This window comes from Streptomyces vietnamensis (genome assembly GCF_000830005.1).
Taxonomy (GTDB): Bacteria; Actinomycetota; Actinomycetes; order Streptomycetales; family Streptomycetaceae; genus Streptomyces; species Streptomyces vietnamensis.
This window is the reverse complement of the sequence record NZ_CP010407.1, coordinates 5,822,451-5,879,831: the sequence shown is the minus strand read 5'-3', so window position 1 is coordinate 5,879,831 and position 57,381 is coordinate 5,822,451. Positions and strand designations below refer to the sequence as shown.

The following is a 57,381-nucleotide window of genomic DNA, read 5'->3' as shown; positions in this document are numbered from 1 at the left end:
GGAAGATCATCGCCATCTCGCGGCCGCGCATCTTGCGGACCTCTTCCGGGTCGCCGGAGAGGAGCTCGCGCCCGTTCAGCCAGATCTCGCCGGAGATCTTGGCCTTCTGCCGGCCGTACTGGCCGACCGTGTGCAGGCCCATGATGCCGAGCGAGGTGACCGACTTGCCGGAGCCGGACTCGCCCACGATGCCGAGGGTCTTGCCCTTCTCCAGCTGGAAGCTGAGGCCGTCGACCGACTTCACCAGACCGTCGTCGGTCGGGAAGTGGATCTTCAGGTCGCGTACGTCGAGGAAGGCTTCGGAGGGGGCGGACTTCCCGGTGTCGACGGGCTCTCCCACCGCCGCGCCGGTCTTCGTCAGCTTGTCCGTCATGCGAGCCTCACTCGGGGGTCGATCACCGCGTACAGCAGGTCCACCACGAGGTTCGCGAGGACGACGCAGGCGGCGGTGATGAGGGTGACGGCCAGGATCAGCGGCAGGTCACGCTCGCTCACGCCCTTGATGGCGAGGCCGCCGAGTCCGTGGAGGCTGAACGCGGTCTCGGTCAGGATCGCGCCGCCGATGAGGGCGCCGAGGTCCATGCCGAAGATGGTCAGGATGGGGGTCATGGTGGAGCGCATGGCGTGCTTGCCGAGCACGACCGACTCCGGCAGGCCCTTGGCCCGCGCGGTGCGGATGTAGTCCTCGCCGAGGACCTCCAGCATGGTGGCGCGGGTGAGGCGCGCGTACATCGCCGCGTACAGGAAGGCCAGGGTGACCCAGGGGAGGAGCAGGCCGCCGAACCAGCCGGTGAACGACTCGGTGATCGGCACGTACGAGGCGTCGACCCAGCCGAGCTGGGTGCGGAAGACGAGCATCGCCAGCATGGCGGTGAAGAAGATGGGGAGCGAGACACCGGCGAGCGCGGTGATCATCGCGGCGCGGTCGATGATCGTGCCCCGCTTGAGCGCGGAGACCACGCCCGTGGCGACACCCATGACCAGCCACAGCACGGCGGCGCCGATGACCATGGACAGGGTGACCGGGAAGGCGTCGGCGAGCATCGTCGACACGTCCTGCTCGGTACGGAACGAGTAGCCGAAGCAGGGCGCGGCGCAGTGGATCGTGTCGCCGCCGCCGGTGTAGTCCCGGCCGACGAAGATGCCCGAGACGAAGTGCCAGAACTGCACCAGGATCGGATCGCCCAGGCCGAGCTTCTGCCGGATGGCCTCGATGGAAGCCGGATCCGCCTGCTTGCCGACGAACATCGCGGCAGGATCACTGCCGGTCATCTTGGGGATGAGGAAGAAGATGCTGAGCGTCACGAGCGTGACGACGAGCAGCATCACGACGACTGCGAAAAGCCGTCGGATTATGTATGCAAGCATGCGGTCGGCCGGTCGGCGGCCGGGGAATCCGGTCGGATTCCCCGGCCGCCGGGGCGGCCATCACCTGCCCTTCGGACCTGGCGGCGGGTGGTGCGCCGGTGAAGCGGGTCGGATTACTTGACGACGCCGAGCGACGCGTAGTCGTAGCGGCCGTTGTAGGCGTCCGCCGTGTAGACGTTGGTCAGCCGGGAGCTGCGCCAGATGATGTTCTTCTCGTTGGTGAAGGGCAGGTAGACCGCGGCCTCCGACACCTTCGTGTTGATCTGCTTGTAGAGCTCGCCGGCCTTGGTCGGGTCGGTCTCCTTCAGCGCCTGGTCGAACAGGCCGTTGATGGCCTTGTCGTTCAGCTCGGAGAAGTTGTTGTTGCCGCTCTGCAGGATGAAGCGGCCGTCGACCAGCGGCTGGAGGAAGCCCTGACCGGTCGGGAAGTCGGCGCCCCAGCCCATGATGATGATGCCGTAGCCCTTCTCCTTGACCACCTTCGGCGAACCGATGATGCCCGAGGTCTGGGCGCCGTCGAACTGGTCGATCTGGGCGTCGATGCCGACGGCCTTCAGCGACTGCTGGAGGGACTCGGCGGTCGCGATCTCGATCTTCTTGTTGTTGCGGACCGCGATCGTGGTCTTGAAGCCGTTCGGCTTACCGCACTTCTTCAGCGCCTCCTTGGCCTTGGCCAGGTCGGGGGCGCCGCTGAGCTTGCCGTACGGGTCGGCCTGCGGGTCGGCGCCCTTGATGCCCGGCGGCAGCATGTTGGGGGCGATGTCGCCACCGGCCTGCGGGCCACCACGGGCGGTCTGGAGGGACTTCGAGTCGGCGGCGTAGATGATCGCCTTGCGGCACTCGATGTTGGGGATCACCGTCTGCGGGAAGACCGCGTAGCGGATGAAGCCCGTCTGCGGGTTGTCGACGTTGTCCTTGTGCTGCTGGAGCACCTTCTGGCGGGCGGCGGCGCCGACACCCGTCGCGTTGATGTCGAGGTCGTACTCGCCCTCGACCAGACGGTTGTCCATGTCGTCGGCGTTCGTGGTGAACGTGACGCTGATGCTGTCCGGGAGCGCCTTGCGGACGGTGTCGGTCTTGGCGTCCCACTTGTCGTTGCGGACGAGCTTGATGGACTTGTTCGGCGTGTACGACTGCCACTTGTACGGGCCGGAGGAGAAGGGCTTCAGGCCGTACTGGGCCTTGGTGTCCTTGTCCTGGCGGACCGGGGAGGCGGCCGGCATGGCCAGCATCTGCAGGAAGTCGCCGTTGGCGACCGGCAGCTTGAAGACGATGGTCTTGTCGTCCGGCGTCTCGATCGCCTTCAGACCGAGCTTGTCCGTGGTGGTGTCCTTGTACGGACCCTTGTACTCGCCCTTGGGGTCGAGGACCTGCTGGAGGTAGATCGGGCCGCCGGAGATGACGTCCTGGGCCCAGATGCGCTCGATGCCGTACTTGATGTCCTTGGAGGTGATCGGCTTGCCGTCCTCCCAGGTGATCCCGTCCTTCAGCGTGAAGGTGTAGGTGAGGCCGTCGGCCGAGACCTTGCCGGCGTCGGTGGCGAGGTCGGGGACCAGCTCGGTGGAGGCGGTGCCCGGGGCGGCCTTGAAGGTGACCAGCTGGCGGGTGTAGTAGCGGGCGAAGTCCCACACGAAGCCGTAGTAACCGCGCTGCGGGTCCCAGTTGTCGGCCTCCTGCGAGCCGATGAACTTCAGCTCGCCGCCCTTCTTGTCGGAGGCGTTGGCGACCTTGTTCACACCGGCGTTGAAGCCGGGCGCACCCGCGCTGCCCTTGCCGCCGTCCTTGCCGCCGCCACCGCCACAGGCGGTGGTGACGACCATCGTGGCCGCCGCAAGCAGCGCGCCCGCGGCGATTCTGCGCTGAGAGCTCTTCAGCATGGGTCCAGCAACCTCCGGGATAGTGGCGGCCGTCACGGCGGTCCGCCGAGTGGGGATGGGCCTCCTGTCGCCAGCGGCAGGGGCGGGTCTTGCGTGTCGTCGGCGAACGGTCAGCGGGAGCCCTTCGGGTCGAGCGCGTCACGCACGCCGTCGCCGAAGAGGTTGAACGCCAGAACGGTGATGAAGATCGCGAGGCCGGGAATCACCATGAACAGGGGGTCCGACTCGTAGGTGGTGATGGCCGTCGACAGCATCTGGCCCCAGGAAGCGGTGGGAGGCTTCACACCCGCGCCGAGGAAGCTGAGCGCCGCTTCGGTCAGGATGTTGGTGGGGATCATGAGGGTCGCGTAGACCGTGATCGGGGCGATCAGGTTGGGCAGCAGTTCGCGGCGCAGGATGTAGAACCGGCCGGCGCCCAGGCTCTGGGCGGCCTCGACGTACTCGCGGTTGCGCAGCGAGAGGGTCTGGCCTCGGACGATGCGTCCGACGTACGGCCAGCCGAAGAAGCCGATCACCAGGACGAGGGCGGCGATGCGCACGCCCGAACCGTCCAGGCCGAGCAGTTCGTTGGGCAGCACCGAGACCAGGGCGATCGTGAAGAGCAGCTGCGGGAAGGCGAGCATGACGTCCATGACCCGGCTGAGGGCCGCGTCGATCCAGCCGCCGAAGTAGCCCGCGATGATGCCGAGGATCGTGCCGAGGAAGACCGCGAAGACCGCCGCCAGGAAGGCGACGAGCAGCGAGATCCGGGCGCCGTAGACGATCCGGCTGAAGACGTCGCGGCCGTTGACGGGCTCGACGCCGAGGAGGAAGTCGCCGTTGATGCCGCCCCAGGACCCGATCGGCGTGCCGAACAGCGGGTCGATCTGGTCCTCGTGGAACTCGTCCGGCGGGTGGCCGAGGAGGCCCACGATGACCGGCGCGAAGATCGCGACGAGGATGAGGAAGATGACGACGAAGGCGCCCGCGAGGGCCAGCTTGTCGCGCTTGAGGCGGGTCCAGGCGATCTTCCAGGGCGAGCGCCCCTCGATCGCCTTGCCGGCCGCGCCGGACTTGTCCGGAGTGCCGGGAGCGTCGGGCGCGCCGTCGACGGTGGCGGTCGCCTCGCCCGCACTCGTCTCGTGCAGTGGTGCCGTCATCGTGGTGAGGACCCCTCTCGGCCGCCGGTAGCCGGCCCTTGCCCGCCGCGGGTAGCGGCTCGGTGGAACAACCTGCTGGGCACCTGCTCGAAAGGAGCCGAACGCCCGGTGTTCCGGGGAGTCTTCAATGCGCTTGTGATCAACCGCCAGCCCTGACGGGCAATGTTTGCTCAAACGTGATGCGGTGCTGCGACTTCCGTTATCCGGACGTCGCGATCACCTGAGCGGACCAACCGGGGCTCTCTTGTGCGCAATCGGACATGCCGCTCAACTGGTGTCTTCACCCATGGAATTGGGGTGAACGAAGGCCTCCGGAGCGGACTCCGGAGGCCTTTGCCGACAAGTGGGACACGAGGGACGTCTCAGTATCCGGACGGAGCCGGGGGCGGGTATCCGTACCCCGGGACGGATGCGGAACCACGTCCGGCATGCGCCTCGCGGTCGTAGAAGGGGCGCGCGTTCGCCCGCAGCCACAGGGCCACCGGGTCGTACGCGTCGGAGAGCGCGACCGTGGAGACGGGCAGTCCGTCGGGGACGGAGCCGATCGACTGGCGCATCATCGAGCGGACCGCGTCGACGGCCGCCGGGGACGTGTCGTACAGGTCGAGACCGATGGCGAGGTACGGGGAGCCGAGCGCCGGCTGCACCCAGCCGCGGCGCAGCGACCGGACGGCCTGGGTGCGGTGCGCGTTCTGCGTGAGCAGGGCGTAGAACTGCGGGAGCTCCAGGGCGGGCTCGGTGACGCGCAGCGGTCCGGCGGGCATCCGGTCGAGACCGGTGGCGATCCGGCGCAGGTCGGGCCAGGGGATGCCGACGCCGCCGCCGGGGGCGTGCGGATTGAGCCAGACGCCCCAGCGGTCGGGGTAGAGGGCGCGGGCGATCTCGCGGCCGGTGACGAGCTCGTGGGCGCGGTTCCAGCCGGAGGCGGCGAGCTCCTGGGGGGAGGTGACGCAGGGCGCGTAGCCGAAGCCGTCGACCTCCATGTTCCCGTACTGGGCGTCGGGCGAGCCGGGGGCGCCCTGCCAGAGCAGCATCCAGAGCTCGCCGTCGGCGAGGGCGTGCAGCAACTGCTCGTACGCGTCGTAGCGTCCGGGTTCCACCTGGCGCAGCATGTGCTCGACCCGTCCTCCGGTCGCAGCGGTGCCTGACGCGCTCACCCTGGGTCCCGCCCCTCTTCCGTTCACCACGTACGTCTGTCCAGCGATCGAGTCAGTTCAGCTTAAACAGGGGGCCGTCTACACGGCGGCGCGCTGGTAGAAGGGGCGCACCCGCTCCAGCATCCAGTCGCCGACCGGGTCCTGCGCCATGTCGAGCAGGATGAGGTTGACCGGCCAGGCGACCTCGACGCGGCCGAGGGCGCGGCCGAGGGCGTCCAGGGGGGCGTTCCGGTCGACGCCGTCCCAGCCGCCCAGCTGGACGCCGATGAAGAGGGCCGGTTCGGTGCCCTCGACGCTGGCGAGGGCACGGCGGGCGGTGGTGACGACCCCGGTGGCCTCGAACTCGGCGGAGGCGGCGGCGAGGAAGTCGACCGGGTCGTCCTGCCAGTCGGGCTCGAAGAGCCGGACGCGGCCGCCGCTGGCGGGGCCGTCGAGCGGGGTGCGGCCGGCGCGGCAGAGCTCGGCGACGGCGGGCGGGGGCAGCGGGACGCCGACGGTGCCGCCGGGGTTCACGGCGATGCCGAGCTGCGGGGGCAGTCCGCGGGCGAAGTCACGGGCGGGGGCGACGGTGAAGGACATGTGGTCGCCGACGCAGGCGAGGAACTGCTGCTCGGAGCTGAAGACGGGCACGTAGGCCGCGCCCTCGATCTCCATGGTGGCGAGGTCGAGACTCTGGCTGTCGGGGCCGCCGCCGTTGGGCAGGGGCACCCAGACCGGGCTGCGGCCCAGCACCTCGACCAGTCGGCCTCCGGCCTCGGGGTTCCCGAGTGAGGCGGCAAGGACCTCTTCGAGCTCGTTGCCCGGCCACGTCACGTCCACGGTCGCGTTTCCCCTTCTCGCACGGCCTGCCGCACCGGCCGCCCGGCAGCACCCTAACGCCGCCCCGGCACCGCCGTGGCCAAAAGGGAAGCGTACGGGCGTCCCGGGACGGAAGCGGGACGCCCCCTGCCGCGCCCGCCCTGCCCGGCCGCACCTCCGACCGCGCCCCCGGCCGCCCCGCCCGGCCCGTGTCCGACCACCCCGCTCGGCTCGTATCCGGCCGGCCCGCTCGGCCCGTATCCGGCCGGCCCCCCGGCCCGTGTCCGACCGCCCCGCTCGGCCCGTATCCGACCGCCCCACTCGGCCCGTATCCGACCGCCCCGCCCGGCTCGTGTCCGGCCGGCCCTCGGCCCGCGACCGTCCGGCACCCTGTCCGGCCTCGGCCTTCGTCCGCCCTGCGCCGGCCCGGGGTCTTCAGGCCCCTCAGGCCGCCTCGCGGAAGTCGATCCGGTGGAGGGAGTCGGCGGCGGCGCGGTCGAGGAGGGTCGCCGAGGCGCAGCCGTGCGGCAGGCTGCCGGACTCGGCGGCCCGCAGGAGCCGGCCGACGGCCCTCCGGTGCCGCGCGAAGGCGTACGCGGAGACGCCCCGGCCCCGGGCGTCCTGGCCGGCCCGGGCGATGTCGGGGGTGACGTCGAGGAGGAGCAGGTGCAGGGCGCGGCCGCGGCGTCTCGCCTCGCGGGCGAGCCAGCCGCGCACCCAGGCCTGGGTGCCGCAGTCGTGGACGATCAGGCTCGCGCCGGAGCGCAGGGCGCGGCGCAGCCCGGCGTAGTGCGCGATCCGGACGAGGGGGCGGTAGACGGCGTACGGGAGGAGGCGCGGCATGCGGGCCTCCCAGCGCTCGCGGGCGTCCTGGGAGTCGATGCCGCTGCCCTGGGCGGCGCGCTTCATCAGGGTGGACTTGCCGCTGCCGGGCAGCCCGGAGACGACGACGAGGTCGCCGGCGGCGAAGGTGAGGGCGCGGGGGCCGCGGCCGCCGCGCTCGCGCAGGTCCCGCAGAAGACGGCCACGGGCCCGCTGGGACGGTATGCCGGTGCTCGTCGCGTATGCGCCGGTGTGCTGGATCCTCATCGCTCTCCCCCTGTCGGGCCTCGGAGACCTGAGGAGACCCTTGCCCACGAAGTGTAAAGAGATGGTAATGCGGCACAAGCGATTTGCCCCGCCGACACCGCGTGCGATGATGTGCGCGCCAGGCGCGCACAGTCGCCGCACAACCGCATACCGGCCGCTCGAATCCGCGCGGGAGAGTTCCGGACCGCCGAGCGCGTCCGGGCGCCGAAGGAGCAAGACCCTCCCTTGAATCTCTCAGGCCCCGTACCGCGTGGATGAGGCAGATCTGAAAAGCGGGACACGTCACCGTGTCCCCACCCAAGGTGCAAGCCGAGGATGCTCTCGGTGAACCTCTCAGGTTCCATGACAGATGGGGAGGACGTCCTCGCCCGTCATGTGTTTCGTCACCGATCACGCCCTTGGGACCCGGGAGCCACCCCATGACCACTGCCCCCCGCCTGACCGCCCTCGATGCCCTGCATCGTTCGCTGGGCGCGACCATGACCGACTTCGCCGGCTGGGACATGCCGCTGCGGTACGGCAGCGAGCGCGACGAGCACAACGCCGTCCGCACCAAGGCCGGCCTCTTCGACCTCTCCCACATGGGCGAGATCACGGTCACGGGCCCGCAGGCCGTCGACCTCCTGGACTACGCCCTCGTCGGCAACATCTCCACGGTGGGCAACGGCCGCGCCCGCTACACGATGATCTGCCGGGAGGACGGCGGCATCCTCGACGACCTGATCGTCTACCGCCTCGGCGAGACGGAGTACATGGTCGTCGCCAACGCCTCCAACGCCCAGGTCGTCCTCGACGCGCTGACCGAGCGCGCGGCCGGCTTCGACGCCGAGGTCCGCGACGACCGTGACGCGTACGCCCTGATCGCGGTCCAGGGCCCGGAGTCCCCCGGCATCCTGAAGTCGCTCACCGACGCCGACCTGGACGGTCTGAAGTACTACGCCGGCCTGCCCGGCACGGTCGCCGGCGTCCCCGCTCTGATCGCCCGCACCGGCTACACCGGCGAGGACGGCTTCGAGCTGTTCCTGAAGCCCGAGCACGCCGAGGGCGTCTGGAAGGCGCTGACCGAGGCGGGCGAGGGCGTCGGCCTGATCCCCTGCGGCCTGTCCTGCCGTGACACGCTCCGCCTGGAGGCGGGCATGCCGCTGTACGGCCACGAGCTGACCACCGCCCTCACCCCCTTCGACGCGGGCCTCGGCCGGGTCGTGAAGTTCGAGAAGACGACGAACGAGGGCCGCTTCGTCGGCCGCGAGGCCCTGGAGAAGGCCGCCGAGCGCGCCGAGACCGCCCCGCCGCGCAAGCTCGTCGGTCTGATCGCCGAGGGCCGCCGGGTCCCGCGCGCCGGCTTCCAGGTCGTCAAGGACGGCGAGGTCATCGGCGAGGTCACCTCCGGCGCCCCCTCCCCGACCCTCGGAAAGCCGATCGCGATGGCGTACGTGGACGCGGCGCACGCCGAGCCCGGCACCCAGGGTGTAGGTGTGGACATCCGCGGCACCCACGAGCCGTACGAGGTCGTCGCGCTGCCGTTCTACAAGCGCCAGAAGTGACGCGGTCGTCCCACTTCTCGTCTCACCACGCAAGACCCACGTTCATCAGTACTCCCCCGATCCAGGAGAATCAGGTCATGAGCAACCCCAACGAGCTGCGCTACACCAAGGAGCACGAGTGGCTGTCGGCCGCCGAGGACGGCGTCGCGACGGTCGGCATCACGGAGTTCGCGGCCAACGCGCTCGGTGACGTCGTCTACGCCCAGCTCCCCGAGGTCGGCGACACCGTCACCGCGGGCGAGACCTGTGGCGAGCTCGAGTCGACGAAGTCGGTCAGCGACCTCTACTCCCCCGTCACGGGCGAGGTCGTCGAGGCCAACCAGGACGTGGTGGACGACCCGTCCCTGGTGAACACGGCTCCGTTCGAGGGTGGCTGGCTGTTCAAGGTGCGCGTCACCGGCGAGCCGGACGACCTGCTCGACGCCGACGCCTACACCGCGTTCTCCGCCGGAAACTGAGACCGGGCCCGAGACCCCCTAGGGATCGATTCATGTCGCTTCTGAACACTCCCCTCCACGACCTGGACCCCGACGTCGCCGCCGCCGTCGACGCCGAGCTCCGCCGTCAGCAGTCCACCCTCGAGATGATCGCCTCGGAGAACTTCGCTCCGGTCGCGGTCATGGAGGCCCAGGGCTCCGTCCTCACCAACAAGTACGCCGAGGGCTACCCGGGCCGTCGCTACTACGGCGGCTGCGAGCACGTCGACGTGGCCGAGCAGATCGCGATCGACCGGATCAAGGACCTGTTCGGCGCCGAGTACGCCAACGTCCAGCCGCACTCCGGCGCCTCCGCGAACCAGGCCGCCCTCTTCGCGATCGCCCAGCCCGGCGACACGATCCTGGGTCTCGACCTGGCGCACGGCGGTCACCTCACCCACGGCATGCGCCTGAACTTCTCCGGCAAGCAGTTCAACGTGGTCGCGTACCACGTGGACGAGGCCGGTCTGGTCGACATGGCCGAGGTCGAGCGCCTCGCCAAGGAGCACCGCCCCAAGGTGATCATCGCGGGCTGGTCCGCCTACCCGCGCCAGCTGGACTTCGCCGAGTTCCGCCGGATCGCCGACGAGGTCGAGGCCTACCTGTGGGTCGACATGGCCCACTTCGCGGGCCTGGTCGCCGCCGGTCTGCACCCGAACCCGGTCGAGTACGCGGACGTGGTGACCTCCACCACGCACAAGACGCTCGGCGGCCCGCGCGGCGGCATCATCCTGGCGAAGAAGGAGTTCGCGAAGAAGCTGAACTCCTCGGTCTTCCCCGGTTTCCAGGGCGGCCCGCTGGAGCACGTGATCGCGGCCAAGGCCGTCTCCTTCAAGGTCGCGGCCTCGGAGGAGTTCAAGGAGCGCCAGCAGCGCACCCTGGACGGCGCCCGCGCGCTGGCCGAGCGCCTGGTCCAGGACGACGTCACCGCCCACGGCGTCTCCGTCCTGTCCGGCGGCACGGACGTGCACCTGGTCCTGGTGGACCTGCGCAACTCCGAGCTCGACGGCCAGCAGGCCGAGGACCGTCTCCACGAGGTCGGCATCACGGTCAACCGGAACGCCGTTCCGAACGACCCGCGCCCGCCGATGGTCACCTCGGGTCTGCGCATCGGTACGCCGGCCCTCGCGACCCGCGGCTTCCAGGCCGAGGACTTCGCCGAGGTCGCCGACGTCATCGCGGAGACCCTGAAGCCCGGCTTCGACGCGGACAAGGCCGCGGCCCTCAAGGCCCGGGTGACGGCGCTCGCCGACAAGCACCCGCTGTACCCCGGCCTGAAGTAATTTCGTACCCTTTTGTTCGTACGGAATCTTCGGGGCACCGCGCACACTGGACAGTGAGCGCGGTGCCCCGCCCCATGCCCAGCCCTTCTTCACGCTTCTCTGCTCCACCCCGGCAGACAACGGCGTCTAGCCCCCACAAGGAGTCCTCCCGTGGCCATCTCGGTCTTCGACCTGTTCTCGATCGGCATCGGCCCCTCGAGCTCCCACACGGTGGGCCCCATGCGCGCGGCCCGGATGTTCGCCCGCCGCCTGAAGAACGAGGGCCTGCTCGCCCACACCGCGCAGATACGGGCGGAGCTGTACGGCTCGCTCGGCGCCACCGGCCACGGCCACGGCACCCCCAAGGCCGTCCTGCTCGGCCTGGAGGGCAACTCGCCGCGCACCGTCGACGTGGAGACCGCCGACGAGGAGGTCGAGCGGATCAAGGCGAGCGGGAGGATCAACCTGCTGGGCGCCCACGAGATCCCCTTCTCCTTCGACGACGACCTGGTCCTGCACCGCCGCAAGGCACTGCCGTACCACGCCAACGGCATGACCGTCTTCGCCTACGACGCGCAGGGCGCGCCGGTGCTGGAGAAGACCTACTACTCGGTCGGCGGCGGCTTCGTCGTCGACGGCGACGCGGTGGCGGGCGAGAACCCGATCATCCCGGACGACACCGTCCTGAAGTACCCCTTCCGCACCGGCGACGAGCTGCTGCGGCTGGCCCGGGAGACCGGCCTGTCGATCTCCTCGCTGATGCTGGAGAACGAGAAGGCCTGGCGCACCGAGGACGAGATCCGCGCGGGCCTGCTGGAGATCTGGCGGGTCATGCAGGCCTGCGTCTCGCGCGGCATGTCCCGCGAGGGCATCCTGCCCGGCGGCCTGAAGGTCCGCCGCCGGGCGGCGACCTCGGCCCGCAAGCTGCGTTCCGAGGGCGACCCGGCCGCGCACGCGATGGAGTGGATCACCCTGTATGCGATGGCCGTGAACGAGGAGAACGCGGCGGGCGGCCGGGTGGTCACCGCCCCGACCAACGGGGCGGCCGGCATCATCCCGGCGGTGCTGCACTACTACATGAACTTCGTGCCGGGTGCGGACGAGGACGGCATCGTCCGTTTCCTGCTGGCGGCGGGCGCGGTGGGCATGCTGTTCAAGGAGAACGCCTCGATCTCCGGTGCCGAGGTCGGCTGCCAGGGCGAGGTGGGTTCGGCCTGTTCGATGGCGGCGGGGGCGCTGGCCGAGGTGCTGGGCGGTTCGCCGGAGCAGGTGGAGAACGCGGCCGAGATCGGCATGGAGCACAACCTGGGTCTGACCTGTGACCCGGTGGGCGGTCTGGTGCAGATCCCGTGCATCGAGCGCAACGGCATGGCGGCGGTCAAGGCGGTCACGGCGGCGAAGATGTCGATGCGCGGCGACGGCAGCCATCTGGTCTCCCTGGACAAGGTCATCAAGACCATGAAGGAGACGGGTGCGGACATGAGCGTTAAGTACAAGGAGACCGCGCGGGGTGGTCTCGCGGTGAACATCATCGAGTGCTGAGACCGCGCGCACAACGGCCCGCCCCGGAAGGTCCCGGGGCGGGCCGTTGTCTTGCTCAGGCGCGGACCCAGAGGACGATGACGTCCGGGCGGTCGGCGCTGAAGGGCTCGCAGGTGAAGATCGGGCCCCAGGTCCGGTAGCCGGCCCTCCCCGCGGCCTGGCAGTCGGCGTACGAGGAGTAGGAGCTGTTCGCGTAGTAGCCGGGGCCGGGGTTGGCCTGGGCGGCTCCGGCGGCGCCGAGTGCGAGCGCCCCGGCGGTGACGGCGGTGGCGAGAGCGGCTGCTGTGCGGCGGTACATGGCATTGCCTCCTGAAAACGCCGGGATGCCCCGGCGGAGTGCGTGACGATGCGATGTGGTGCGTTGCGTTGCGGTACGTCCGGCTGCGCAGCCGGGGATGAACGTACCGTCACGGAAAGAACCGCACAATAGGTCTAGGCCAATGCGTCAGGTCGGGCCCGTCCGCCGGTCACACAACCCGCCACACAGCCCGTCGCACCGCCCTCACGCCGGCGTCGGCACCACGCTCCGGCCCGTCTCGTGGGCGTACAGCATCGCCCGGTCCCGCAGCGCCGCGTGCACCGCCATCCGGGCGTCCCTGCGGCGCTGCGCCGGGCCGTCGGGCAGGTGCAGGATGCCCGCGTTGCCCCGCGAGCCGCGCTGGATCTCGGCCGTGCGCGGGATCCTCAGCGCCTGGTAGCGGTCGAGCCGGGCCGCGGTCGTCGCCGCCGCCGGATCCGCCAGACAGGCCGCCAGGTCCATCGCGTCCTCGACCGCCTGGTTGGCGCCCTGCGCCATGAACGGCAGCATCGGGTGGGCCGCGTCGCCGAGCAGCGTGAGCCGGCGCGAGGACCACACGTCCAGCGGGGGACGGTCGTGCAGCGCCCACTGGTGCGTCGTCTCCACGGCCGCCACGACGTCCGCGACCAGACCGGCCCAGCCGCCGAAGACCCCGCGCAGCGCCTCCGGGTCGCCCGGGGCCGACCAGGACTCGCCGGGCGAGCCGGTCATCGGCACGGTCGCCGCGAAGCTCAGGTACTCCCCCGCCGCGACCGGGTAGCAGACGAAGTGCCCGCCCGGGCCGAGCCAGAGGCGCACCAGGGGCTCGCGGGCCGTGTCCGGGAGGGCGTCCACCGGCACCAGGCCCCGGTAGATGCCGAGCCCCGCGAACTCCGGCTCGTCGCGCCGGAAGGCCTCGCGGACCGTGGAGTGGATGCCGTCGGCGCCGACCACGAGGTCCGCCCCGCGCACCGTCCCGTCCTCGAAGGTCAGCCGGACGCCCTCGGGCCCGGTCTCCCGGGCCTCGCTCAGCCGCTCGCCGAGCTTGAGGGCGGCCGGGTCGACCAGCGAGAGCAGCGCGTCGTGGAGATGCGCGCGGTGCACCGCGTAGTACGGGGCGCCGAACATCCGCTCGCACTCCGCGCCCAGCGGCGTCCGGGCGATCGGCCGCCCGCTCCACCCCCGTACCTCCATGGCCTCGATCGCCACCGCGCGCTCGCGCAGGGCCGGGCCGAGGCCGAGCCGCAGCAGCGGCCGGACCGCGTTCGGCGAGAGCTGGACGCCCGCCCCGACCTCGGCGAGCCGCCGCGTCTGCTCGTACACCGTGTACGGAATGCCGTTGGCGGAGAGCGCACCGGCCAGGGCCAGGCCGCCGATGCCGGCGCCGACCACCGAGACGTGCGGCCGCTCCTCCGCTCCCCACTCGTCCAGATCATCGAACCGCACCTTTGAGACCGCCTTCCGCGTCGCTTCCGTGTCGGCACTTCGGCGTCGCCGGCCGTGGTCTCCCCCCGGTCCCGGCCGTCCGCCGCACCCCGAGCATGGGCGGGCCGGCCGCCCCCGACAACGCGGGTCACGGCCCGCGCTGACAACTGTCGCGGCTTCCATGACGTCCGTCACCGGCACCCCCGCGCGCCCGCTCCTGACCGTGCTCCCGCGCCTAACGTCGAGGCCGCGCCCCGGAGTCCGTCTGTGGGCGACGACCCCACGACGTCCCACGAGATCGGGAGGCACACAGTGACACGAGCGGAGGGACCGCGGTGACCGCCGCGGTGGCCGTCGAAGGCCTGCAGAAGCGGTACGGCGACCACGAGGCCGTACGCGGCGTCGACTTCACCGTCGCCGAGGGCGAGATCTTCGCCCTGCTCGGGCCGAACGGCGCGGGCAAGACCACCACCCTGGAGATCCTGGAGGGCTTCCGCGACCGCGACGGCGGCCGCGTCGAGGTCCTCGGCCGCGACCCCGGCGTCAAGGCCGACGGCCACTGGCTGCGCGGCCAGGTCGGCCTGGTCCTCCAGGACATCGCCGTCGAGCCGTACCTGTCCGTGCGGGAGACCGTCGCGCGGAACGCCGGCTACTACCCGGACCCGCGGAACGTCGACGAACTCCTCGACCTCGTCGGCCTGAACGAGAAGAAGGGCGCCAAGGTCAAGGACCTGTCCGGCGGCCAGAAGCGCCGTCTCGACCTGGCCCTCGGCGTCGTCGGCCGGCCGAAGCTGCTCTTCCTCGACGAGCCGACCACCGGCTTCGACCCGAACGCCCGCCGCGGCGCCTGGGACGTCGTGCGCAACCTGCGTGACGACGGCACCACCATCGTCCTCACCACCCACTACATGGACGAGGCCCAGGCCCTCGCCGACTCGGTCGTCGTCATCGCCGAGGGCCGGATCGTCGCCTCCGGCACCCCGGACACGCTCGGCGGACGCGACAGCGCCCAGACCCGGATCCGCTTCGCGCTCCCGGCCGGCGCCGCACTCGGCGACGTCCCCCTGCCGGTGAGCGACGTGGAGGACGGCCTCGTGACGGCCGAGACGACGGAACCGACGGCCGCGCTGCACCGGCTGACCGGCTGGGCCCTCGACCGGGGCACGCCGCTGGACCGGCTGACCGTCGAGCAGCCCACCCTCGAGGACGTGTACCTGAGCCTGACCAGCGAGTACGTACAGCAGGAAGCCTCCTCGCCGTCGTCCGCGCGGGGGCGCAAGGCGCCCGCGGGACGAGGCCGCCGACCCGGACGGAGCCGCTCATGACCACCCTGATCCCCCCGACCGCCGAGACCGCGACGGCGGCCCCGTCCGCGCGCGCGGACGCGTACCGCGAGCGGAACCCGCTCGCCCTGCTCGGCCATCAGATCCGCTACGAACAGCTGTCGTTCTGGCGCAACCCGCAGTCGATGGTCTTCACCTTCGTGCTGCCGATCGTCATCATCGGCATCTTCGGCGCCGTCTTCAGCGGCAGCGAGGGCCAGGAGTTCTTCTTCGGCCTCACCGGCATGCAGTACTACACGCCGGTGATCGCCGCCGTGTCCGTACTCGGCGCCTGCTACGGCCAGTTGGCGATCGTCCTCGCGATGCGCCGGCAGACCGGCGTCCTCAAGCGGCTGCACGCCACCCCGCTGCCCGCCTGGGTGTACTTCGCGGGCCTGCTCGTGCACTGCGTGGTCGTCAGCATCGTGGACGTCGCCCTCGTCTTCGGCATCGGCGCGCTCTACGGAGTCGACCTGCCCACCCACTGGGGCGCGGTGCTCCTCACCCTGGTGCTCGGCGCGGCCAGCTTCTGCGCGCTCGGCGTCGGTGTGGCCTCGCTGATCAAGAACTCGGAGGCGGCACCGGCCGTCGTGCAGTTCATCCAGTTCCCGCTGGTCTTCATCTCCGGCAGCTACTTCCCGATCCACGCCGAGCTGCTCAACAACATCGCGGGCCTGCTGCCCGTGAAGCCGTTCAACGACGCGATGCTGGCGCTCTTCACCCAGGACGCCGGCTTCCAGTGGCGTGACCTCGCCGTCCTCGCCGCCTGGGGTGTCGTCGGCGCCCTGATCGCCGTCCGCAGCTTCCGCTGGGACCCGCGCCCCGAGTAGTCGGGGGACCTCATCAGGAAGGCCCGGCCGGGTTTCCCGGCCGGGCCTCCTGCTGTGACCCCGTGGGGGGCGGGGGTCACGCGGCGGGCACCTCGGGGGAAGCGGTGCCGTGCGGTACGGGGGCGTGCTCGGGCAGGGGAAAGGCGTGGGCGAGCACCGCGTACGTGCGGAGCTCCTCCAGGAGGCTCAGGCCCAGCCGGTTGTGGAGCATGTGCGCGTGCGAGAAGAGGACCATGCCGGGGTGGGCCGGGGAGTGCGCCCTGATCTCCTCGGCGTGCGCGGCGAGGCGGGCGTGCCAGCCGGCGAAGGGGCCGTGGGCCTCGGGGTCGAGGGCGACCGCCCCCTCGACGCGGGTGATCGTGTCGAGGAGGGCGGCCGGGTGGCCGGCCTCGGCGGCCCAGGCGCGCCAGGCGCCGAGGCCGTGGGCGTAGTAGTACGCGCGCTCCGCCGGGTCCCCGAGGGCGGCGGCGACGGCGAGGGTGCCGCGCAGGGCGAGCGCCGCGCGCTGCCGTTCGCCCGTCACCTTCGGGAGCGCGGCGAGGACCAGGGTGCTGGAGAGGGTGAAGAGGGACTCCGCGGCCGGCATCAGGGCCGTACCGCCGTACCGGTCGAACTCCGGCTCGTAGACGGCCGGGTGGACGCCGGGCGGCAGCAGGTCCTTCACGGTGGTGTTCTCGCCGGTCTCGCCGGCGGCGGCGAGCCGCTCGGCCCCGCTGCGGTAGGCGGCGGGGTCCAGCGGCTCCTCGCCCGGTGCGGGCGCGCCGGCCACGGCGAGGCGTTCGGTGAGCGCGGCCTCGACGCGGGCGCGCGCGGGGGCGTCGAGGTCGCCGACGCGCAGCCGCAGATGGGGGCCCGACTGCCAGTAGCGGATGAAGAACCACGGCGTGCCGGGGGCGAGTTCGCGGACGGTGGGGCCGATGACGTCGGTGACGACCCGGTCGTGGGCCGACCGGGCCGTGGTGCCGAGGTGGAGGTGCCAGGCGGTCCACTCGGTGGGCCGGTGATCGGGTGGCGGGGTCACGTCGCTCCTTCAGAGTCTGAGGTCGAGCAGCGCGCCGCCGGTGGGCCGCGGTACTCCCACGACCACGGACAGGACGATCATCTCGTCCGGGTCGAGGCCGAGGACGCGCTGGATGGGGATCTCCTTGAACGCCCGCACCGGGCGGGCGAAGAGGCCGGAGGCGGCGGCGGACAGGCAGAGCCCGTGCGCGGCCCAGCCGGCGGCGTGCTGGACGGCGCCCCAGCCGGCGCGGCCGAGGCGCTCGAAGAGCTCCCGGGTCCGGACCGAGAGGAAGACGGTGAGCGGGGCGTCGCGGATGCCGCAGCCGTTGACGGGCGAGACGCCGTAGCCGTACTGCTCCTCCAGGCGTTCGGGCGCGGTCGGGTCGGCGCGCAGCAGGTGCGCGGCGCCGTCCCGCAGCCGGTGGACGCCGTCGGTGGCACCGTCGACGCCGTGGACGACCGCGGTGACCTTCAAGGCCTCGAAGGCGGCGGCCAGTTCGGGTCCCGGCGGGGGGACGGCGAGCCAGCGGACGGCGCTGTCGAGCGCCTCGGCGGGTACGCGCGCGCGGCGGCCGCTCATGCCGTGCAGGGCGCGCGGCATCCGTCCGGAGTGGCGCCGCCACAGCAGCTCGGCCCAGTCCGCCACGGCCGCCGAGGGGCCGAGGCCCCGGGGGACGGCGGTGGTGAGGGGGGCGGGGGCGCCACCGTAGGTCTGTTCGCGGTTGACGCGGATCAGGGCGGCGAGGGACGGGTCGGTGTCGTCGAGGTGCGCGGGGGGCTCCGGCAGGGGCCCCCCGCCGGCGGGCGCCGGTTCCGCCCCGGTCGTCTCCACGACGAACGGCAGGGACCAGGCCCAGGCGTCGTCGAGGCCCAGGTCGGGCAGCAGGGCGTGGGCGTCGGGGCCGGGGGGCCGGAGCCGCGCGGGCACGCCGAAGAGTTCGAGCCCGAGGCTCAACGCCCGGAGCACGAAGCCGAGTTCGATGGCGACGAGGGAGCCGCGGAACCACTGGTAGGCGGGCGGCACGGTCGTGTACCGGCCGGTGAGGACGACGTTGCCGGCGGGCGCGGCCGGGGTGCCGGTGAGGGCGTGCCGGTCCGGCTCGAGGAGGCGCCACGGCATGCCCGCGCCCCCGTCCACGAAGGCGTGGACGGGGAAGAGGCATCGGGGCGAGGCATAGGGCCGGTGGTCGTTGTAGGGGTTCTCCGGCTCGCGGCGCTGGGGCCCGAAGGCGGTCACGAGGGCGCGGCCGAGCCGGACGGCGTCCGGTTCGGCCGCGTGCGCGGGCGCCGTGGGCGGGGCCGGGGTCGCGGCCGGCTGCGCCGGGGCCGGGTCCGGGCCGGCCGTCCGCGGGCCGGCTCCCGGCGGGTGCGGGAACGGCAGGTGCGGGAACGGCAGGGCCGCGAGCCGGTCGTGGGTGCCGAGGGGCAGGGCCTCGCGCGGGCCGCCCCCGCGCGGTGGCGGGGGCGGTGTGTGCGTGTCGGGCGGCGGCTGCGGCACCCAGGTCCACGGGGGTGCCTCCGGTGCGTCGTCCCCGGCCCCGTACGCGTACCAGAGGGGCTCGCGGGCGATGCTGTTGTCGCCCTCGGGGCCGGGCAGGTCGACGGGGCCGCGCCTGCGGGCGCGCGGGGGCGCCGTCACGGGAACGGGTGGGGGTCGAGGGGCAGGGCCCGGTGTTCCTGGGCGGTGCCGCGCAGCGCGGCGGTGAGCCGGGGCAGGCCCGCGAGGCGCTGCTGGGCGTGGCCGAAGCACATCGGGAGGATGCCGGGGACGACGGCGCGGGCCACGTGGATGCCCGCGTCGGCGTGTTCGCGGCTCGTCTGGTCGACGAGGACGATCCGGTCGAGTCCGGCCTCCGCGAAGAGGCCGCGGACGAAGTCCAGGGCGCCGCGCACGTCCCCGCCGGAGCCGCGGTCGAGCCGGCCGGGCCAGTCGGGGAAGGCCTCGTCCAGTGTGACCCGGGGCCCGCCGAGGGCGGCGGTGGCGCGCGCGGCGGTCTCGGGCAGGGACGAGAAGCGGACGTGGTCCTCCAGCTCCTGGACCAGCCACGGGTCCTCGACCATCGGCTCGACGGTCTCGCGGGTCCAGTCGACGGGGTTGGTGACGAGCTGGGCGACCTCGCGCAGGGCGCCGCGGATCGCGGACTGCGGGTCGGCGCCGGAGCCCGCCGAGGAGAAGGTCGCGGGGAAGGGGTTGAGACGGTTCACCGCGAGGACCCAGACGACGGGCAGGGCGATGTCGCGGGTGGCGACGAGGAGATGGACGTCGAAGCCGCGCGACTCCATCAGCTCGATCATGGCGCGGCTGGTGGGGTCGGTGAGGGTGTGGTTCGGGATGGTGGGCAGCGGGGCCGCCCGGTGCCAGGAGAGCAGGAACGCGTCCCGCTCCGCGAGCTCGAACAGCGAGTGCAGGGCGGCCTCTTCGAGGTTCGCGCCGACGGCGCAGCCGCTGGACGACTCGTAGAAGTAGTGCTTGCGGCCCGGGGTCCCGGCCTCGCGGGCGGCCCTGCGGTCCCGGCGGTGGTTGTACTCGTACTGGTAGAAGGCGTGGTCGGCGGGGACGAGCAGCGGCCGCCCGTCGTCGAGGTCGTGGCCCCACACCCAGTCCATCGGGGTGTCCGCGTCGAAGGGCGTGGCCCGGCTGGTGGGGTGGGCGAGCTGCTCGGCGGTGTACTGCCCGAGCCCGGCCGGGTCGACGGCGTGGCCGGCGACCTCCCGGTACGAGCGGTGGGTGAGGACGGGCAGGTCGTACGGGAAGCCCGCGAGCCGCTCGTACGCCTCCAGGATCGCGACCGGTCCGGTCTCGGCGAAGGTACGGGCGCGCCCGTGGCCCATCGCCGGGGCGTCCGGCACCACGGCCATGCTCATCGCGAAGGGCGCGCGGGACTCGCGGAGCAGCGCCCTGACGGGTCCGAACCGCTCGTCGACCAGGCGCTCCTGGAGGACCCCGCGCTCGACGAGCCGGCTCGCGGCCGTGCGGGTGGAGTCGTCCGGGAACGCGGGCCGGTCGGTCAGCGCGAGCGGCGCCGGGGTGTCGGTGCCGTCGAGCTCCTCGTACGCCGGGCCGCAGAGCGGGCAGTGGAAGCTGCGGGCGATGCGGTGGCGGCGCAGGCCGCGCGGGGAGACGGCGAAGAGTTCACCGGGCCCGAGCGGCCGCTCCCCCAGGTGCTCCAGGGTCGCCCGGAGCAGTTCGGGGAGGAGCGGCGCGCCGGGGCCCGGGGCGGCGGTCGCGTGCCGGAGGTCGCCGACGAGGGGGTGGTCGGGGACGGTGCGGTCGCGGACCTCGGCGCAGCCGGCGCAGCCCGCGTCGGTGCCGGGCCGCCAGAGCGGGCCGACGAGCACCTCGTCGGCGCGCAGCCGGACGGACAGATGGGGGCGGCCGGCGGCGCGGGCCTCGGCGAACCGGTCCCGCTCCCAGCCGAGGTCCCAGCCCCGGTCGGCGGCGACGGTCCCTTCGGGGAGGAGGCCGGCGAGGACGTCGAGCGCGTCCCGCCAGGCCTCGTCGGCGGGGAGGGCGTCGAGCCCGGGGCCGAGGGCGAGCGTGAGGGTGTCAGTGGGCATCGTGGGCCTCCACGGGGCCGTACCAGAGGGGGAGCTCGCCGAGCACCGGGTCGTGGCGGACGGCCTCGCCGCGGAACGCCCGTCCCGTGGCGGCCAGTTGTGCGCGGAGGGCGTCCAGGGCGGCGCGGTCGGCGAGGAGCAGGGCGTCGGTGGAGAGCGGGTCGACCGTGCCGGGCAGGTCGGCGGTCTGGGTGCGGGCGAGCGCGGTGCACAGGGCGTTCCGGGCGGCCTCGGCCGCGTCGGCGCCCCAGGCGCGGCCGAGGGCGGTGCCGTCGGCGGTCACCTCGGCGAGCCGCCAGTCGAGTCCGGGTACGGAGGCTGTCCGTACGAGGGGTTCCTCCGTGAGCAGGGCCCGGAGCCGGGACAGGATCCGCAGGCCCTCGGGGTCGGTGCCCCCGGGGGCTCCGCCGCCCGCGGCCACGGCGGGGTCGCCCACCGGGAGGGCCGCGGGCGGCACGTGCGGGGTGGCGGTCTCCGCCGGCGGGAACTCCGCCTCCTCGGCGAGCAGGCGCAACGCGCCGTCGAGGAGCCAGTGTTCCCGCGTGAGCCCTGCCGCCGGGGTGGGAGCCCCGGGGATGCGGGCGTGCGGGCCTGCCGCCGGGGTGGGCGCCCCGGGGATGAGGGCCCGCAGGGCCTGGAGGGTCGCCGCGACGGCGGCGGTCTCCTGATGGGCGGCCCAGGCGAGGACCGTGGTCGTGGGGCGGCCGGCCGAGCGGAGCTCGGCGGCGCGCAGGGCGAGCGGCATCTGGGGCAGGTCGGCGCCCTCGGCGAGGGCGAGCGGCCCGGTCCAGCGGGCGGCGAGCGGGGCGGCGGTCTCGCGCGCCTCGTCCGGCTCGGGGAGGTCGTCGGCGGGGGCGCCGGCGAGGGTGTGCGTGCGGTCCTCCGCCGCTGTGCCGTCGTCCTCCGTCGTACGGTCCTCGGGCGTCGGGAGCGGGAGGGAGCCGGGTCGGCCGGGCGCGGCCGCCATGGGGGCTCCCCCGACGGTGACCCGGTCGGAGACCAGGTCCGTCCCGTGCACGACGTGGGCCTCGCCCGCGTCCGCCGTACCGGTCAGGGTGTCGACGAGCAGCTGGGCCGCGAGGGCCCCGGCGAGCGCGTCCGCCACGGGGCGGGGCGCGGGCGCGGTGGACCCGGCGGCGGCCCAGGCGCGGGCCCGGTCGTGGAACGCGTCGCGGACGGCCGGGTGTCCGGGCCCGGTGAGGGCCGGTCCGACGAGGGTGACGCCGCCGGTGCCGATCCGGACCGGCACGACCAGGGGCGCCTCGGACGGGGGTGCGGGGTCGGTGTCGCCCTCGCGGGACTCCCGGATGTCGAGGACGGCGTCGGGGGCTTCGGCCCCCGCCTCCGTGAGGACCGTCCCCACGCCGGCGCGGCGCAGGCCCCGGACGGCGGGCCCGGTGGCGGCCGGCGGCCCGGTGACGAGCACGGTCGCGGCCCTGAGCCGGGCGAACGCGCCGTACGGGTCGTCGAGGAGGCCTTCGAGCCGGGCGAGGGACTCGGCGTGCCGTTCCCGCACCTCGGCGGGCGGCTCGGGGGCGGTGAACGCGGCCGGGTCGAGGAGCAGTCCGTTCTCGCGGAGCCTGTCGACGAGGTGGCGGACGGCGGGGCGGGCGCGTTCCGTGCCGATGCCGGCGACGAGCGCGTCCTCGTCGGTGCCCTCCTCCAGGAGCGGGACGCAGCCCTGGGCGACGGCGTGCAGGACCTCGGAGCCGCGCAGCACGAACTGGGCGCGGACGCCGCTGAAGTAGACCCCGCCGGGGACGGGCGCGTAGTGCAGGTCGGGGCGTGCCTTGAGCATCGTCACCGCTCCTCTGCCTGGGTCGTGGGGCGGTCTTCGCCCTGCGGGTGGTAGGTGAAGCGGCCGCCGGCGGTCCGGCCGACCTCGACGACCCATTCGGTGGCGTGGGTGCCGTCGACGACACCGGGCAGCGCCTCCTCCAGGTAGCTGCCGCCGGTGTCGGCGCCGCGCCGTTCCAGCATCCGGGGCAGTACGCGGGCGCCGAGCGCGCTGCTCAGGTCGACGTACTGGGGCTTCTGCTGGAGCCGCTTGGACTGGATGTCGGGGGCGCCGACGGAGAGCGGGCCCTCGTCCTCGGGGACCGTCTTGACGACGACCTCCTCGGGGACGCCGTGCCGGGCGCGCCAGGCGTTGAGGGCGAGGAGCCGGTCGTGCTCCTCGGGTCCGGCGGCGAGCGCGGTGCCGAGTTCCTCTCCCCCGTACCAGCGGCGGCGGCCGATGAGGACGTCGCCGACGGCCATGCGGGGCGCGGTGCGGGTGGCGGCCTTGTCCCAGGGGGTGGCGGCGTGCCAGCTGTTGGGGAGGGCGTTGAAGAGCCGGCCGCTGATGGCGAGCCCGGAGGCGACGGAGAGCGGCGGCGGGAAGAGGCCGGGGTGGCCGGTGCCGAGGGGCAGGACCCGCAGCGGGGCGCCCTCGGCGTCCTCGACGCGCAGCGAGTCGGTGTCGGGGTCGTGGGCGAGCCGCAGTCCGAACCAGTCGTCGGGGGTGAGGCCGCCGGGCAGCACGGGTGTGTGGGCGTTGACGTTGAGGCGGTGCAGGCCGAGGTCCTCGGTGACGCGGGCGCCGTCGTGTCCGTACACGCGGCGGACGTGCTCGGCGAGGCGGGGCAGGGCCCGGCCGCCCATCCTCCGGTCGGCCTCCAGGAAGCGGGCGTACAGCATGCCGTGGCCCGGCAGGCCGTCGTTGAGGACGAGGTGGCCGTCGCCGCGCTGGAGCAGGACGCCGTAGATCAGCGGGTCGCGGCGGAATCGTTCCGGCAGTGCGGCAGTGAGCCCGGCGACCTGCTCGGGGCTGATGCGGAGGGTGTCGTCGCCGCGCTCCACGGCCTGCCCGATGAGGGCGTGCACGGCCTCGGTGACCTCGCGGCGCAGCTCGTAGATGCGCTCCAGGGAGCCGTCGGCGGGGCCGATGCCCTTCAGGGCGGCCGGGTCGCCGGGGCCGTCGGGGCCGTACACGGCGGCCATGGCGGCGGCGCGGCGGGAGACCTCGCCGACGACGAAGGGCGCGTGGGCGGCGAGGGGGACGTTCGCCCCGGGGCCGAACCGCTCGACGAACGCGGCGGTCATGAGGACCCGGACGTCGTGCAGCCAGTCGAAGACGGTGAGGAGTTCGACGGCGGGCCCGAGGTCCTTCAGGGACTCCTTCCAGGGCTCCGTGTCCACCGCGAGCGGCGGCATCACGTAGTCCTCCTCGACCGTGACGTGCGCGGGGCGGCCCGCCGCGTGCGAGAGCTCGCCGAGGGCGCCGCGCAACTCGGCGAGCGCGGCGCCGCGTTCGGCGGCGGGCGCGGCCGTGAAGGCGGGCAGACCGGTCTTGACGCGGTCGGTGAGCTCCTTCGTGAGCGGGCGGTCGTCGTCCGGGGAGAGCAGGTCGTCGTAGTCGGCGGAGCCGTCCTCGGCCTCGTGGAAGGTGCACAGGAGGCCCTGGGCGACGGCGCCCCTGACCTGGCGGTCGGCGTCCTCGGGGGTGCGTCCGGAGCGTTCGGCGACGTGGGCGACGACGGACGGGAAGGGGCGGGGGCCCATGGAGACCGCGTCGAGGAGGTCGCCTGCGGGGCCGTCGAGGGAGACGGCGGCGCGGCGCATCCCCTCGGGGCCCGGCCGCAGGAAGAACAGCTTCCCGGCCGCCGGGTCGGGCGCGGAGGTGGGCGGAAGCCCGATCCAGAGCTCTTCGAGGTTCCGGTCGGCTGGGTCGGGCAGGCCGCCGACCACGTAGTTGAGCATCACGCGGTCGAGGCCGGGGAAGGCGGTCGCGCCGGGGAAGCCGGCCTCGTCGGGGCCGGGTCCCGCCGGGTCGGGCTCCGCGATGCCGACGGCGGTGAACCGGGCGAGCGGGCTCGTGCGGACCATGGCGCGGGTGACGTACTGGATGAGTCCGCGCTCGGACTTGCGGGACTTCGCCGGGACCTTGCCGGGTGCGGCGACGGCCGTGCGGTACCGCTCGGCCTCCTGGTGGACCTCGGGTGCGACGAGCGCGAGGGAGCGCAGCAGGTCGGGGTCGCCGAGGAGCCCGGCGAGGACACCGCGCTCGCGTTCGGCGGCGTCGGGGTAGCCGGCGACGAGTTCGCCGCGGATCCGGTCGCGCTCCGCGCGGGCCGCGAGCCAGGCCTCGACGGCCGGGGTGTCCGGCGTCTTCTTCGGGGCCTTGTCGTTGTGCACGGACCGGCGCAGGGCGATGAGTTCGCGCCGCTCGGCGTCCTCGGTGGCGGCGCCGATCCGCTCGTACAACTCGTCGGAGGCGGCGGAGGCGGCGTCGGCGAGGGCCTGCTCGGCGGTGGTGAGCAGGGCGAGCAGGCGCCGCAGCTCGAGGTCGGCGAGGCGGGCCCGGCGCAGCGGGTTGACCCGCAGGAACCAGAGCGGCTCGGGGACGGCCGCGGCGGCCGGCCGGGGCTCGGACCCGGTCGCCCCGGCGGTCGGGGGGACCGGGGCCGGGTCCGTCGGGGTGCCGATCACGGGGGCGGTCATCGCTGGGCTCCCTGGGGGGCGTGGGCGGTCGTGCTCGGGTGTCCGGCGGAGCCGTTCGCGGCGATCCGCTCGCGCCAGGAGACGCCGAGCACCTCGTCGACGGTCTCGGCGATCGCGTAGCACGTGTAGTAGCGCTGCATCGGGGAGACGGTGAGCAGCGGGAGCTGCTCGTAGAAGAGGTTCGTGAGGAGGCGGAAGGCGGCGAACCACGGCGACGGGGACGAGGTCACCCCGGCCGCGCCGACGGTCCGGTGGAAGTCGCTGTCGGGCTGCTCGCCCTGCGGGACGACCCGGGTGGCCCCGGGCGGGCCCATCTCGGAGCGGTCGAGGCCGTCGGTGGCGGCGTCGAGCAGGTCGAGGCTGAGGGTGCCGGCGGCGACCGCGCTCTCCAGCGCCCCGGCCCCGTAGGCGAAGCCGGTGCGCCAGGCGGCGGCGGTCGCGGAGACCTCGCCGCTCAGCCGCTGTTCGACGACCCGGCGGAGCATCGGCGCGTCCTCGGCGAGACGCTGGGCGAAGACGGGCCGGACGTCCTTGGTGGGCGCGGCCCAGGCGAGGAAGGCCTCGACGTGGGAGCGCGGCGAGAAGACCCCGTAGCCGAGGCCGAGGGCGTGGGTGTCGGCGAGTGCGGCGAAGGCCTCGGCGAGGCGGAGGGTGCCGGAGCCGGGCTCGCCCGCGAGGTCGTCGACGGTCCGCAGCAGGGCGGGGGTGAGCGCCGCGTGCACGACGGTGCGGAAGGTGTCGAGGCGCGGGTCGCGGGAGGCGTTCGCGCCGGCCGTCCCGCCGGGGGCGATCCGCTCGACGGCACCGTGCTCGCGCAGCGGCAGGTAGGGCGGCTGGACGGCCTCCAGGCGGCCGAACTCCCGCGCCTGGTCGAGGTAGGCCTCCTCGGTGAGCGCCCGGGGCGGGTCGAGCGGGCCGGCGTCGAGGCCGCGGAGGACCGCGTCCCAGTCGGGGCCGCCGCCGGGGATTCCGGCGGCGTCCCGGGCGAGGATGTCGACGTGCGGTCCGTGGAGCCACCCGCGGCGCAGCTGGACGGCGGGGGCGCCCGCCTCGTTCAGCGCGCGGGCGACCGGGACGACGTACCGGGCGAGCCAGGCCGGTGTGACCGGCATCCGTGTGTGCAGCCGCACTCCCGTCAGGCCGTCGGAATCCGGCTTCACGGCAGTGCGCTCCAGCGCATCAACCCCCATGCTTTCGCACCTTCCGAGAAATCGAGAATAAACGTCCTGTGTTCCGCTCGAAATCATGCCGTGCGGGAATTGGAGCGGAACAGGGAAAAGAAGTCGCCGCTGACATGTGTCACGCTTTCCGTGACGCTCGGGCCATGGGATCGACCGGCGCCGTCCGATCGAACTGGCCGAAAATAGACAACCCGGTCGGATCATCGCTGTAGTGTCCGCGCCATGACTACGGAAACCACCGACGCGGAGTGCCTGGCGCTCACGCGCAACCTGCGCCGACGCGGCGCGATCGTCCTCGCCGTCTTCGCCCTCGTATGGGCCTTCGCAGGCGGTTCGGGGATAGCGGCGGTACCGGTTTCGGTCACCGTCGGCGTCGTCGCGGCGGCCGTCACGGTCGGCGCGGTGGTCCTGGCCTTCCGGGGCACCGCGGGTCCCGTGACCCGTCTGGTGCGGCTGCCGGAGAAGTGGAACCGGGGGGTCGGCCTGGTCAACGCGGCCGAGCTGGTGGCGATCTTCGCGGTGATCGCCGCGTCGAACGCCTCGGGGCACCCGGAGTTCATCCCGGTCGGGATCTGCCTGGTCGTGGGCCTGCACTTCTTCCCGCTCGCCCGCCTCTTCGACCAGTGGCAGTACAAGTGGACCGCGGTCTTCCTGACGGCGGTCGCGCTGGTGGGGCTCGCCGTCCTGGCGGCCGGCACCACGGCGGAGACGATCCGCACGGTGGTGGGCCTGGGCGCGGCGCTGGTGCTGTGGGCCTCGTCCTTCCACGTCGCCCTGCGGGGCTGACCCGCCCCGTACGACACGGTCGGCGCACGCGAGGATGCGCCACCCGGCCGGAGCCGGGCGGTCGCATCCTTCGTGCGTCGTGCGTTCAGCCTCGGTTACCCGGTCAGCAGGCCGAGCAGGTGGAGGACGAGGACGACGAGGTGCCGATCGAGCCGCTGGAGGCACCCATCTCCGGGAGGGCGACACCCTGGGCGACCTCGAGGGTCTCCAGCTCGTCGACGTTGAAGTCGTCGAACGCCTTGCCGTCGCCGTTCTTGATGTCGTCGATGCTCATGCTGTGTTTCCTTTCAGCGTTTCGGTCGGGGGATGTTCAGCAGGCGGAGCAGGTGGAGGACGAGGAGGACGAGGTGCCGATCGAGCCGCTGGAGGCACCCATCTCCGGGAGGGCCACGCCCTGGGCGACCTCGAGGGTCTCCAGCTCGTCGACGTTGAAGCCGTCGAACGCCTTGTCGTCGCCGTTCTTGATGTCGTCGATGCTCATGTGAATTCCTTTCGGATTTCTTCTCGGCAACCGTTCGGCTGCATCACCAATAATGCTGACCGGCCGTCGGGTGCACCAGCCTTTCCAAGCACCGCCTGACGTTTATCACGCCCGGAATAACGGGCGTCACGCCGAAAGGCTCAGGGGTTATCGGGAAGGGACCACTCGGGGCTGTTGAGCATGCGCCAGCCCTCCCCCGGCTCACCTGCGACGGAATCGTCCGGGCGCCGGCTGCCGAGCAGGAAATCGCCCACCGAGGACTCCTGGAGGTAGTCCAGGCCCAGGACCCGTGCGGACATGTCGGCGTCGCCGTTGCCCAGGGCGCACGGGGCCAGGCCGAGGGCCGTCGCGACCAGGTACATCGTCTGGTAGAGCACGCCGGTGTGCCGGAGCGTGGTGGCGTAGGCGATGGCCCGGTACTTCCACGACATGCGCTGGAAGCGGGCCGTGACGGTGACCAGCACGTCGGGGCGGGCCTCCATGCCGGTGGCCCGGGACGCCACGTGGAAGAGGGACTCGCGGTCGGCCTCCTCCTCGTTGCGCAGGACCAGGCGGTGGCCGACGGGGTCGTAGTAGTAGATGCCGGGCTCCAGGCCCGCGCAGCGCCGCACGGTGACGTACAGCTCCAGCTCGTAGCCCTGGCCGCCGCTCGGGTACGGACGGGAGACCACCTCGTCGCGCGTGCTGCCCGGCTCGGGGGTGTAGTGGGCGCGGACCCGGGCGACCCGGTAGAGGAACTCGCCGAGCTGGCGCGCCGTCATCTCCTGCTCGCCGTACCCCCGGATGGAGCGCCGGGTCTCGATCGCGGTGGTGAGCGAGGGGTCGCGCTCGGCGATCTCCTCGCGGGTCGGCCGGTACAGGGGCATGGACGGCCCCTCGGGCACCGGCTTCACCGCCGGACGCGGCTCGATCGCGCCGCGGTGCGGGTAGACGGCGCCGAAGACGTCGTCGTACCGGCCGGAGCGGATCCGCGAGTGGAAGAGCAGGTCGTGGAAGTCCCACTGGCGCAGGACGGGTTCGGCGTCGGAGGCGAAGGCGCCGTCCTCGTCGGCGAGTTCGGCGAAGCCGGCGCCGACGAGGTGGGCGAGGACGTCGGTGGTGGACTCGGCGTCGAGCCCCGCGTCCGCGCCGAGGCGCCCGGGGGTGCCGGGCGCGCCGAGGGCGGCGGCCAGGGTCCGGGCGGCGGCGTCGGTGAGCACGGCGCGGTACTTGACGAGCGGCGACTCCAGGACGAGGGCGCCCTCGCGGCTGCGGCAGAAGGCGAAGCGGGAGAGGCGTACGGTCGCGTCGGGGCGGACGGCGACGGGCTCGTACGCGGCGTCGCGGGCGACCGGCTCCAGGCGCACGAGGACCCGCCGGGAACCCCGGGCGAGGACGGCGTGGGCGAGCAGGTGCCGGGCGCGGCCGAGGATCCGCTCGACGTGGACGCGCTCGGCGGGCAGCAGTCCGGCGTACAACTCCTCGGCGGGCAGGGCCCCTTCGGCGAGCCGCCCGAGGGCGGCACGGACGGCGCCCCGGACGGGCCGCACGGCGATCGAGGTGGTGGGGCCGACGAGGGTGGCGACGTCCCCCTCGTCGCCGAAGAGGACCTGGACGCCACCGGTGAACACCGGGACGGCGGGCGCGGGTTCGCCTGCGGCGGGCGGAACGGGCCCGGCGCCACCGGTCGTTGGCGAGGCGGCGTCCCCGGCACCAGCGGCCGCCGTCGAAGCGGCCTCCCCGGTGTCGGCGGCCCCCGGCGCGGTGAACTGGACGGGCCCGGCGCCACCGGTCGCAGTCGGGGCGGCGTCCCCGGCGTCGGCGGCCCCCGGCGCGGTGAGCCGGACGGGCCCGGGCCCCTCGGCCCCGGGCGCGGCGGGGGCGGCGGGCGCGGCGGGGGCGGGTGCCCCGGTGTCCCGGGCCTCGGGTTCGATGGCGGATGCGGGTGTCTGCGTGGTCTGCACGGGGCCTCCGTGGGCGCGTGGACGAGGGTCCGGCGCCGGGGCCGAGCGGCCCGGGCGCCGGCGGACGGGACGGCGCCGTGCGCAGGGCAGACGCCGGGCACCAGCCTCGCGCCCGGAATACCGCCCCGGTCCGCCGCCGCGGAAATCCGTGACATTTCCCGGGCGGTCTCGTGACGGGTCGCATTCCGGGCCGTGACTCCCGTCATCCCGGAGGCCCGCATTCCCCCGCCCACCGGCCGGAATGACCGAGGTCATCGATCGCGTGACACATGCAAGCACCGGGGCGAACTCTCTCGGAGTTCCGCCCGTTCGCGCCCATGCTCGGAGAGCGAATAGAACGAACCCCTCGCTCCCGGAAAACCGTCACGTAAGGAATCCCGCAGTGTTCTCTCGCCGCCATGCGATACGACTCGGACTCACCGCCGGTGCCGTCGGCGCTGTCGGCGCGGCCGGCGGGGTCTTCCAGGGCCTCACCTCCGGCATCCCGGCCGCGGCCGCCGAGCCTCCGGCAGGCCCGCCCGCGGTCGCCCCGTTCACCGTGCCGCTGCCGCGCCCGAAGGTCCTCGCCCCGTACCGCAGGACCCGGTCGGCCGACTACTACGCGGTCACCATGCGCAAGACGGCCGTGGAGATCCTGCCCGGTCTGAAGACCGAGGTCCTCACGTACGACGGCACCTTCCCCGGCCCCACCATCCGCGCCCGCAGCGGCCGCACGGCCGTCGTCCGGCAGATCAACGGGCTGTCGATGCCGACCTCGGTGCACCTGCACGGCGGGGCCAACCCGCAGGAGTACGACGGCGGCATGACGGACCTGATCCAGCCGGGCGCCGCGAAGACGTACGTGTACGCCAACCGGCAGGTGGGCGCCACGCTGTGGACGCACGACCACGCCCACCACATGGAGTCCGAGCACGTCTACCGGGGCCTCTCCGGGCTCTACCTCCTCGGCGACGAGGCCGAGGACGCGCTCGGGCTGCCCTCCGGGGCGTACGAGGTGCCGCTGATCCTGCGGGACGCGCACTTCGACGCGGCGGGGCAGATGGTCTACACGATGGACGACGCCCTCAACCGCACGACCATCCTGGTCAACGGCGCCCCGTGGCCGTACATGAAGGTCAAGGCCCGCAAGTACCGCTTCCGGATGGTCAACTCCTGCAACCTGCGGATCTTCGTGATGGCGCTGTCCGACGGCAGCCCCATCATCCACGTCGGTTCCGACGGCGGGCTGCTGCCGGCGCCGGCGCCCTCGCCGGTGATCGTCCTCTCCCCCGGCGAGCGCGCCGACTTCGTCATCGACTTCTCCCGGTACGCGCCGGGCACCCAGGTCACCCTGTCGAACATGCTGGGGCCCGGCCCGACCGAACTCGTCGGGCAGATCATGCGCTTCGACGTCGAGGAGAAGGTCGACGACCCCAGCCGGGTGCCGGACGTCCTCACCACCCTGCCGGCGCTGCCCACGCCGACCGTCGAGCGCTCCTTCGAGCTGCGGATGGACGAGCCGGGCACGGGCTCCAAGGCGTACATCAACGAGAAGACCTTCGACCACGACCGGATCGACACCGAGATCGCCTGGGGCTCGACGGAGGTGTGGACCGTCAAGAACACCAGCACGACCGTCCCGCACAACTTCCACACGCATCTGGTGCAGTTCCGCATTCTCGAAAGGGACGGAATGCCGGTCTATCCGGCGGAGGCGGGACTCAAGGACACGGTGCTCCTCTTCCCGGGACAGACCGCGAAACTCCAGCTGACCTTCGACACGCACCGCGGGGTCTTCCCCTATCACTGCCACATGATCGACCACAGCGCCATGGGAATGATGGCGCAGATGCGCATCTCCTGACTTCTTCCCCTGACTTCTTCCCCTGATTTTCCCGCCTCTTCCGGAAAGGAGGAACGATGTACGTACGCCGCATTCTCGATGCCCTCGGAAAGGACCCCGGGCGCGTGGTGATCGACCACGCCGACGAGTCCGTCACGGCCGGCCGGCTCGCCGGCTCCGTGCGGGCCGCGACCTCCCTGCTGCACTCCCGCGGCGTCCGCCCCGGCGACACCGTCGCCGTGCTGACCGGCCCGAACCGGCCGTCGATGCTCGCCGCCCGGTACGCCGTCCATCTCCTGGGCGCCACCTCCGTGTACGTACGGTCGATGAACCCGCGCACCGACACGGAGACCTTCTCGGTCGCCACCCAGGCCCGGCTCCTGGAGGACCTCCGGGTGTCGGTGCTGCTCGTCGACGACGAGAGCGCCGAGCGCGGCGAATGGCTCACCCGCCGCGTACCGGAGGTGACCCTGCTGACCGTCCCCTGGGGGACGGAGACGGCGGGGCCGCTGCCGGCGCGGCTGCCCGAGCCGCGCCCCGGGGACCTCGCGACCGTCGAGTTCACCAGCGGGAGCACGGGCCGGCCGAAGATGGTCGCCCAGCGGTACGACACGCGTGAGGAGCTGGTCGGCCACCTCGCCCATGGCCTCGATCCCCGGGGACCCGCGACGCTGCTGTCCGTCACGCCGATCAGCCACACGACCGCGCCGATGGCCGACGCGGTCCTCGGGAGCGGCGGACGGGTCGTCCTGCACGACGAGTTCGACGCGGGCGACGTCCTGGACGCCTTCGAGCGGCACCGGGTGACGGACGTCTACCTGGCCGTACCGCACCTCTACCGGCTCCTGGACCATCCGGCCGCCCCGCTCACCGACCTGTCCTCGCTGCGCCGCATCACCTACAGCGGCACCCCGGCGGCGCCGGCGCGGGTGGCCAGGGCCGTCGAGCTCTTCGGCGACGTGCTCATCCAGGTGTACGGGACGACGGAGGCGGGCGGCATCAGCAGCCTCAACCCGCTCGACCACCGCGAGCCCGAACTGCTCGGCTCGGCGGGCCGCCCGTTCCCCTGGGTGCGGGTGGAGATCCGCGGCCCCGGCGGCGGACCGCAGGTGGAGCGGGGGGTGACGGGCGAGATCTGGATCAGCTCGCCCACCGTCACGGCCGGCTACCTCGGCGACGAGGGGCGCAGCCGGACGGTCTTCCGCGACGGCTGGCTGTGCACCCGCGACCTGGGGCACTGGGACCGGTACGGCTACCTCCGGCTGGACGGCCGGATCGGCGACGTGATCAAGCACGGCGGTCTCAAGCTGGATCCGGCGGCCATCGAGGAGGCGCTGATGCGCCATCCGCAGGTGCGCCAGGCCACGGTGTTCGGGGTCCGCGACCGCGACTGGGTGGAGCAGGTGCACGCGGCCGTCGAGCTGCACTCGGGGGCCGGGCACACCTCCTGCGACCTGCGCGGGTACGTGGCCGCGCAGCTGACCCCGGAGCACACACCGGTACGGGTCTCGGTCTGGCCGCGGCTGCCGCTCACCCCCTCGGGCAAACCGGACCGCGCCTATCTGCGCTCCGTCTCGCCGCCGGACCCCACCGCCGACCCCGCGGGCGTCGGAGCCGGCGGACCGGCCCCCAGCTCCCCGCGCGGAGCCACCGCGCGGGCCGACCCCGTCCGCGCGCGCGGACCGGGTCACCCGACCGATCACGCCTCCTCGCGAACCAGAAAGGGCGTTCCATGACCGGTTACGGCCACTTCGCCCGGTCGCTGCGGCTACGGCGGCTCTACCGCCACAGCACGGCCGGCCTGATGATCACTCCTCTCGACCACTCGATCCACGACGGTCCGGTGGTGCCCAAGGGCACGACGCTCGACCGGCTCGCCGCCGAGATCGCCGCCGGCGGCTCGGACGCCGTCGTCGTGCACAAGGGCAGCGTGCGCCACATCAGCCCGGAGCGGTTCGCCGCGATGTCGCTGATCATCCACCTCAACGCGAGCACCAGCCAGGCGCTCGACCCCAACGCCAAGTACGTCGTCGCCGGCGTGGAGGAGGCCCTGCGCCTGGGCGCGGACGCGGTCAGCGTCCACGTCAACCTCGGCTCCGACGACGAGCGGCAGCAGATCGGCGACCTCGGCAGGATCGCCGACGCCTGCGACCGCTGGAACCTGCCGCTGCTCGCCATGGTGTACCCGCGCGGGCCGCGGATCAGCGACCCGCGGGACCCGGCGGTCGTCGCGCACGCCGTGACGATCGCCGCGGACCTGGGCGCGGACCTGGTCAAGACCGTCTTCCTCGGATCCACCGCGGAGATGCTCGACCTGACCGCGGCCTGCCCCGTGCCGGTCCTCGTCGCGGGCGGACCCGCCCTCGACGAGGAGGAGGACGTCCTGGCGTACGTCCGGGACGCCATCGCCGGCGGGGCGGGCGGGGTGGCCATGGGCCGCAACATCTTCCAGGCCAAGGACCCGCGCGCCCTGGCGGCCAAGGTCGCCCGGATCGTGCACCACTTCCCCGAACAGCACTTCGCGGACGGCCCGTTCGGCGCGGCGGACGGAGGGGACCGGCTTCACGGCGAACGCCTCACCCCCGACCACCTCGACGACGCCCGGCCCGAAGACCCCGACCACCCGACCCTCGACCACCCGACCCTCGACGACTCGACTCTCGACGACCTGACAGGAGGTCCGCATCATGACGGACGCCAAACTGTGCTGGCTTGACATCCGCGAGGCCGGCGCCGCCACCGCCGCCGTCCTGGAGGAGGCGGTGCACCAGAAGATCGACGGCATCGTCGCCGCCGACCCGGCCGTCTTCGCCGGCCTGCCGCCCACCGTGCGCAAGGTCCTGCTCTTCGAGGACGGCGCCGCGACCGTCCCCGCCGACCTGGGCGAGACCGACGTGGTGATCGTGCCCGGCCCGCGCGACGCCCGCGCCGAGCTCGAAGCGGCCCACCCGGACGTGCAGTTCGGGCGGTACGTGGAGATCGTCGACGCCGACACCCTGGAGGACGCCTGCCTGGCGGCCCGGCTTGAGGCGTGGAGCGTCCTCGACTTCCGCGACCCGACGAAGATCCCGCTGGAGATCGTCATCGCGGCCGCCTCGGGCGCACCCGGTTCGATCGTGACGACCGCGGCCGACACCGAGGAGGCCGAGATCCTCTACGGCGTCCTGGAGCACGGCTCGGACGGGGTCCTGATGCGGGGCCGTACGGTCGGCGACGCGACGGCGCTGCGGACCGCGGCCACCGCGCACGGCGGCGAGATCTCCCTCGTGGAGCTCACCGTCACCGCGACCACGCACATCGGGATGGGCGAGCGGGCCTGCGTCGACACCACGACGCACTTCCGCAAGGACGAGGGCATCCTCGTCGGCTCGCACTCCAAGGGCATGGTCCTGTGCGTCAGCGAGACCCACCCGCTGCCCTACATGCCGACCCGCCCGTTCCGCGTCAACGCGGGCGCCCTGCACTCCTACACCGTGGGACAGAACGGCCGCACCCACTACCTGAGCGAGCTGCACGCCGGCAGTTCCGTCCTGGCGGTCGACGTGGACGGCCGCACCCGGCCGGTCAGCGTCGGCCGGGTGAAGATCGAGACCCGTCCGCTCATCTCCATCGACGCGGTCGCGCCCAGCGGGCAGACGGTCAACCTGATCCTCCAGGACGACTGGCACGTGCGGGTCCTCGGCCCCGGCGCCGCGGTGCTGAACAGCACCGAACTCAAGCCGGGCGACCGCATCCTGGGGCACCTGCCGACGGCCGACCGTCATGTGGGCTACCCGATCGACGAGTTCTGCCTGGAGAAGTAGGAGCACCCCGCACCGCCTTCTCGTGACGCCCCGCCCCGGCACGCCCCGTGCCGGGGCCGGCTCGCGTCCGGGGACCCGGGCGCCGCTCACAGCAGGCCGCATTCGGCGGCGATGCGGGCCGCGTCGAACCGGTTGCGCCCGCCGAGCTTCTTGATCGCCGCCGAGGTGAGGTTCCGTACCGTTCCCGCCGCGAGATAGAGCTCGCCCGCGATCTCCTTGACCGTCGCCCCGTCCGCGGTGAGCCGGAGCACGTCCGCCTCGCGGACGCTGAGCACCGCCTCGCCCGTCGCCGGTGCCCGCAGCAGCCCCGGGTCGACCGTGAGGCAGCCGCCCGCGACCCCCACCAGGGTGGTGATCAGCTGCGGCAGCCGGGCCGTCTTGGGGACGACGCCGAGCGCCCCGGCGGCCACCGCCCGGTCCACCACCGACGGCGTGGCGGAGCCGACCATGAGCGCCACCCCGCAGGACGGATGCTGCGAGCGGACCTCGCCGGCCGCGCGCAAGGCCTTGCCGCCCATGGTGGACTCGCCGAGCAGCAGGACGGTGGGCCGATGCCGCTGGACGGCCGGCAGGACCGCCTCGAAGGTCGTGGCGAGCCCCACGACGTCCAGGCCGTTGGTGCCGTTCAGGGTCTCGGCGAACGCTTCCAGGACCAGTTGGTGATCACCGGCCACGACGACGCGAATGGACATGTCTCTCCCCGTGGTGACTTCTCGCAGTGAGTGGCGCCCGGTCAGCGACTGGGCGTCCGGGCCGCGTCGGCGGCCAGGCCGTCGACGACGCAGCGGACCCAGACGTGGTCCTCGGCCGTCCCCGGCCCCGGGCCGTCCCCGGCGGCCGGGTCCCGCTCGATGTGCCGGGCGCCGGCGGGCAGCGCGGCCGCGAGGGCGGCCGAGACGGCCCGGAAGGCGCGCCGGAGGCCCTCGCCGGCGCCCGGTGGCGGCAGCACGACGACCGCGGCCGCGACGGGCCCGGCGTCGGCGGCGATCTGCCCGGGCAGCCGGGCCGCCTCGGCCGGGTCGCCGACGTCGATCCGGTACGGGAGGGCCACGAGCCCGCGGTCCGTGAGCGCCTTGCAGAGGAAGGCCGCGTTGGTGGCGGCGTCGTCACCGCGGCCCGGATGGCCCGCGCCGACGACGGCGACGATCGCCCCGGCGGCACAGAGCCGGGTGGTGAGCTCCCGGCCGGCGCCCGTCGTCGCGTCGACGACCAGGACGACGAGACCGTCGAGCCGAGGCGGAGAGGAACCTGTACGGGCCACGAGAACGCCCTTTCGAGAAGATCGTCCAGCAGGTAGCGTGCTGATCGTGTCAATGGTGTGAAAAGGGTGGCTAGGCCACCTGGCAAGGGGGACACCACGTGGACGAGGTCTCGTCGCTCGATCAGCACACGCTGGGCGTGTACCGCGCGATCCTGTTCCACAAGGAGCACGATCCGGAGCGCCTGGCGCAGCTGCTGAACCGCACGACCGAGCAGGTGGAGGAGGCACTCGTCCTCCTCACGCGGCTCTCGCTGCTCGCACCGTCCCGGGACACCCCGGGCGGGGTGCGGGCGGTGAACCCCTCGCTGGGCCTGAAGGTGCTGCTCCAGCGGGAGGAGCGCGAACTCGCCTCGCGGCAGCAGCGGATCGAGCAGAACCGGGCGGCGCTCGCCGCCCTGGCCGCCGAGTACACGGCCTCGGGCCGCTCGGGCGGTCTGGACGGGGCGGAGCACCTCGACAACGTCGACGACATCCGCACCCGGCTCGAGGCCCTCGCCGAGTCCTGTACGCACGAGTCGCTGGCCTTCCACCCCGGCAAGGCCCTCACCGAGGAGTCCGTGGAGGCCGGCCGGCCCCTGAACGAGCGGGCGATGGACCGCGGCGTGCGCTTCCGGACCGTCTATCTGGACAGCGTCGCGGGCGACCGGGTCACCCGGGCGCACGCCCAGTGGATGGCGGAGCGCGGCAGCGAGATCCGTACCTCGCCGACGCTTCCCATGCGGCTGCTCATCGTGGACACCACGGCGGCGGTCGTCGCCGGGCTGCCGGGCCAGGCCCAGCCGTCCGCGCTGCTCTTCAGCAGTCAGCCGGTGGTCCTGGCCATGCGTGCCCTGTTCGAGGCGTACTGGGAGCACGCCTCCCCCCTCGACGGCCCGGGGGACGCCCTGCCGGGCGGGCTCACCCCGCAGGAGCGCAAGCTGCTCCAGCTGCTCGCGAGCGGTCTCACCGACGAGGCCGTGGCGCGTGCGCTGGGCATCGGGGTGCGGACGGAGCGGCGGATCGTCGCCGACCTGATGGAGCGGCTCGGGGCGTCGAGCCGCTTCGAGGCGGGGGTGCAGGCGACGCGCAGGGAGTGGATCTGAAGCGGTCCCGCGGCGGTCGCGGCGGTGATGGGGCGCATGGCGGTCACTTCATGGGAGAGGTCGGCCAGACGAAGTCGTCCGGGATCTGGGGGATGCAGGGCAGGCCCGGGAGCGACGGCACGCAGGGGAAGCCCGGAAGCTCCGGGTGCGGCGGCGCCGGCCAGACGAAGTCGTCGCCGCCGAGGACCACCGCCGCGGGCGCGGCCGGGGCGGCCTGAGCGGCCTGGGCCGGCGAGGCGAGCAGGACTCCGCCGAGGACGGTGGCGGCGAGGGTGGCGAGGATGCTGGTGGCGCGGAGGCGACAGGACATGTGGGTCTCCATTCCGGGGCTGCCGCGTACGAGTGCGGTCGTACGCGCTTCTCGGGAGGTCCTCGGCGGCCGGGGGTTTTCAGCCTTCCCGGCCGCACACCCAGAGGAAATCATCACGGGGGCCCACCTGTCCGCTTCTGGACAGGCCAGGAAGCTGCCTGGCAAAGAGCTGCCTCACGACCTGCGGGGAAAGCGGGGCACGCTCGGGCCGGAGCCTCCTCTTCCGGCCAAAAGGCCAGGCGGGAGACGCTGCCGGGACCGGGCCGGGATCCGGCCACGCCCCACGGAATCGGTACGTCCGGGGGAACCCACGGGAAACGACACCGGGCCCCGGGCGGGCGGCAACCCGGGGTTGCTGCGCCCACCGGGACCCGGTGGATGAGGCCGCGCCTCAGACCTTGACTCAGGCCTTGACCCAGACCTTGGCTCAGGCCTTGCTGTAGTGCGCCCAGAACTCGTCCCAGGAGAGGACGCCGTCGCCGTTGTCGTCGCGCTGCTTGATGATCGCCTCGGCGACCGTCACGGTGACGTTGAAGTCGCCCAGCTCCGCCATGACGTGCTTGTACTCCTCGGCGGTGATGAAGCCGTCGCCGTTCACGTCGAACTTGTTGAATGCCGTGCGTGCCGAGTCGATGTCCGCCACTGCGTCCGCCCCTTCTTGGTGCTTGTCTGACGGGGGTCAGATTAGCTGGCCGCCCGCTGAAGGATGATGGGGGCATGAACGACGAGGTGGCACGGATCCTGGCGGCGGCGGCACGCGGGCAGTTCCCGCCCCCGGACGGCTCGACGACGGTGGTGCCGCAGCCGGGCCCCCGGGACGCGGGGGTGCTCGCCTTCACCGCGCACTCGGTGGTCTTCACGGACGCCGACCCGGAGTGGGTACGGGCCCAGCTGGCGGCCACGTCGAGCGATCCGCTCGCGGCGAGCATGAACCCGGGCTTCCTGCTCGCGCTGATGGCCCGCACCGGCCGGCACATGAACACGATCGACCTGCTCACGGTGGCGGACGCGCTGCCGGGCCCTCCCCCGCTGGAGCTCCGCGAGATCGAGGACCCGGCGCATCCCCGGGTGGCGCGGGCGCTGAAGTTCCGCGACGAGGTCCGGGTGTGGGCGGCCGACGGCGGTGTCCTGATCCTGGGCCGGGGCGTCGCGGGCCGCTGGGAGGCCGCGATCGAGGTGGACGAGGAGGTGCGCCACCGGGGCCTGGGGCGGGCCCTGGCGACGGCGGCCCGCCACCTCGTCCCGGGCGAGGTGGTGTGGGCCCAGCAGTCCCCCGGCAACGCCCGCAGCGTCCGCGTCTTCCAGGCGGCGGGCTACCGCCCGGTGGCCTCGGAGGCGCTCCTGATCGCCGGCTGAGCCGCTGGGGCCCGTCCGGTGGATCATGGCCGGGTCCGCCGGACAGGCCCTAGCGGAAGATCCCCGTGTGGCCGAGGGAGTAGCGGCCCGGCTGCGGGTAGACCGCGAGGCCGTGCGGGCCGCTGCCGACGGGGATGCGGGCGAGCTGCTTGCCGGTCGTGGTGTCGATCGCGTACACCTCGGCGTCGTACCGCCCCGAGAGCCACAGGACCTTGCCGTCGGCGGAGACGCCGCCCATGTCGGGGGAGCCGCCGTCCGGGAGCTTCCACTTCTTGGTGAGCTTGTTCTGCTGGAAGTCGAAGACGGAGACGGTGCCCTCGCCGCGGTTGGAGACGTACATCTCGCGGGAGTCGCGGCTGACGTAGAGTCCGTGGCAGCCCTTGCCGGTGGGGAGCAGGGTGGGGGTGGTGAACTTCTCGCCGTCCAGGACCCACATGCCGTGGGCCATCATGTCGGCGATGTAGAAGGTCTTGCCGTCCGGGGAGATCTTCACGTCCTGCGGCATGGCGCCGTCGAAGGGCAGTTTCTGCTGGCCGATCACCTCCATCTTCTCGGTGTCGACCTTGAGGAGTTCGCCGGAGAACTCGCAGGAGACGACGAAGTAGCGCCCGTCGGCGGAGAAGTCGGCGTGGTTGACGCCGTAGCAGCTGACCGGGACGGTCTTCTTCCGTTCCATGGTGTGGGGGTCGCGGAAGACGAGTTCGCGGTCGAGCGAGGCCATGACGACGGCGTACTTGCCGTTGGGCGTGAAGTAGAGGTTGTACGGGTCGTGGACCTCGACGGGCTTGCCGGCGACGCCGGTGGCGGGGTCGATGGGGGTGAGGGTGTGGCCCCGGTCGTTGTTGACCCAGAGGGTCTTCATGTCCCAGGAGGGCACGACGTGCTGGGGCTGGATGCCGACCGGGATGGTCTCGACGACCTGGTAGGTGGCGGGGTCGATGACGGAGACGGTGTTGGAGTTGGTGTTGGGCACGTAGACCCGGGAGGGGAAGTTCTTCACCACCGGGGAGAGCCGGTTCGGCCGGTCGGCGGCGTAGACGTCGTGCGGGTCGAGCAGGGGCGGCATCCCGGGGAGCCCGGCGGGGGCGGCGGCCGGCTTGGGTACGGCGGGGGCGGCGGCCTTCTTCACGGGGGCCGCGCCCTCGGAGTGGTTCGCGCTGCCGCAGCCGGCGAGACCGGCGAGGAGGGCGGCGGCGAGGAGGATCCTGGATCTCTTCGTGAGGTGTGCCATCAGCTCAGCAGCTCCGTGGTGGTGACCGCGCTCAGGCCGCGGCGGTCGAGGTCGGCGAGGAGGAGGGGCAGCGCGGCGGCGGTGTCCGGGTAGCCGAAGTGCAGGCTGACGACGGATCCGGCGCGGACGGGCCCCGTGACGTTGCGGACGACGGCCGCCGCGCCGGGCGAGGTGAAGTCGAGGGAGTCGACGTCGTACGAGAGGGCGTGCGGGTATCCGGCGCGCCGGGCGGCGCGCAGGACGTGGGGGGCGGCGTTCCGGGTGCGGGAGGGCCTGAACCAGGTGCCGACGGAGCCGGTGAGCCGGCGCAGCCGGGCGGCGCAGGCCTCGATCTCGGCGAGGGCCTCGGCCTCGGTCATGGCGTTGATGTCGATGTGGTGCTGGGTGTGGTTGCCGAGGTCGTGGCCGCCGTCGAGGATGCGGCGGGCCAGGGCGGGCTGTTCGTCGAGCCAGCTGCCGACGGCGAGGACGGTGACGCGGGCGCCGGCCTTCTCGGCCTGGGTGAGGAGCTGCCGGGCGAGGGCGGGGTCGCCCTGGCCGTGGAAGGTGAGGGCGACCCGGGGCCGGTCGCGGGGGCCGTGGGCGATCTCGTCCGGTTGTCCGGGGAAGCGGCGGGGGGCCGGGGCGGCGACGGGCGCGGGGGCGGGGCGGCGCGCGGCGGCCGGGGCGGGGCGGGGTTCCGTGCCGCAGGCGGTGGCGAGGGCTCCCGCGAGGGCGGCGGCCGCGCCCGCCCGGAGGGCTCCTCGGCGGTCGGTCGGCTTCACGCGACCATTTAAGAGGGATGTCTCCCGATTGGTCACGATTAGGCCAATTCAGGACGTTTGCGGGGCCGCGCCGGGCGTCCAGCATGCGGACGAGCCCCGGAAACACCCGATGAACCGCATAGCCATTCACTGTTTACAAGGCGAGTGCTACACGTCACCAACGATTCATAATTGAACTGTCCGCTTTTGACCCGTCTTGCCCCGGTAGGGACTTTTGGCGGCAAGGCCCCCCGTCTGCCATAGTCGGAGACACGACCCCCATTGACCCGGGCCAGGTCGACATAGCGGCGCCGTGGATAACACCCCCCCGTCCACGGCGCACCACACGGAAGCCCCCACGCACCCCACCACGGCGCACGGGGGCTTCCGTGCGTTCCGGGATCATGACGTCAGGGGCGGTCGGCGACCCGCATCTCGAACCAGGTCGTCTTGCCGCGCGGCGCCAGGTCCACGCCCCAGCGGTCGGCGAGCTTGTCGACGAGGAAGAGGCCGCGGCCGCTGATGTCGAGCTCGTGCACCGGCATCAGACAGGGCAGCCCCCGCGAGGGGTCGCGCACCTCGATCCGGATCCAGCCGCGGCGCCGCTGTAACCGCAGCGCGAAGACCCGGGCCCCGGTGTGCCGGACGGCGTTCCCGACGAGCTCCGAGACGAGGAGCACCGCGTGCTCGGCGATCTGCGGACCCAGCGCCCACTGCCGCAGCAGGACGTGTTGAGTGAGCCTGCGGGCCACCCACGCGGATTCGGGGCGGGACGGCAGCCGGACATCCTCCTCGGCCGGATTGCCGTACAACTCCACTGCGTCGGCGGCCTGTTCGTCGTCCGCGGCCGGTGACCACCGCGGTGCGGCCGCGCTCACGCGCTGCCACGGTTGTTCCCTACCCTCCAGGCCCGCCATGCCCCCCATCATGGCCGTACGGAGGCGTCCGCGGGGGCCGTTCCGACGGAATCGGCCCCCACCCGTGAAGGATCGTCACCCGAGCCGTGAAGGATCGTCGGGCGACGGGGGGAATCATCAGGCGAACTTCGCCTTCCCCGGGCCCTCCTCGACGAAGCTGCGCATCCCGGTCTCCCGGTCCTCGGTGGCGAACAGGGCCGAGAACCAGGTCCGCTCGATGGCGAGACCGGTGTCGATGTCGGCCTCCAGGCCCTGGTCGATCGCCTCCTTCGCGGCCCGCAGGGCGACGGCCGGGCCCTGCGCCAGCTTGGCGGCCCAGGCGTGCGCCTGCTCGTACACCTCGGCGGCGGGGACGACCCGGTCGACCAGACCGAGCGTCAGGGCCTCGTCGGCCTTCACCATCCGGCCGGTGAAGATGAGGTCCTTGGCCTTGGAGGGGCCGACGAGCCGGGACAGGCGCTGGGTGCCGCCCGCGCCGGGGATCAGGCCGAGCAGGATCTCCGGCTGGCCCAGCTTGGCGTTGTCGGCGGCGATCCGGTAGTCGGCGCAGAGCGCGAGCTCGCAGCCGCCGCCCAGCGCGTAACCGGTGATCGCGGCGACGACCGGCTTGGGGATGCGGGCGACGGCGGTGAAGGAGTCCTGGAGGGCGCGCGAGCGCTTGACCATGGCCACGTGGTCCATGACCTGCATCTCCTTGATGTCCGCGCCGGCCGCGAACACCTTCTCGCCGCCGTAGAGGACCACGGCCCGCACGTCGTCGCGGTCGGTCGCCTCCTGGGCCAGCTCGCGCAGCCGGTCCTGGGTGGCGATGTCCAGGGCGTTCATCGGGGGGCGGTCGAGGCGGATCGTACCGACGCCTTCGGCGACTTCGAGGTTCACAGTCATGGAAGGAAGGTTAGTGGCCGTTAACGACGAGGGGCCCGGTGCTGTTGCTCACAGCACCGGGCCCCTTCGACCGGAAGGTCACGGGAGATCTAGGCGATCCACTCCGACCAGTCCATGTTCCAGCCGTTGAGGCCGTTGTCCGGCTGGATCTGCTTGTCCTTGGAGTTCTTCACGATGACCACGTCACCGATGAGCGAGCGGTCGTAGAACCAGGCCGCCGGCATCGAGCTGTCGCCCGCGCCCCGCGCGTCCTGCAGGCCGACACAGCCGTGGCTGGTGTTGGTGGTGCCGAAGATCCCCGGGGAGCCCCAGTAGTTGCCGTGCACGAAGGTGCCCGAGTTGGACAGGCGCATCGCGTGCGGCACGTCCTTGATGTCGTACTCGCCGCCGAAGCCCACGGTGGCCCCGTTCATGCGGGTCACCTGGTACTTCTCGCTGATGACCATCTGCCCGTTGTACGTCGTCGTGGACGGCGCGCCCGCGCTGATCGGGATGGTCTTGATGATCTTGCCGTCGCGCTCGACCTTCATGGTGTGCGCGGAGGCGTCCACCGTGGAGACCTGACGGCGCCCGATGGTGAAGGAGATCGTCTTCTTCTGCTTGCCGTAGACGCCCGGGCGGCCCTCGACGCCGTCCAGGTTGAGCTGCACCGTCACCTTGGTGCCGGCGGCCCAGTAGTCCTTGGGACGGAAGTCGAGGCGGTCGTTGCCGAACCAGTGGCCCTCGATCTGCACGGCCGGGACGGCCGTCACCTTGATGGCCTTCTCGACGGCCTCGGGGTCGGTGATGCCCCGGGTGAAGTTGATGGAGACCGGCATGCCGACGCCGACGGTCGAACCGTCCTCGGGCGTGTACTGGCCGATGAAGGTGTTCTTCGGGACGAGCGTGGTGAAGGTGGTGTCCTTCGCCGACTCGCGGCCGTCGGCGTCCTTCGCGATCGCGTGGACCTTGTACTGGGTGGCCGCCGCCAGGTGCGCGGTCGGCGACCAGCTGGAGCCGTCGGCGGCGATCTTGCCCTCGACCTGGGCGCCCTTGGAGTCGGCGACGGTGACCGTGGTCAGCTTGCCCTGCTCCGCGGTGACCTTGAGGGCCCCGCTGGTGGCGACCGAGTCGGCGCCGTCCTTCGGAAGGACCGTCACGACCGCCTGGGAGGCCGCGTTCTCCTGCTTGCCGCCGCCCTGGGCGGCCGGCCCCTGTCCCCCCGCACCGCCGCCGGTGGCGGTCTCACCGCCGCCGCAGGCGGTCAGGACCAGGAGCAGCGCTCCCGCCGCCAGGGCCTGCAGCTTGACGCCCCCGCGCCGCCGCCTGCCCTTGACCGATGCCCCCGATATCGGCTGCCCGTTCACTGTGGTGTCTCCCCTCACACGGCCCGGCAACGCCAGGGCCCCACCCCCGTGCGCATCCACTCGCGCACACAGCGCTAGATAATCACACCGCAGGACACGAAAGTTCCTCGCGAATGTCACCGTTCGGCACCAGTCAAGTGGTACGGAACCCTCCGGCTTCACCCCAGCGCGGAACCGGCCTTCCACTCGCTCCACCCCAGGTTCCAGCCGCCGAGGCCGTTGTCGGGGGCGACCTCCTTGTCCTTGGAGTTGACCACCTCCACCACGTCGCCGATGAGCGTCCGGTCGAAGAACCAGCCCGCCGGCGAGTCCGCGCTGCCGCCCTTCTCGTCCCGGAGGCCCACGCAGCCGTGACTGACGTTCGCGGAACCGAAGGTGGAGGCGTCGGCCCAGTAGTTGCCGTGCAGGAAGGTCCCCGAGTCGGTGAGGCGCATCGCGTGCGGCACGTCCTTGATGTCGTACTCGCCGCCGAAGCCGACCGTCCTGCCGTCCATCCGCGTCACGTCGTACAGCTCGGTGACGACCATCTTCCCGTTGTACGTGGTGTTCTTCGGCGCGCCCGCGGTGATCGGCACCGTGGCGAGGACCTCGCCGTTCCGCCTGACCTCCATGGTGTGCGCGGCGGCGTCCACCAGGGAGACCTGGGAGCGGCCGATGGTGAAGCCGACCGTCTTGCGCTGGATGCCGTACACCCCGGGCGCCCCCTCGACGTCCCGCAGGCCGATCTCCACGGTGACCTTGGTGCCCGGCCGCCAGTACGCGGCGGGCCGGAAGTCGAGCCGCTCCTTGCCGAACCAGTGGCCGACGACCTCCACCGGCGGCTCCGAGGTGACGCGGACGGCCCGCTCGACGGCGGCCCGGTTCTCGATCGGCAGGTTGAAACCGAAGGAGACGATCATGCCGGTGCCGACCGTGGAACGGTTCTCCGGCTTGAAGTAGCCGATGAAACGGGACTCGGGGACCACCGTGGTGAAGGTGGTGTGCCGGGCCGAGCGGCGCCCGTGCCCGTCGAGCGCGACCGCGTCCACGCTGTACTTGGCGGCCAGCGCGAGCCGGGTCTCCGGCCGGGGCCGCCAGCGCAGCCCGTCCGCCGAGATCTCCCCGGCGACCTCGGCACGCCGGCCGTCCTCGACCTCGACGACGGTCACCCGTTCGAGCCGGCCGCTGTCCACCTTCACCTCGACGGGCCCGTCGGCCGGCACCGCCCGGCTGCCGTCCTCCGGACTCACCCGGATGACATCGCCGGGGGCCCGCGCCTTGCCCGGCAGGGAGACGTCGACGCCCCCTTCGCCGTCCGTCGCCGTGCAGCCCACGAGGCCCGCCATCAGTCCCGCCACCGCGAGGGCGTGCCTCGCCCGCTTCCATACAAGTGTCACGCTCGGCCCAACGACGGCCACCCTCCAGGGGAAACGTGCGTGCGGGTCATGTTGGGAGCACGGCCGTGCGGGCAGAACAGGGGGAGAACCACGCGCGGGAGCGGCGGCCGGGACGCCGCCGCTCCCCCGGGTGCGGGCCCGACGAGCCGCGGGAGGCCGGGACGGTGGCGAGCGCAGCCGAGCAGGAGGCGGTACAGGAGCATGCCCTGGAGCGGGCCGGGCCACCCGTGTGGCCGGGGGCGCCGACCCCCCTCGGTGCCCGCTGCCGGGTCGGCCCCGGCGGGGTCGCGGGCACCAACTTCGCCCTGTGGGCGGGCGGCGCGGAGGCGGTGGAGCTGTGCCTCTTCGACGCCGACGGCAGGGAGACACGACTCCCCCTGACGGAGCTGACGCACGAGATCTGGCACGGCTTCGTGCCGGGCGTCGGCCCCGGACAGCGGTACGGCTACCGGGTGCACGGCCGCTGGGACCCGTGGACGGGCGCCCGCTGGAACCCGGCGAAGCTGCTCCTCGACCCGTACACACGGGCCGTCGACGGCGATTTCGCCCTGCCCCCCGAGGTGTACGGACACGTCCGGGACTGGCCCCAGCAGCACGTGGCCGACACCGTCCGCGACGAGCGGGACTCCGCCCCGTACGTCCCGAAGGGGGTCGTCGTCCATGACGACGACGACTGGGCCGACGACCGCAGGCCCAAGACGCCCTGGCAGGACTCGGTCATCTACGAGCTCCACGTCAAGGGCTTCACGAAGCTGCACCCGGGCATCCCGGAGCACCTGCGGGGCACGTACGCGGGCCTGGCGCACCCGGCGGCGATCGACCACCTGGTCCGACTCGGGGTGACGGCGGTCGAACTCCTCCCGGTCCACCAGTTCGCCCACGAGGACCACCTCCTCCGCCGCGGCCTGCGCAACTACTGGGGCTACAACTCGATCGGCTACTTCGCCCCGCACGCCGGCTACTCCTCCTCGGGGACGACCGGGCAGCAGGTCGGCGAGTTCAAGCGGATGGTGCGGGCGCTGCACGCGGCCGGGATCGAGGTCATCCTCGACGTCGTCTACAACCACACGGCGGAAGCGGGCGAGCTGGGCCCCACCCTCTCCCTGAAGGGCATCGACAACCGCGGCTACTACCGGCTCCAGTCCGACGCCCGCCGGTACGCCGACTACACGGGCTGCGGCAACACGCTGCACGTAGTGCAGCCGCAGGTGCTTCGCCTCATCACCGACTCACTCCGCTACTGGGTCACGGAGATGGGCGTCGACGGCTTCCGCTTCGACCTGGCGGCGGCCCTGGCCCGCTCGTTCCACGACGTCGACATGCTGTCCCCGTTCCTGGCGGTCATCGCCCAGGACCCGGTCCTACGCCGGGTGAAACTCATCGCCGAACCGTGGGACGTGGGCAACGGCGGCTACCAGGTAGGCGCCTTCCCGCCTCTCTGGACGGAATGGAACGACCGCTACCGGGACGCCGTACGGGACTTCTGGCGCGGGGCGCTGCCGGACGTACGGGACCTCGGCTACCGGCTGTCCGGCTCCAGCGACCTGTACGCGTGGGGCGGACGACGGCCGTACGCCTCCGTCAACTTCGTCACCGCCCACGACGGCTTCACCCTGAGGGATCTCGTCACGTACGAACGGAAACACAACGAGGCCAACGGCGAGGGCAACCGGGACGGCACGCACGACAACCGCTCCTGGAACTGCGGGGTGGAGGGCGAGACCGACGACCCGGGGATCCAGGCGCTGCGCCTGCGCCAGCAGCGCAACCTCCTCACCACCCTCCTCCTCTCCACCGGGGTGCCGATGCTCGTCGCCGGCGACGAGATGGGCCGCACGCAGGGCGGCAACAACAACGCCTACTGCCAGGACAACGAGCTGGGCTGGCTGGACTGGTCGCTGCCGGACGACCCCGGCCGGGCCGGGCTCCTCGCCCTCACCCGCCGCCTCCTCGCCCTCCGCCACCGCCACCCGGTCCTCCGCCGCCGGGCCTTCTTCTCCGGCCGGCCGCAGGGCGCGGACGGGCTGCGGGACCTGGCCTGGTTCACGGCGGAGGGCACGGAGATGACGGAGCGGGACTGGTACGCGCCGACGGCCACGCTCGGGCTCTACCTGTCGGGCCGCGACATCCCTGGCCGGGACGCGCGGGGCGAGCAGATCACCGACGACAGCTTCCTCGCCGTCCTGCACGCCGGGTCCCGGCCCCTGGAGTTCCGTCTCCCGGGCCCGCCGTGGGCGGAGTCGTACGAACTCGTCGTGGACACGGGCGGGGAGGAACAGGCGGAGGCGCCGGGCACGCGGCACGGGGGTGACACGACGATCACGGTGGCCGCCCGCGCCATGGTCCTACTACGGGTCCGCGGGTGACCCCACTACGGTCCCGCGCCTCGCCGTCGCGGGCGTCGCCCCGCTGGGCCGGCGCCCACCCCGTTGCGGGCGGCGCCCGCCCGGGGCGGCGCGTCCCCGCCGCCCCCGTTGTGGGCAATCGTTCCGCTGGGGCGGAACGGGTGGGCACAACGGACCCGCGCCCTGCCGGCGCCCGAGGCTCCCGCGCCCGAACCCGCACCACGTCGTGCGGCACCGCTGGGGTGCGGGTCCAGGCTCGGGACGCGGAGGCGCCGCTGAAGGGCGCCGTCCCGTGTGCCCACCCGTCCCGCCCCAGCGGGACGATTGCCCACACGGCAGCGGGACGACGCCCAGCCAGGCGCGGGCCCACACGGGGGGGGGCGACGAAGGGCACCGCCCAGCCCGGGCGCGGGCCCACACGGGGGTGGGCGGGGGGCACCGCTCGCACGGGCGCGGGGCGAAGGCCCGGCCGGGCGCGGGCCCACGCGGCAGCCGGCTAGGTGTTGCCCAGGATGCCGCGTTCGTAGCCCGTGGCTACCGCCGCCGCCCGGTCCTTCACGCCCAACTTCGCGTAGATGTGGGTGAGATGGGTCTTCACCGTCGCCTCGCTGATGAACAGCTCCGCCGCGATGGCACGGTTCGCGGTGCCCTTCGCCACGAGGGCGAGGATCTCGTTCTCGCGGGCGGAGAGTCCGGTGTCCGGGGCGGGCGCGCGGACGGCCGTCACCAGGCGGGACGCGACGGTCGGTGACAGGACCGTGCGGCCGTCGGCGGCGGCCCGGACGGCGGCGAACAGCTCCTCGCGCGGGGCGTCCTTCAGGAGGTACCCGGTGGCGCCGGCCTCGATCGCCGGGAGGGTGTCGGTGTCCGTGTCGTACGTGGTGAGGACGAGGACCCGGGCCCGGGCGCCGCGCCGGGCGAGTTCGGCGATGGCGTCGACGCCGCCGCCCCCGGGCATGCGCAGGTCCATCAGGACGACGTCCGGGTCGAGGCGCTCGGCGAGTTCGACGCCCTCGACGCCGTTCGACGCCTCGCCGAGGACGCGGAAGCCGGAGCCCTCGACGGCGAACATGCCGCGCAGGCCGTCCCGTACGACGGGGTGGTCGTCGACGATCAGGAGCGTGATGTCAGTCATGGCGTGCCCAACGGTACGCGAGCGCAGACCGCCGTGCCCTCGCCCGGCGCGGTCTCCACGGTGACCGTGCCGGCGAGGCGTTCGGCCCGTGCGCGCATGCCGTCGAGGCCGAAGCCGCCGGCCCGGGAGCGGGCGGGGACGGCGGCCGGGTCGAAGCCGTGGCCGTCGTCGCGGACGTCGAGGGTGATCTCGTCGCCCATGTAGGAGAGGGTGACGCCGGCGCGGGCGGCGCCCGAGTGGCGCTCGGCGTTGGCGAGGGCCTCCTGGGCGATCCGCAGCAGGGTGGCGGCGATCTCGTCGTGCAGCGGGTGCTCGGTGCCGGTGACGGTGAACCGGGCCGTGATGCCGGTGCGTTCGGTCCAGGCGGCGACGGTCTTCTTCAGCGCCTCGGGCAGGGTGTCGTGCTCCAGGGCGACCGGGCTGAGGTTCTGCACGGAGCGGCGGGCCTCGCCGAGGCTGTGCCGGGCGAGGTCGGCGGCGCGGCCCAGGTGGACCCGGGCGACTTCGGGGTCGGTGGTCATGGAGACGACCTGGAGCTGGGCGATGACGCCGGTGAGGCCCTGCGCGATGGTGTCGTGGATCTCGGCGGCGAGCCGCCGCCGCTCGTCGGCGACGCCCGCCTCGCGGGCCTGCACGAGGAGCTGCGCCTGGAGCGCCGCGTTCTCGGTGAGGGCCTGTTCCAGGCGGGCGTTGGTGCGGGCGAGGGTGGCGGCCCTCTCGATCTCCCTGCCGCCGAGGTGGGCGAGGCCGAGGGCGAGGGCGGCGTTGAGCGCGAACAGTCCGCCGAACGCCGCCCACTGGACGGCGGACCGCGGCGGCAGCCCGCCCGACTGCGAGCCGCCGAGCATCAGCGCCACGGCGAGGAGTCCGGCGCGGGCGTACGCGGGGCGGGGCGGCAGCAGGGAAACGGCGTCGAAGTACCCGACGCAGGCGAAGACGGCGTAGAACGGGCTCACCCAGGTGAGCGCGAACCCGAGCGCGGTGCGCAGCACGAAGTACGTGACGGAGGCGGGACCGGGGGCGCCGGGGATGCTGACGACGCCGGGGGTGTCCGGCGCGGGCGGCTCGCTCGCGGCGAAGGCTCGCTCGCGGCGGGTCCACCAGAGCTGCAGGGCGAGGGTCGCGGTGAGGAGCGCGACGAGGACGGCGAGGGGGCGGGGGGTGATCCGGTCGGCGGCGGCGAGCGCGAGGACCGTGGCGACGACGAGCAGCGCGTACGGTGCCCAGCGGAAGAACTGCCGCCGGCGTTCCTCGACCGACGTCACGGTACTCGTGGTCACTTCGCCCCTCACGTACGGCACTTGTGTCACTCCCAGCGGAACCAGCGGACCGCCGCCCCGGTCAGCAGCACCGTCCACAGCGCCATCGTGCCGAGCGCGCTCCATGCCGGCCAGGCGCCGGACGCGGCCGCGCCCAGGGCCCGGGAGGCGGCGCCGAGCGGGGTGAACTCGACGATCTCGCGCAGCGTATCCGGCATCATCTGGACCGGCAGCCAGACACCCGACGTGAACATGCTGGGGAAGTAGGCGGCCGAGCCGATGCCCTGGGCGATCTTCTGGGTGCGGGAGACCGCGCAGACCGTCGCGCCGAGCGCGAGGCTGCCGGCGGTGGCGAGGAGCAGGGCGAGGGCGTAGCCGGGGAGGTTGCCGGGCAGGGCGACGCCGAAGGCGAGCCGGCCGACGGCGATGACGAGCAGTGCGGAGCCGAGCCCCGCGGCCCCGTTCAGGACGAGCTGGGCGGCGAGCAGGGCGCCGGGGCGGACCGGGGTGGTGGACAGGCGGCGCAGGATGCCGCGTTCCCGGTAGCCGGCGAGGACCGGTGGCAGGGCCTGGAGTCCGGCCGTGATCAGGGCGAAGAGGACGGCGATGGGGACGTAGAGGTCGATGGTGCGCAGTCCGCCGAGGTCGGCGGAGGGTTCGCGGAAGGACGGGATGCTCCCGAGGATCACGAGGAGCACGGTCGGCGCGGCCAGCACCCAGAACAGGAAGGCGGGTTCGCGGGCGAAGAGGCGGAGTTCGGTGCGCAGCAGGGCGGCGGCGGGGCGGCTGCGCGGGGCGGCGGCGGTCAGGGTGGTCACTGGTCGGCTCCGGTCAGGTCGAGGTAGGCGTCGTCGAGGGTGGCGTCGGTGACGCGCAGTCCGCGGGCGGTGACCCCGCGGCGGGCGAGGAGCTGGACGAAGGCGTCGACGGTGGCGTCGGTGCCGGTGAGGACGGTCCGGCCGCCCTGGGTGTCCACGGCGGCGGCGCCGGGCAGGGCGAGGAGTTCGGCCCGGCCGATCCGCGCGTCGTCCTCGTACGAGACGGACTTGGCGGCCCCGGCCCGGCGGATGAGGCCGGCGGGGGTGTCGAGGGCGGTGACCCGGCCGCGGTCGATGACGGCGATCCGGTCGCAGAGCCGCTGGGCCTCCTCCATGAAGTGGGTGACGAGGAGGACGGTCACGCCGCTGTCGCGTACGGACTCGACGAGCGCCCAGGTGTCGCGGCGGGCCCGCGGGTCGAGGCCGGTGGTGAGCTCGTCGAGGATCACCGCGCGCGGGTTGCCGATGAGGGCGAGGGCGATGAACAGCCGCTGCTGCTGCCCGCCGGACAGCTTCGCGTACCGCTTGCCCAACTGGTCGGTCAGGCCGAGCCGTTCGGCCAGGATCCGCCAGTCGGCGGGCCTCTTGTGGAAGGACGCGTACAGTTCGAGCGCCTCGCGGACGGTGAGCTTGGGCTGGAGCGCGCTCTGCTGGAGCTGGACGCCGAGCAGCCGGGTGACTTCGGCGTGCCGGGCGACGGGGTCGAGCCCGGCGACCCGGACGGTGCCGGCGTCGGGGACGCGCAGTCCGGCGACGCACTCGACGGTGGTGGTCTTGCCGGCGCCGTTCGGGCCGAGGATTCCGAAGATCTCCCCCTCCTCGACCGTGAACGTGACGCCGTCGGCGGCCTTGCGCTCGCCGTAGGACTTGTGCAGGTCCTGGACCTCGATCATGGGCATGACTCAAGGTTCTTCGGCGGGGCCGGCGGGCGGTATCGGCCATCGCGCTCGAAGCGCGATCAACCGATCGGTTGATGGCCGGCTACGACCGGGCGGGCCGTCCGCGGCTCCTGCCCGGCGCCGGAAAACCACATGAGGGATGTCAGGGGCGAACCTTAGGCTCGGACCTGATGCCATCAGAACACGTACCCACCGAGAACGCGGCCCCCGGCCGCTCCACCACCCGTACGCTGCTGCGCCTCTGGCCGTACGTACGGCCGGTGCGCGCCCGCCTGACCACGGCCGCGTTCGTCGCGATCGTCGCCTCGCTGCTCTCCATCGTCATCCCGCTCGTCCTGAAGTGGCTGGTCGACGGTCCGGTGGCGGCGGGCGACACCACCGGCGTGTGGTTCGGCGCCCTGTACCTGCTGCTGCTCGGGGTGGCGGAGGCGGTCCTCTTCGGCATCCGGCGATGGCTGGTGGCGCGGCCGCTCGCGAACGTCGAGGCGACCATGCGGGCCGACCTCTACGAGCGGCTGCAGCGCCTCCCGATCGCCTTCCACGACCGCTGGGCGTCCGGGCAGCTGCTGTCGCGCGGGACGACGGATCTGATGCTGGTCCGGATGTTCCTGGCCTTCCCGCTGACCTTCCTCCTGGTCAACGGCGTGACGATCCTCGCCGGCTACGTGCTCCTCCTGGCCCAGGACTGGTCCCTCGGCCTGGTGCTGCTGACGCCCGTACTCCCCCTGGTGGCCCTCTCCAACCTCTTCGAGCGCCGGTACGGGGTGGTGGCGCGCACGGCCCAGGACCAGGTCGGCGACCTGACGACGGTCGTCGAGGAGAGCGTCCTCGGCATCCGGATCGTGAAGGGCTTCGGCCGGCACCGCAGCCAGGCGCGGGCCTTCCGCGCCCTCGCCGAACACCTCCGCGGCACGGAACTGGCCAAGGCGCGGCTGCTCGCCATGATCTGGTCGGTCATCACCGCCCTGCCGGAACTGGCCATCGGCGCGACGCTCGTGCTCGGCACGGTGCAGGTCGCGGACGGGGACCTGTCGGCGGGCACCCTCGTCGCGTTCCTGTCGACGGCCCTGGCACTGCGCTGGCCGGTGGAGTCGATCGGCTTCCTGCTCGCGATGAGCCAGGAGGCGGCGACGGCGACGGAACGCTACTTCGAGGTGATGGACGCCCCGGAGGAACAAGAGACGACCGGCACCACGAAGGGCACCACCACCCCGGACGGAGTCCGCTTCGAAGGCGTCACGTTCCGCTACCCGGACGCCCCCGACGAGGCGCCCCCCGTCCTGGACGGCATCGACCTCCACATCCGCCCGGGCGAGACGATGGCCCTGGTGGGCGGCACGGGCTCCGGCAAGACGACCCTCACCGCCCTCGTACCGCGCCTGCACGAGGCGACCACCGGCCGGATCCTCCTCGACGGGGCGGACATCGCCCTCATGGAACGGGAGAAGCTCCGCTCGCTCGTCTCGATGGCCTTCGAGGAGCCGACGCTGTTCTCGGCGAGCGTCGGCGAGAACGTCCTGATGGGCGCGGAAGGAGCGGGCGACCCGGAACTGCGGCGCGCCCTGGGCGTCGCCCAGGCGGACGGCTTCGTCGACCGGCTGCCCGAAAAGGCGGACACCCAGGTCGGCGAGCAGGGACTGAGCCTCTCCGGCGGCCAGCGACAGCGCCTCGCCCTGGCCCGCGCGGTGGTCGGCAGGCCCCGGTTCCTGGTCCTGGACGACCCGCTCTCGGCGCTCGACGTCCACACGGAGGCCCGGGTCGAGGCGGCCCTGCGGGAGGTCCTCAAGGAGACGACGGCCCTGGTCGTGGCGCACCGCCCGTCGACGGTGATGCTCGCCGACCGGGTCGCGCTGCTCTCGCACGGCCGGATCGCGGCCGTGGGCACCCATCAGGAACTGCTGCGCAGCAACGCCGAGTACGCCTGGCTGATGTCCGGCGAAGGGAACGAGACCCGATGACGGACACCACGAAGGACTCCCAGGACCCCTTCGACCGCGACGACCTCCCGGCCCCCCGGGGAGCGACGGGAGCCCTGCTCCGCTCCCTCCTGGCCGGCCACCGCACGCGCCTCGTGATCGTGTCCCTGATCCTCCTCCTCAGGGAGGCGGCGCTCCAGGCGGGCCCGCTGCTCGTCGCGTACGCCATCGACCGGGGGGTCCCGGCCTTCCGCACGGGGGACCACGGCCCGCTGATCGCCGTGGCGACCGGCTACCTCCTGTGCGCCGCCCTCTCGGGCGTCCTCCAGTACACGTTCGTGCGCAGCGCGGCCCGGATCAACCAGGACGTGCTCCTGGACCTGCGCGGCCGGATCTTCCGGCACGCGCAGGTGCTGAGCGTCGACTTCCACGAGCGGTACACCTCGGGCCGCCTGATCTCCCGCTCGACCACGGACGTCGAATCCCTCCGCGAACTGCTCTCGGAGGGCCTCCAGGAACTGATCGGCGTGGTCCTCTCCTTCCTCTCGATCTCCCTGGTCCTCCTCTACCTGGACTGGGGCATCGGGGCAGTGGCCGTGGCCTCCTTCCTGCCCCTCCACCTCCTGATCCGCCTCTACCAGGCACGCGCGGGCAGGGTGTACGCGGAACGGTCCACGGCCATCGCGGGCGTGATCGTCAAGTTCGCGGAGACGATGAACGGCATCCGCCCGGTCCGCGCGTTCCGCCGCGAAAAAGCGAACGACGCCGAATTCAGGGCGCTCAACCACCGCCACGAACGAAGCAACGGCGACGCACTCCTCGAAATGGCCCGCTACGTGGTGGGCTCGCGCCTGGTGGCGAACACGGCAGTGGCGGGCATGTGCCTCTGGGGCGCGTACAGGGTCGCCGCCGGAACGCTCGAACTGGGCGTACTGGCCGCGGCGGTGCTCTACATGCGCCGCCTGTACGACCCGATCGACCGCCTGGGCATGTTCCTGAACTCGTACGAGTCGGCAGCAGCATCTCTCACCAAGATCGCCGGCCTCCTGGCGCAGGAACCGGGAGTCCCGGAAACAACAGCGCCCCGGGAGCTGCCGGCCAGATCGGGCGGCCGAGAGATCACCTTCGAAAAGGTCAGGTTCGCCTACCGAACGGGCGGCGAGGTACTCCCCACCTTCGACCTGACGATCCCGGCAGGCCAGACAGTCGCGGTGGTGGGAGCGACAGGAGCGGGCAAATCGACGCTGGCGAAACTCCTGGCCCGCTTCTACGACCCGACCGAAGGCCACGTAAAACTCGACGGCGTGGACCTCCGCGACCTGAGAACCCCAGATCTCCGTCGCGGCATCGTCATGGTCACCCAGGAAGCATTCCTCTTCTCGGGCACGGTGGCGGACAACATCGCAATCGGCCGCCCGGACGCAACCCGCACCGAAATCGAGGAAGCGGCAAAGGCCATCGGGGCACACGACTTCATCACCAGCCTCCCCGACGGCTACGACACGGACGTCCGCAAACGAGGCGGCCGCATCTCCGCGGGCCAGCGCCAACTGGTGGCCTTCGCCCGCGCCCTCCTGGCGGACCCGGCGGTCCTGATCCTGGACGAGGCGACGAGCTCCCTGGACGTACCGGGCGAACGCGCGGTGCAACAGGCCATGGACACGGTCCTGGCGGGCCGTACAGCGGTGGTCATCGCCCACCGCCTGTCCACGGTCGAGGTGGCGGACCGGGTCCTGGTGATGGAGCAGGGCCGGATCGTCGAGGACGGCCACCCGAAGTCCTTGGTGACGGGCAAGGGCCACTACGCGGGCCTGCACCAGGCGTGGCGGGACAGCCTGGTGGGTTGAGGGAAAGCGGCCAGCAAACGGAAGTGGGGGGCGGGCAGGGGGTGGTGTTCGGGACGTAAAGCGTGATTTGTGGCGCCCCGGCGCCGTAAATCATGCAGTCCCGAACACCGCCCCCTGCCCGCCCCCGACGACCGCCATCACACCTTTCGCCGCAGGAGCACCAGCGACAGCCCAGCCGCAAGAAGCATCAACAGAGCAGCCCCGACAGCGGCACCGGACATCGCCTCGACAAAGGCGTCACGCGCGGCCTCGACGACACCGGGCGAAGCCGACAGCGCACCCCCCAACGTCTCCCGAGCGGCGGCCGGCGCCGAGGAAGGCATGGCCGCGGTGTACACAGCGGCACCGACCGCCCCGAGAACGGCCATCCCGAGCGCCCCACCCAACTCCGACCCCGATTCGAGCACGGCGGCGGCGACACCGGCCCGCTCGGGCGGCGCGGCGCCGAGGGCGAGTTCGTTGGCGAGGGTCATCGCGGAGACGAGCCCGGCGGCGTAGACGGCGCTGCCCACGAGGACGACCCAGAAGGGCGTGGCGCGGTCGACGGTGACCAGCCACCCGAACCCGGCGGCGGAGACGAGGAACCCGCCACCCATGACGTACGCATGGTCGACCCGCTGGGCGAGCACCGCGGCGACGGGCGCGGCGACCATGACGCCCCCGGTGGGAACGAGGCTCCACAGGGCCGCCTCGAGCGGACTCTGGCCGAGGACGGACTGGAGGTACTGGGTGAGGAAGACGGCGAACCCCACCGTCGCGGCCATGGCGAGCAGATTGACCAGCAGAGACCCCCCGTACGCGGGAGTCCGGACGAGCCGCAGGTCGATCATCGGCTCGGCGAGCCGCAGCTGCCGCCGGACGAAGGCGAGCCCGAGCAGAACCCCGAAGGCCACCGCGACCGCGGGCACGGGCGCCCACCCGTCCTTGGCGAGCTCCTTGATCCCGTAGATCACCGGCAGCAGGGCGACGAGCGAGAGCCCGGCACTGACGAAGTCGAACCGCGAACCCCCCGCGGCCTCCTTGGACTCGGACACCAGCAGCGGCGCGAGGACCAGCAGCAAGGCCATGGCGGGCAGGTTGATGAGGAAGACGGACCCCCACCAGAAGTGTTCGAGGAGCGCGCCGCTGACGACGGGCCCCAAAGAGATGCCGCTCGCCATGACGGTGGTCCACAGGGTGACGGCCTTGGTGCGCTGGGCCGGGTCCTGGAAGAGGGTGCGGATCAGGGCGAGGGTGGACGGCATGAGGCAGGCGCCGGCGACGCCGAGGAGGGCGCGGGCGCCGATGAGGGCGCCGGGGCTGTGGGCGTAGGCGGCGGCGACGGAGGCGACGCCGAAGAGGGCGGCGCCGAGGAGGAGGAGCCTGCGGCGTCCGACGCGGTCGCCGAGGGAGCCCATGGTGACGAGGAGTCCGGCGAGGACGAAGCCGTACATGTCGAGGATCCACAGCTGCTGGGTGGCGCCGGGCCGGAGGTCGGCGGCGATGGAGGGG

General features: G+C 72.9%; 49 protein-coding genes and 1 riboswitch (2 of these 50 running past the window's edge). Of the genes, 16 read left to right on the top strand and 33 right to left on the bottom strand.

The window, feature by feature from the left end:
- The 7 genes from SVTN_RS26525 to SVTN_RS26495 all read right to left on the bottom strand — a co-directional run.
- Positions 1–373: the start of an ABC transporter ATP-binding protein gene (locus SVTN_RS26525; protein ID WP_041131358.1), read on the bottom strand. It extends 734 nt beyond the left edge of the window; only the first 373 of its 1,107 coding nucleotides appear in the window; it begins with the start codon at positions 371–373; the stop codon falls past the left edge of the window.
- Positions 370–1,368, bottom strand: coding sequence for an ABC transporter permease (locus SVTN_RS26520; RefSeq protein WP_041131357.1), 999 nt, complete (start codon positions 1,366–1,368; stop codon positions 370–372). The genes SVTN_RS26525 and SVTN_RS26520 overlap by 4 nt, the downstream gene beginning before the upstream one ends.
- Positions 1,369–1,481: 113 nt before the next feature.
- A complete protein-coding gene (locus tag SVTN_RS26515) occupies positions 1,482–3,245 on the bottom strand; it encodes an ABC transporter substrate-binding protein (RefSeq protein WP_041131356.1) in 1,764 nt (587 codons plus the stop codon).
- A 110-nt stretch (positions 3,246–3,355) separates the two neighbouring features.
- Positions 3,356–4,384, bottom strand: a complete 1,029-nt coding sequence (locus SVTN_RS26510; RefSeq protein WP_041131355.1) for an ABC transporter permease — start codon at positions 4,382–4,384, stop codon at positions 3,356–3,358.
- Positions 4,385–4,746: 362 nt separating this feature from the next.
- Complete coding sequence (locus tag SVTN_RS26505; RefSeq protein ID WP_041131354.1) at positions 4,747–5,541, bottom strand: enhanced serine sensitivity protein SseB C-terminal domain-containing protein; 795 nt, start codon at positions 5,539–5,541, stop codon at positions 4,747–4,749.
- A 78-nt stretch (positions 5,542–5,619) separates the two neighbouring features.
- A complete protein-coding gene (locus SVTN_RS26500) occupies positions 5,620–6,360 on the bottom strand; it encodes an enhanced serine sensitivity protein SseB (protein ID WP_041131353.1) in 741 nt (246 codons plus the stop codon).
- Between the two features lie 423 nt (positions 6,361–6,783).
- A complete protein-coding gene (locus SVTN_RS26495) occupies positions 6,784–7,428 on the bottom strand; it encodes an AAA family ATPase (protein WP_041131352.1) in 645 nt (214 codons plus the stop codon).
- 159 nt (positions 7,429–7,587) lie between these two features.
- A riboswitch (glycine riboswitch) is annotated at positions 7,588–7,687 on the top strand.
- A 160-nt stretch (positions 7,688–7,847) separates the two neighbouring features.
- Here SVTN_RS26495 and gcvT point away from each other — a divergent pair.
- The 4 genes from gcvT to SVTN_RS26475 all read left to right on the top strand — a co-directional run bounded on the left by gcvT (position 7,848) and on the right by SVTN_RS26475 (position 12,252).
- Complete coding sequence (gene gcvT / locus SVTN_RS26490) at positions 7,848–8,972, top strand: glycine cleavage system aminomethyltransferase GcvT (protein WP_041131351.1); 1,125 nt, start codon at positions 7,848–7,850, stop codon at positions 8,970–8,972.
- Between the two features lie 77 nt (positions 8,973–9,049).
- A complete protein-coding gene (gene gcvH, locus SVTN_RS26485) occupies positions 9,050–9,430 on the top strand; it encodes a glycine cleavage system protein GcvH (RefSeq protein WP_041131350.1) in 381 nt (126 codons plus the stop codon).
- A gap of 32 nt (positions 9,431–9,462) precedes the next feature.
- Complete coding sequence (glyA, locus tag SVTN_RS26480; RefSeq protein ID WP_041131349.1) at positions 9,463–10,731, top strand: serine hydroxymethyltransferase; 1,269 nt, start codon at positions 9,463–9,465, stop codon at positions 10,729–10,731.
- Positions 10,732–10,881: 150 nt separating this feature from the next.
- A complete protein-coding gene (locus SVTN_RS26475; RefSeq protein WP_041131348.1) occupies positions 10,882–12,252 on the top strand; it encodes an L-serine ammonia-lyase in 1,371 nt (456 codons plus the stop codon).
- Between the two features lie 55 nt (positions 12,253–12,307).
- Here SVTN_RS26475 and SVTN_RS26470 read toward each other — a convergent pair whose 3' ends face one another.
- Together SVTN_RS26470 and SVTN_RS26465 are read right to left on the bottom strand one after the other, a co-directional pair.
- Positions 12,308–12,550, bottom strand: coding sequence for a hypothetical protein (locus SVTN_RS26470; protein WP_041131347.1), 243 nt, complete (start codon positions 12,548–12,550; stop codon positions 12,308–12,310).
- Positions 12,551–12,754: 204 nt separating this feature from the next.
- A complete protein-coding gene (locus tag SVTN_RS26465) occupies positions 12,755–13,975 on the bottom strand; it encodes an FAD-dependent monooxygenase (protein ID WP_245727643.1) in 1,221 nt (406 codons plus the stop codon).
- A 314-nt stretch (positions 13,976–14,289) separates the two neighbouring features.
- Here SVTN_RS26465 and SVTN_RS26460 point away from each other — a divergent pair, with 314 nt between their 5' ends.
- Both SVTN_RS26460 and SVTN_RS26455 read left to right on the top strand, forming a co-directional pair.
- Positions 14,290–15,279, top strand: coding sequence for an ABC transporter ATP-binding protein (locus tag SVTN_RS26460; protein WP_041131346.1), 990 nt, complete (start codon positions 14,290–14,292; stop codon positions 15,277–15,279).
- On the top strand, positions 15,276–16,106 hold the full coding sequence (locus tag SVTN_RS26455) for an ABC transporter permease (RefSeq protein WP_041131345.1): 831 nt from the start codon (positions 15,276–15,278) through the stop codon (positions 16,104–16,106). Before SVTN_RS26460 ends, SVTN_RS26455 begins: the two co-directional genes overlap by 4 nt.
- A 76-nt stretch (positions 16,107–16,182) precedes the next feature.
- Here the strand turns inward: SVTN_RS26455 and SVTN_RS26450 are convergent, their stop codons facing one another.
- Genes SVTN_RS26450 through SVTN_RS26425 form a run of 6 tightly spaced genes read right to left on the bottom strand, consistent with a single transcriptional unit; the run spans position 16,183 to position 26,338 of the window.
- Positions 16,183–17,127 (bottom strand): thiopeptide-type bacteriocin biosynthesis protein, encoded by a 945-nt coding sequence (locus SVTN_RS26450; RefSeq protein WP_041131344.1) that lies wholly within the window; start codon positions 17,125–17,127, stop codon positions 16,183–16,185.
- Positions 17,128–17,136: 9 nt separating this feature from the next.
- Complete coding sequence (locus tag SVTN_RS26445) at positions 17,137–18,747, bottom strand: nitroreductase family protein (RefSeq protein ID WP_041131343.1); 1,611 nt, start codon at positions 18,745–18,747, stop codon at positions 17,137–17,139.
- The gene (locus SVTN_RS26440) at positions 18,744–20,666 is read right to left on the bottom strand and encodes a TOMM precursor leader peptide-binding protein (protein WP_041131342.1); all 1,923 of its coding nucleotides are present in this window, start codon (positions 20,664–20,666) and stop codon (positions 18,744–18,746) included. Before SVTN_RS26440 ends, SVTN_RS26445 begins: the two co-directional genes overlap by 4 nt.
- Positions 20,656–22,464: a hypothetical protein gene (locus SVTN_RS26435; RefSeq protein ID WP_052499311.1), complete on the bottom strand. Its 1,809-nt coding sequence runs from the start codon at positions 22,462–22,464 to the stop codon at positions 20,656–20,658. Before SVTN_RS26435 ends, SVTN_RS26440 begins: the two co-directional genes overlap by 11 nt.
- 2 nt (positions 22,465–22,466) lie before the next feature.
- A complete protein-coding gene (locus SVTN_RS26430) occupies positions 22,467–25,148 on the bottom strand; it encodes a lantibiotic dehydratase (RefSeq protein WP_052499310.1) in 2,682 nt (893 codons plus the stop codon).
- A complete protein-coding gene (locus SVTN_RS26425) occupies positions 25,145–26,338 on the bottom strand; it encodes a hypothetical protein (protein ID WP_245727641.1) in 1,194 nt (397 codons plus the stop codon). The genes SVTN_RS26430 and SVTN_RS26425 overlap by 4 nt, the downstream gene beginning before the upstream one ends.
- Before the next feature lie 213 nt (positions 26,339–26,551).
- On the opposite strand from SVTN_RS26425, the gene SVTN_RS26420 reads away from it, so the two are divergent.
- Positions 26,552–27,115, top strand: a complete 564-nt coding sequence (locus SVTN_RS26420) for a hypothetical protein (protein ID WP_041131341.1) — start codon at positions 26,552–26,554, stop codon at positions 27,113–27,115.
- Positions 27,116–27,218: 103 nt separating this feature from the next.
- On the opposite strand, the gene SVTN_RS42405 is transcribed toward SVTN_RS26420, so the two are convergent.
- The 3 genes from SVTN_RS42405 to SVTN_RS26415 form a co-directional block, all read right to left on the bottom strand.
- Positions 27,219–27,389, bottom strand: a complete 171-nt coding sequence (locus SVTN_RS42405) for a thiazolylpeptide-type bacteriocin (protein WP_078908510.1) — start codon at positions 27,387–27,389, stop codon at positions 27,219–27,221.
- 36 nt (positions 27,390–27,425) lie between these two features.
- Positions 27,426–27,596 carry a thiazolylpeptide-type bacteriocin gene (locus tag SVTN_RS42400; RefSeq protein ID WP_078908509.1) on the bottom strand — a complete coding sequence of 57 codons (171 nt, stop codon included), beginning with the start codon at positions 27,594–27,596 and terminating at the stop codon, positions 27,426–27,428.
- A gap of 140 nt (positions 27,597–27,736) precedes the next feature.
- On the bottom strand, positions 27,737–29,539 hold the full coding sequence (locus tag SVTN_RS26415) for a SagB/ThcOx family dehydrogenase (RefSeq protein WP_245727639.1): 1,803 nt from the start codon (positions 29,537–29,539) through the stop codon (positions 27,737–27,739).
- Positions 29,540–29,921: 382 nt separating this feature from the next.
- On the opposite strand from SVTN_RS26415, the gene SVTN_RS26410 reads away from it, so the two are divergent.
- Genes SVTN_RS26410 through SVTN_RS26395 form a run of 4 tightly spaced genes read left to right on the top strand, consistent with a single transcriptional unit; the run spans position 29,922 to position 35,164 of the window.
- Entirely contained in the window at positions 29,922–31,382 is a 1,461-nt protein-coding gene (locus SVTN_RS26410; protein ID WP_041131340.1) for a multicopper oxidase family protein, read from the top strand.
- 56 nt (positions 31,383–31,438) lie between these two features.
- On the top strand, positions 31,439–33,097 hold the full coding sequence (locus tag SVTN_RS26405; RefSeq protein ID WP_063782283.1) for a class I adenylate-forming enzyme family protein: 1,659 nt from the start codon (positions 31,439–31,441) through the stop codon (positions 33,095–33,097).
- Positions 33,094–34,077 carry a 2-amino-3,7-dideoxy-D-threo-hept-6-ulosonate synthase gene (locus SVTN_RS26400; protein WP_041131339.1) on the top strand — a complete coding sequence of 328 codons (984 nt, stop codon included), beginning with the start codon at positions 33,094–33,096 and terminating at the stop codon, positions 34,075–34,077. The genes SVTN_RS26405 and SVTN_RS26400 overlap by 4 nt, the downstream gene beginning before the upstream one ends.
- Positions 34,049–35,164 carry a 3-dehydroquinate synthase II family protein gene (locus SVTN_RS26395; RefSeq protein ID WP_041131338.1) on the top strand — a complete coding sequence of 372 codons (1,116 nt, stop codon included), beginning with the start codon at positions 34,049–34,051 and terminating at the stop codon, positions 35,162–35,164. The genes SVTN_RS26400 and SVTN_RS26395 overlap by 29 nt, the downstream gene beginning before the upstream one ends.
- Before the next feature lie 86 nt (positions 35,165–35,250).
- Here SVTN_RS26395 and SVTN_RS26390 read toward each other — a convergent pair whose 3' ends face one another.
- The gene (locus tag SVTN_RS26390) at positions 35,251–35,856 is read right to left on the bottom strand and encodes a response regulator transcription factor (protein ID WP_052499309.1); all 606 of its coding nucleotides are present in this window, start codon (positions 35,854–35,856) and stop codon (positions 35,251–35,253) included.
- A 41-nt stretch (positions 35,857–35,897) separates the two neighbouring features.
- A complete protein-coding gene (locus tag SVTN_RS26385) occupies positions 35,898–36,425 on the bottom strand; it encodes an SDR family oxidoreductase (protein ID WP_041131337.1) in 528 nt (175 codons plus the stop codon).
- Positions 36,426–36,523: 98 nt separating this feature from the next.
- Here SVTN_RS26385 and SVTN_RS26380 point away from each other — a divergent pair, with 98 nt between their 5' ends.
- Entirely contained in the window at positions 36,524–37,507 is a 984-nt protein-coding gene (locus SVTN_RS26380) for a helix-turn-helix transcriptional regulator (RefSeq protein ID WP_041131336.1), read from the top strand.
- Positions 37,508–37,550: 43 nt separating this feature from the next.
- Here the strand turns inward: SVTN_RS26380 and SVTN_RS26375 are convergent, their stop codons facing one another.
- Positions 37,551–37,817: a hypothetical protein gene (locus SVTN_RS26375; protein ID WP_041131335.1), complete on the bottom strand. Its 267-nt coding sequence runs from the start codon at positions 37,815–37,817 to the stop codon at positions 37,551–37,553.
- Between the two features lie 427 nt (positions 37,818–38,244).
- A complete protein-coding gene (locus SVTN_RS26370; protein WP_041131334.1) occupies positions 38,245–38,460 on the bottom strand; it encodes an EF-hand domain-containing protein in 216 nt (71 codons plus the stop codon).
- 74 nt (positions 38,461–38,534) lie between these two features.
- Between SVTN_RS26370 and SVTN_RS26365 the strand changes: the two genes are divergently transcribed.
- Complete coding sequence (locus tag SVTN_RS26365) at positions 38,535–39,173, top strand: GNAT family N-acetyltransferase (RefSeq protein WP_041131333.1); 639 nt, start codon at positions 38,535–38,537, stop codon at positions 39,171–39,173.
- 49 nt (positions 39,174–39,222) lie between these two features.
- Here SVTN_RS26365 and SVTN_RS26360 read toward each other — a convergent pair whose 3' ends face one another.
- The 6 genes from SVTN_RS26360 to SVTN_RS26335 all read right to left on the bottom strand — a co-directional run bounded on the left by SVTN_RS26360 (position 39,223) and on the right by SVTN_RS26335 (position 45,620).
- A complete protein-coding gene (locus tag SVTN_RS26360) occupies positions 39,223–40,404 on the bottom strand; it encodes a YncE family protein (RefSeq protein ID WP_041131332.1) in 1,182 nt (393 codons plus the stop codon).
- A complete protein-coding gene (locus SVTN_RS26355) occupies positions 40,404–41,168 on the bottom strand; it encodes a polysaccharide deacetylase family protein (RefSeq protein WP_041131331.1) in 765 nt (254 codons plus the stop codon). The genes SVTN_RS26360 and SVTN_RS26355 overlap by 1 nt, the downstream gene beginning before the upstream one ends.
- Positions 41,169–41,557: 389 nt before the next feature.
- On the bottom strand, positions 41,558–42,076 hold the full coding sequence (locus SVTN_RS26350) for an ATP-binding protein (protein WP_174518290.1): 519 nt from the start codon (positions 42,074–42,076) through the stop codon (positions 41,558–41,560).
- A 105-nt stretch (positions 42,077–42,181) separates the two neighbouring features.
- The gene (locus SVTN_RS26345; RefSeq protein WP_041131329.1) at positions 42,182–42,949 is read right to left on the bottom strand and encodes an enoyl-CoA hydratase/isomerase family protein; all 768 of its coding nucleotides are present in this window, start codon (positions 42,947–42,949) and stop codon (positions 42,182–42,184) included.
- 89 nt (positions 42,950–43,038) lie between these two features.
- Positions 43,039–44,295 carry a L,D-transpeptidase gene (locus SVTN_RS26340; RefSeq protein WP_174518289.1) on the bottom strand — a complete coding sequence of 419 codons (1,257 nt, stop codon included), beginning with the start codon at positions 44,293–44,295 and terminating at the stop codon, positions 43,039–43,041.
- A gap of 158 nt (positions 44,296–44,453) precedes the next feature.
- On the bottom strand, positions 44,454–45,620 hold the full coding sequence (locus SVTN_RS26335; protein ID WP_099055232.1) for a L,D-transpeptidase: 1,167 nt from the start codon (positions 45,618–45,620) through the stop codon (positions 44,454–44,456).
- A 215-nt stretch (positions 45,621–45,835) separates the two neighbouring features.
- Between SVTN_RS26335 and glgX the strand changes: the two genes are divergently transcribed.
- The gene (glgX, locus tag SVTN_RS26330) at positions 45,836–48,037 is read left to right on the top strand and encodes a glycogen debranching protein GlgX (RefSeq protein WP_041131326.1); all 2,202 of its coding nucleotides are present in this window, start codon (positions 45,836–45,838) and stop codon (positions 48,035–48,037) included.
- 475 nt (positions 48,038–48,512) lie between these two features.
- On the opposite strand, the gene SVTN_RS26325 is transcribed toward glgX, so the two are convergent.
- The 4 genes from SVTN_RS26325 to SVTN_RS26310 are packed head-to-tail and all read right to left on the bottom strand — an operon-like array spanning position 48,513 to position 52,127.
- On the bottom strand, positions 48,513–49,151 hold the full coding sequence (locus tag SVTN_RS26325; protein WP_041131325.1) for a response regulator: 639 nt from the start codon (positions 49,149–49,151) through the stop codon (positions 48,513–48,515).
- A complete protein-coding gene (locus tag SVTN_RS26320) occupies positions 49,148–50,431 on the bottom strand; it encodes a sensor histidine kinase (protein WP_041131324.1) in 1,284 nt (427 codons plus the stop codon). Before SVTN_RS26320 ends, SVTN_RS26325 begins: the two co-directional genes overlap by 4 nt.
- A 26-nt stretch (positions 50,432–50,457) precedes the next feature.
- The gene (locus SVTN_RS26315) at positions 50,458–51,228 is read right to left on the bottom strand and encodes an ABC transporter permease (protein WP_041131323.1); all 771 of its coding nucleotides are present in this window, start codon (positions 51,226–51,228) and stop codon (positions 50,458–50,460) included.
- Positions 51,225–52,127: an ABC transporter ATP-binding protein gene (locus tag SVTN_RS26310; protein WP_041131322.1), complete on the bottom strand. Its 903-nt coding sequence runs from the start codon at positions 52,125–52,127 to the stop codon at positions 51,225–51,227. Before SVTN_RS26310 ends, SVTN_RS26315 begins: the two co-directional genes overlap by 4 nt.
- A 170-nt stretch (positions 52,128–52,297) precedes the next feature.
- Between SVTN_RS26310 and SVTN_RS26305 the strand changes: the two genes are divergently transcribed.
- Positions 52,298–54,085, top strand: a complete 1,788-nt coding sequence (locus SVTN_RS26305; protein ID WP_041131321.1) for an ABC transporter ATP-binding protein — start codon at positions 52,298–52,300, stop codon at positions 54,083–54,085.
- Entirely contained in the window at positions 54,082–55,890 is a 1,809-nt protein-coding gene (locus SVTN_RS26300) for an ABC transporter ATP-binding protein (RefSeq protein WP_041131320.1), read from the top strand. Before SVTN_RS26305 ends, SVTN_RS26300 begins: the two co-directional genes overlap by 4 nt.
- A 137-nt stretch (positions 55,891–56,027) precedes the next feature.
- Here SVTN_RS26300 and SVTN_RS26295 read toward each other — a convergent pair whose 3' ends face one another.
- Positions 56,028–57,381: the 3' portion of an MFS transporter gene (locus tag SVTN_RS26295; protein WP_078908507.1), read on the bottom strand. Its footprint extends 134 nt past the window's final position; 1,354 of the gene's 1,488 nt are visible here — the last part of the coding sequence; its start codon lies off the right edge, out of view; it ends in the stop codon at positions 56,028–56,030.

Coding starts and splice junctions, on each gene's coding strand:
- SVTN_RS26310 (WP_041131322.1), bottom strand. CDS start 52,127: ATGCCCATGATCGAGGTCCAGGACCTGCACAAGTCCTACGGCGAGCGC.
- SVTN_RS42405 (WP_078908510.1), bottom strand. CDS start 27,389: ATGAGCATCGACGACATCAAGAACGGCGACGGCAAGGCGTTCGACGAC.
- SVTN_RS26365 (WP_041131333.1), top strand. CDS start 38,535: ATGAACGACGAGGTGGCACGGATCCTGGCGGCGGCGGCACGCGGGCAG.
- SVTN_RS26325 (WP_041131325.1), bottom strand. CDS start 49,151: ATGACTGACATCACGCTCCTGATCGTCGACGACCACCCCGTCGTACGG.
- SVTN_RS26345 (WP_041131329.1), bottom strand. CDS start 42,949: ATGACTGTGAACCTCGAAGTCGCCGAAGGCGTCGGTACGATCCGCCTC.
- SVTN_RS26470 (WP_041131347.1), bottom strand. CDS start 12,550: ATGTACCGCCGCACAGCAGCCGCTCTCGCCACCGCCGTCACCGCCGGG.
- SVTN_RS26430 (WP_052499310.1), bottom strand. CDS start 25,148: ATGACCGCCCCCGTGATCGGCACCCCGACGGACCCGGCCCCGGTCCCC.
- SVTN_RS26455 (WP_041131345.1), top strand. CDS start 15,276: ATGACCACCCTGATCCCCCCGACCGCCGAGACCGCGACGGCGGCCCCG.
- gcvH (WP_041131350.1), top strand. CDS start 9,050: ATGAGCAACCCCAACGAGCTGCGCTACACCAAGGAGCACGAGTGGCTG.
- SVTN_RS42400 (WP_078908509.1), bottom strand. CDS start 27,596: ATGAGCATCGACGACATCAAGAACGGCGACGACAAGGCGTTCGACGGC.
- SVTN_RS26300 (WP_041131320.1), top strand. CDS start 54,082: ATGACGGACACCACGAAGGACTCCCAGGACCCCTTCGACCGCGACGAC.
- SVTN_RS26405 (WP_063782283.1), top strand. CDS start 31,439: ATGTACGTACGCCGCATTCTCGATGCCCTCGGAAAGGACCCCGGGCGC.
- SVTN_RS26350 (WP_174518290.1), bottom strand. CDS start 42,076: ATGATGGGGGGCATGGCGGGCCTGGAGGGTAGGGAACAACCGTGGCAG.
- SVTN_RS26520 (WP_041131357.1), bottom strand. CDS start 1,368: ATGCTTGCATACATAATCCGACGGCTTTTCGCAGTCGTCGTGATGCTG.
- SVTN_RS26440 (WP_041131342.1), bottom strand. CDS start 20,666: ATGCCCACTGACACCCTCACGCTCGCCCTCGGCCCCGGGCTCGACGCC.
- SVTN_RS26390 (WP_052499309.1), bottom strand. CDS start 35,856: ATGTCCATTCGCGTCGTCGTGGCCGGTGATCACCAACTGGTCCTGGAA.
- SVTN_RS26395 (WP_041131338.1), top strand. CDS start 34,049: ATGACGGACGCCAAACTGTGCTGGCTTGACATCCGCGAGGCCGGCGCC.
- glyA (WP_041131349.1), top strand. CDS start 9,463: ATGTCGCTTCTGAACACTCCCCTCCACGACCTGGACCCCGACGTCGCC.
- SVTN_RS26515 (WP_041131356.1), bottom strand. CDS start 3,245: ATGCTGAAGAGCTCTCAGCGCAGAATCGCCGCGGGCGCGCTGCTTGCG.
- SVTN_RS26420 (WP_041131341.1), top strand. CDS start 26,552: ATGACTACGGAAACCACCGACGCGGAGTGCCTGGCGCTCACGCGCAAC.
- SVTN_RS26495 (WP_041131352.1), bottom strand. CDS start 7,428: ATGAGGATCCAGCACACCGGCGCATACGCGACGAGCACCGGCATACCG.
- SVTN_RS26425 (WP_245727641.1), bottom strand. CDS start 26,338: ATGGGGGTTGATGCGCTGGAGCGCACTGCCGTGAAGCCGGATTCCGAC.
- SVTN_RS26400 (WP_041131339.1), top strand. CDS start 33,094: ATGACCGGTTACGGCCACTTCGCCCGGTCGCTGCGGCTACGGCGGCTC.
- SVTN_RS26510 (WP_041131355.1), bottom strand. CDS start 4,384: ATGACGGCACCACTGCACGAGACGAGTGCGGGCGAGGCGACCGCCACC.
- SVTN_RS26305 (WP_041131321.1), top strand. CDS start 52,298: ATGCCATCAGAACACGTACCCACCGAGAACGCGGCCCCCGGCCGCTCC.
- SVTN_RS26375 (WP_041131335.1), bottom strand. CDS start 37,817: ATGTCCTGTCGCCTCCGCGCCACCAGCATCCTCGCCACCCTCGCCGCC.
- SVTN_RS26360 (WP_041131332.1), bottom strand. CDS start 40,404: ATGGCACACCTCACGAAGAGATCCAGGATCCTCCTCGCCGCCGCCCTC.
- gcvT (WP_041131351.1), top strand. CDS start 7,848: ATGACCACTGCCCCCCGCCTGACCGCCCTCGATGCCCTGCATCGTTCG.
- SVTN_RS26335 (WP_099055232.1), bottom strand. CDS start 45,620: ATGGCGGGCCTCGTGGGCTGCACGGCGACGGACGGCGAAGGGGGCGTC.
- SVTN_RS26435 (WP_052499311.1), bottom strand. CDS start 22,464: ATGCTCAAGGCACGCCCCGACCTGCACTACGCGCCCGTCCCCGGCGGG.